The 57,671-nt window shown below is 41.8% G+C and carries 58 protein-coding genes and 1 pseudogene (1 of these 59 running past the window's edge); 48 read left to right on the top strand and 11 right to left on the bottom strand.

The features are described from left to right. Positions 1-324: 324 nt before the first annotated feature. The 13 genes and pseudogenes from LIZ66_RS07675 (at position 325) to LIZ66_RS07735 (ending at position 13,639) form a co-directional block, all read left to right on the top strand. Positions 325-690 (top strand): helix-turn-helix domain-containing protein, encoded by a 366-nt coding sequence (locus LIZ66_RS07675; RefSeq protein WP_173718179.1) that lies wholly within the window; start codon positions 325-327, stop codon positions 688-690. A gap of 3 nt (positions 691-693) precedes the next feature. Beyond that, complete coding sequence (locus tag LIZ66_RS07680; RefSeq protein WP_195409079.1) at positions 694-1,497, top strand: ImmA/IrrE family metallo-endopeptidase; 804 nt, start codon at positions 694-696, stop codon at positions 1,495-1,497. Between the two features lie 3 nt (positions 1,498-1,500). Further along, entirely contained in the window at positions 1,501-2,439 is a 939-nt protein-coding gene (locus LIZ66_RS07685; protein ID WP_227200704.1) for a hypothetical protein, read from the top strand. Positions 2,440-2,594: 155 nt separating this feature from the next. Continuing rightward, positions 2,595-3,614 (top strand): aldo/keto reductase, encoded by a 1,020-nt coding sequence (locus LIZ66_RS07690; RefSeq protein ID WP_118578153.1) that lies wholly within the window; start codon positions 2,595-2,597, stop codon positions 3,612-3,614. 185 nt (positions 3,615-3,799) lie between these two features. Next, complete coding sequence (locus LIZ66_RS07695) at positions 3,800-4,093, top strand: hypothetical protein (protein WP_226838175.1); 294 nt, start codon at positions 3,800-3,802, stop codon at positions 4,091-4,093. A gap of 38 nt (positions 4,094-4,131) precedes the next feature. Further along, a pseudogene (locus tag LIZ66_RS20335) lies at positions 4,132-4,302 on the top strand (DUF6783 domain-containing protein); the annotation flags it as partial. A gap of 347 nt (positions 4,303-4,649) precedes the next feature. After that, positions 4,650-5,510, top strand: a complete 861-nt coding sequence (locus tag LIZ66_RS07705) for a class I SAM-dependent methyltransferase (protein WP_207748559.1) — start codon at positions 4,650-4,652, stop codon at positions 5,508-5,510. A 167-nt stretch (positions 5,511-5,677) separates the two neighbouring features. After that, entirely contained in the window at positions 5,678-7,462 is a 1,785-nt protein-coding gene (locus LIZ66_RS07710; protein WP_204452674.1) for a methyltransferase domain-containing protein, read from the top strand. A 206-nt stretch (positions 7,463-7,668) separates the two neighbouring features. Continuing rightward, on the top strand, positions 7,669-9,681 hold the full coding sequence (locus LIZ66_RS07715) for an AAA family ATPase (protein WP_204452676.1): 2,013 nt from the start codon (positions 7,669-7,671) through the stop codon (positions 9,679-9,681). 96 nt (positions 9,682-9,777) lie between these two features. Then, a complete protein-coding gene (locus tag LIZ66_RS07720) occupies positions 9,778-10,872 on the top strand; it encodes a helix-turn-helix transcriptional regulator (protein WP_226836547.1) in 1,095 nt (364 codons plus the stop codon). After that, positions 10,872-11,933, top strand: a complete 1,062-nt coding sequence (locus LIZ66_RS07725; protein ID WP_226836546.1) for a hypothetical protein — start codon at positions 10,872-10,874, stop codon at positions 11,931-11,933. The genes LIZ66_RS07720 and LIZ66_RS07725 overlap by 1 nt, the downstream gene beginning before the upstream one ends. Before the next feature lie 44 nt (positions 11,934-11,977). Beyond that, positions 11,978-12,904, top strand: coding sequence for a hypothetical protein (locus LIZ66_RS07730; RefSeq protein ID WP_226836545.1), 927 nt, complete (start codon positions 11,978-11,980; stop codon positions 12,902-12,904). Between the two features lie 27 nt (positions 12,905-12,931). After that, positions 12,932-13,639, top strand: a complete 708-nt coding sequence (locus LIZ66_RS07735; protein ID WP_195700398.1) for a metallophosphoesterase — start codon at positions 12,932-12,934, stop codon at positions 13,637-13,639. Positions 13,640-14,099: 460 nt separating this feature from the next. Here the strand turns inward: LIZ66_RS07735 and LIZ66_RS07740 are convergent, their stop codons facing one another. The 4 genes from LIZ66_RS07740 to LIZ66_RS07755 all read right to left on the bottom strand — a co-directional run bounded on the left by LIZ66_RS07740 (position 14,100) and on the right by LIZ66_RS07755 (position 17,102). After that, positions 14,100-14,846: an amino acid ABC transporter ATP-binding protein gene (locus LIZ66_RS07740; RefSeq protein WP_226836544.1), complete on the bottom strand. Its 747-nt coding sequence runs from the start codon at positions 14,844-14,846 to the stop codon at positions 14,100-14,102. Between the two features lie 141 nt (positions 14,847-14,987). Further along, a complete protein-coding gene (locus LIZ66_RS07745) occupies positions 14,988-15,485 on the bottom strand; it encodes a carboxymuconolactone decarboxylase family protein (protein ID WP_226836543.1) in 498 nt (165 codons plus the stop codon). A gap of 2 nt (positions 15,486-15,487) precedes the next feature. Continuing rightward, on the bottom strand, positions 15,488-16,171 hold the full coding sequence (locus tag LIZ66_RS07750) for an amino acid ABC transporter permease (protein WP_118578156.1): 684 nt from the start codon (positions 16,169-16,171) through the stop codon (positions 15,488-15,490). 70 nt (positions 16,172-16,241) lie between these two features. Then, positions 16,242-17,102: a transporter substrate-binding domain-containing protein gene (locus LIZ66_RS07755; protein WP_226836542.1), complete on the bottom strand. Its 861-nt coding sequence runs from the start codon at positions 17,100-17,102 to the stop codon at positions 16,242-16,244. Positions 17,103-17,313: 211 nt separating this feature from the next. On the opposite strand from LIZ66_RS07755, the gene LIZ66_RS07760 reads away from it, so the two are divergent. The 5 genes from LIZ66_RS07760 to nikC all read left to right on the top strand — a co-directional run bounded on the left by LIZ66_RS07760 (position 17,314) and on the right by nikC (position 21,464). Continuing rightward, on the top strand, positions 17,314-17,607 hold the full coding sequence (locus tag LIZ66_RS07760; RefSeq protein WP_195700401.1) for a nucleotidyltransferase family protein: 294 nt from the start codon (positions 17,314-17,316) through the stop codon (positions 17,605-17,607). After that, positions 17,594-17,986 carry an HI0074 family nucleotidyltransferase substrate-binding subunit gene (locus LIZ66_RS07765; RefSeq protein ID WP_195700402.1) on the top strand — a complete coding sequence of 131 codons (393 nt, stop codon included), beginning with the start codon at positions 17,594-17,596 and terminating at the stop codon, positions 17,984-17,986. The genes LIZ66_RS07760 and LIZ66_RS07765 overlap by 14 nt, the downstream gene beginning before the upstream one ends. Positions 17,987-18,252: 266 nt before the next feature. Further along, positions 18,253-19,197, top strand: coding sequence for a LysR family transcriptional regulator (locus tag LIZ66_RS07770; protein WP_195700403.1), 945 nt, complete (start codon positions 18,253-18,255; stop codon positions 19,195-19,197). A 366-nt stretch (positions 19,198-19,563) separates the two neighbouring features. Next, positions 19,564-20,508, top strand: a complete 945-nt coding sequence (locus tag LIZ66_RS07775; RefSeq protein ID WP_226836551.1) for an ABC transporter permease — start codon at positions 19,564-19,566, stop codon at positions 20,506-20,508. Continuing rightward, entirely contained in the window at positions 20,505-21,464 is a 960-nt protein-coding gene (nikC, locus tag LIZ66_RS07780) for a nickel transporter permease (RefSeq protein ID WP_226836541.1), read from the top strand. The genes LIZ66_RS07775 and nikC overlap by 4 nt, the downstream gene beginning before the upstream one ends. Here nikC and LIZ66_RS19185 read toward each other — a convergent pair. Next, complete coding sequence (locus LIZ66_RS19185; RefSeq protein WP_308768398.1) at positions 21,461-21,562, bottom strand: DUF6783 domain-containing protein; 102 nt, start codon at positions 21,560-21,562, stop codon at positions 21,461-21,463. The two genes, nikC and LIZ66_RS19185, sit on opposite strands and share 4 nt — an antisense overlap. Here LIZ66_RS19185 and LIZ66_RS19190 point away from each other — a divergent pair. The 10 genes from LIZ66_RS19190 to LIZ66_RS07825 all read left to right on the top strand — a co-directional run bounded on the left by LIZ66_RS19190 (position 21,515) and on the right by LIZ66_RS07825 (position 31,520). Further along, positions 21,515-21,646, top strand: a complete 132-nt coding sequence (locus tag LIZ66_RS19190) for a DUF6783 domain-containing protein (protein WP_308768397.1) — start codon at positions 21,515-21,517, stop codon at positions 21,644-21,646. The two genes, LIZ66_RS19185 and LIZ66_RS19190, sit on opposite strands and share 48 nt — an antisense overlap. A 29-nt stretch (positions 21,647-21,675) precedes the next feature. Next, positions 21,676-23,214, top strand: a complete 1,539-nt coding sequence (locus LIZ66_RS07785; protein WP_226836540.1) for an ABC transporter substrate-binding protein — start codon at positions 21,676-21,678, stop codon at positions 23,212-23,214. Positions 23,215-23,314: 100 nt separating this feature from the next. Then, a complete protein-coding gene (locus LIZ66_RS07790; RefSeq protein ID WP_226836539.1) occupies positions 23,315-24,112 on the top strand; it encodes an ABC transporter ATP-binding protein in 798 nt (265 codons plus the stop codon). Further along, positions 24,109-24,867: an ABC transporter ATP-binding protein gene (locus LIZ66_RS07795; protein ID WP_226836538.1), complete on the top strand. Its 759-nt coding sequence runs from the start codon at positions 24,109-24,111 to the stop codon at positions 24,865-24,867. The genes LIZ66_RS07790 and LIZ66_RS07795 overlap by 4 nt, the downstream gene beginning before the upstream one ends. A gap of 452 nt (positions 24,868-25,319) precedes the next feature. Further along, positions 25,320-26,858, top strand: a complete 1,539-nt coding sequence (locus LIZ66_RS07800; RefSeq protein WP_195700092.1) for an ABC transporter substrate-binding protein — start codon at positions 25,320-25,322, stop codon at positions 26,856-26,858. Positions 26,859-26,954: 96 nt separating this feature from the next. Beyond that, positions 26,955-27,968, top strand: coding sequence for an ABC transporter ATP-binding protein (locus LIZ66_RS07805; protein ID WP_226836537.1), 1,014 nt, complete (start codon positions 26,955-26,957; stop codon positions 27,966-27,968). Further along, positions 27,961-28,851 carry an ATP-binding cassette domain-containing protein gene (locus LIZ66_RS07810; RefSeq protein WP_195700090.1) on the top strand — a complete coding sequence of 297 codons (891 nt, stop codon included), beginning with the start codon at positions 27,961-27,963 and terminating at the stop codon, positions 28,849-28,851. Before LIZ66_RS07805 ends, LIZ66_RS07810 begins: the two co-directional genes overlap by 8 nt. 2 nt (positions 28,852-28,853) lie before the next feature. Next, positions 28,854-29,861 (top strand): ABC transporter permease, encoded by a 1,008-nt coding sequence (locus LIZ66_RS07815; protein WP_195700089.1) that lies wholly within the window; start codon positions 28,854-28,856, stop codon positions 29,859-29,861. After that, positions 29,858-30,757: an ABC transporter permease gene (locus tag LIZ66_RS07820; RefSeq protein ID WP_195700088.1), complete on the top strand. Its 900-nt coding sequence runs from the start codon at positions 29,858-29,860 to the stop codon at positions 30,755-30,757. The genes LIZ66_RS07815 and LIZ66_RS07820 overlap by 4 nt, the downstream gene beginning before the upstream one ends. Before the next feature lie 169 nt (positions 30,758-30,926). Further along, positions 30,927-31,520, top strand: a complete 594-nt coding sequence (locus LIZ66_RS07825; protein ID WP_118578167.1) for a 50S ribosomal protein L25 — start codon at positions 30,927-30,929, stop codon at positions 31,518-31,520. 185 nt (positions 31,521-31,705) lie between these two features. Here LIZ66_RS07825 and LIZ66_RS07830 read toward each other — a convergent pair whose 3' ends face one another. Next, positions 31,706-32,605: a selenium metabolism-associated LysR family transcriptional regulator gene (locus LIZ66_RS07830; protein ID WP_118578168.1), complete on the bottom strand. Its 900-nt coding sequence runs from the start codon at positions 32,603-32,605 to the stop codon at positions 31,706-31,708. 57 nt (positions 32,606-32,662) lie between these two features. Next, entirely contained in the window at positions 32,663-33,826 is a 1,164-nt protein-coding gene (locus tag LIZ66_RS07835) for an aminotransferase class V-fold PLP-dependent enzyme (protein WP_118578169.1), read from the bottom strand. Positions 33,827-33,995: 169 nt separating this feature from the next. Between LIZ66_RS07835 and yedE the strand changes: the two genes are divergently transcribed. The 8 genes from yedE to LIZ66_RS07875 all read left to right on the top strand — a co-directional run bounded on the left by yedE (position 33,996) and on the right by LIZ66_RS07875 (position 40,482). Beyond that, complete coding sequence (yedE, locus tag LIZ66_RS07840) at positions 33,996-35,075, top strand: YedE family putative selenium transporter (RefSeq protein WP_118578170.1); 1,080 nt, start codon at positions 33,996-33,998, stop codon at positions 35,073-35,075. Between the two features lie 91 nt (positions 35,076-35,166). Further along, positions 35,167-35,373 carry a sulfurtransferase TusA family protein gene (locus tag LIZ66_RS07845; protein ID WP_148461112.1) on the top strand — a complete coding sequence of 69 codons (207 nt, stop codon included), beginning with the start codon at positions 35,167-35,169 and terminating at the stop codon, positions 35,371-35,373. Then, positions 35,373-35,615 (top strand): putative Se/S carrier protein, encoded by a 243-nt coding sequence (locus LIZ66_RS07850; protein ID WP_148461113.1) that lies wholly within the window; start codon positions 35,373-35,375, stop codon positions 35,613-35,615. The genes LIZ66_RS07845 and LIZ66_RS07850 overlap by 1 nt, the downstream gene beginning before the upstream one ends. A gap of 31 nt (positions 35,616-35,646) precedes the next feature. Next, positions 35,647-36,285 (top strand): DUF3786 domain-containing protein, encoded by a 639-nt coding sequence (locus tag LIZ66_RS07855; RefSeq protein ID WP_148461114.1) that lies wholly within the window; start codon positions 35,647-35,649, stop codon positions 36,283-36,285. Positions 36,286-36,546: 261 nt separating this feature from the next. Next, positions 36,547-37,314 carry an ABC transporter ATP-binding protein gene (locus tag LIZ66_RS07860; RefSeq protein WP_173734844.1) on the top strand — a complete coding sequence of 256 codons (768 nt, stop codon included), beginning with the start codon at positions 36,547-36,549 and terminating at the stop codon, positions 37,312-37,314. Next, a complete protein-coding gene (locus LIZ66_RS07865) occupies positions 37,307-39,328 on the top strand; it encodes an FtsX-like permease family protein (RefSeq protein WP_227200702.1) in 2,022 nt (673 codons plus the stop codon). The genes LIZ66_RS07860 and LIZ66_RS07865 overlap by 8 nt, the downstream gene beginning before the upstream one ends. 121 nt (positions 39,329-39,449) lie before the next feature. Then, the gene (locus tag LIZ66_RS07870; protein ID WP_173716050.1) at positions 39,450-40,175 is read left to right on the top strand and encodes an AzlC family ABC transporter permease; all 726 of its coding nucleotides are present in this window, start codon (positions 39,450-39,452) and stop codon (positions 40,173-40,175) included. Then, on the top strand, positions 40,165-40,482 hold the full coding sequence (locus LIZ66_RS07875) for an AzlD domain-containing protein (RefSeq protein ID WP_118578176.1): 318 nt from the start codon (positions 40,165-40,167) through the stop codon (positions 40,480-40,482). The genes LIZ66_RS07870 and LIZ66_RS07875 overlap by 11 nt, the downstream gene beginning before the upstream one ends. 43 nt (positions 40,483-40,525) lie before the next feature. On the opposite strand, the gene dapF is transcribed toward LIZ66_RS07875, so the two are convergent. Further along, on the bottom strand, positions 40,526-41,380 hold the full coding sequence (gene dapF, locus LIZ66_RS07880) for a diaminopimelate epimerase (RefSeq protein ID WP_148461117.1): 855 nt from the start codon (positions 41,378-41,380) through the stop codon (positions 40,526-40,528). 336 nt (positions 41,381-41,716) lie between these two features. Between dapF and LIZ66_RS07885 the strand changes: the two genes are divergently transcribed. The 3 genes from LIZ66_RS07885 to LIZ66_RS07895 all read left to right on the top strand — a co-directional run bounded on the left by LIZ66_RS07885 (position 41,717) and on the right by LIZ66_RS07895 (position 44,166). Then, positions 41,717-42,496, top strand: a complete 780-nt coding sequence (locus LIZ66_RS07885; protein WP_148461118.1) for a transporter substrate-binding domain-containing protein — start codon at positions 41,717-41,719, stop codon at positions 42,494-42,496. Positions 42,497-42,737: 241 nt separating this feature from the next. Beyond that, on the top strand, positions 42,738-43,430 hold the full coding sequence (locus LIZ66_RS07890) for an amino acid ABC transporter permease (RefSeq protein WP_118578179.1): 693 nt from the start codon (positions 42,738-42,740) through the stop codon (positions 43,428-43,430). Next, on the top strand, positions 43,420-44,166 hold the full coding sequence (locus LIZ66_RS07895; protein WP_270413264.1) for an amino acid ABC transporter ATP-binding protein: 747 nt from the start codon (positions 43,420-43,422) through the stop codon (positions 44,164-44,166). Before LIZ66_RS07890 ends, LIZ66_RS07895 begins: the two co-directional genes overlap by 11 nt. An 86-nt stretch (positions 44,167-44,252) precedes the next feature. Here the strand turns inward: LIZ66_RS07895 and LIZ66_RS07900 are convergent, their stop codons facing one another. Then, on the bottom strand, positions 44,253-44,663 hold the full coding sequence (locus tag LIZ66_RS07900; protein ID WP_148461119.1) for a CBS domain-containing protein: 411 nt from the start codon (positions 44,661-44,663) through the stop codon (positions 44,253-44,255). Positions 44,664-44,683: 20 nt separating this feature from the next. Next, the gene (asnA, locus tag LIZ66_RS07905) at positions 44,684-45,691 is read right to left on the bottom strand and encodes an aspartate--ammonia ligase (RefSeq protein ID WP_118578181.1); all 1,008 of its coding nucleotides are present in this window, start codon (positions 45,689-45,691) and stop codon (positions 44,684-44,686) included. Between the two features lie 256 nt (positions 45,692-45,947). On the opposite strand from asnA, the gene LIZ66_RS07910 reads away from it, so the two are divergent. Then, entirely contained in the window at positions 45,948-46,844 is an 897-nt protein-coding gene (locus tag LIZ66_RS07910; RefSeq protein WP_173734846.1) for a hypothetical protein, read from the top strand. Between the two features lie 107 nt (positions 46,845-46,951). After that, positions 46,952-47,017: a DUF6783 domain-containing protein gene (locus LIZ66_RS19915; RefSeq protein WP_373131060.1), complete on the top strand. Its 66-nt coding sequence runs from the start codon at positions 46,952-46,954 to the stop codon at positions 47,015-47,017. Here LIZ66_RS19915 and arcC read toward each other — a convergent pair. Then, positions 47,004-47,936: a carbamate kinase gene (arcC, locus tag LIZ66_RS07915; protein ID WP_148461122.1), complete on the bottom strand. Its 933-nt coding sequence runs from the start codon at positions 47,934-47,936 to the stop codon at positions 47,004-47,006. The two genes, LIZ66_RS19915 and arcC, sit on opposite strands and share 14 nt — an antisense overlap. Positions 47,937-48,627: 691 nt before the next feature. On the opposite strand from arcC, the gene LIZ66_RS07920 reads away from it, so the two are divergent. From LIZ66_RS07920 to rsmB, 7 genes are all read left to right on the top strand, one after another. Then, positions 48,628-50,289, top strand: a complete 1,662-nt coding sequence (locus LIZ66_RS07920) for a DUF7507 domain-containing protein (protein WP_227200701.1) — start codon at positions 48,628-48,630, stop codon at positions 50,287-50,289. 239 nt (positions 50,290-50,528) lie between these two features. Beyond that, entirely contained in the window at positions 50,529-51,986 is a 1,458-nt protein-coding gene (locus tag LIZ66_RS07925; RefSeq protein WP_148461124.1) for a UDP-N-acetylmuramoyl-L-alanyl-D-glutamate--2,6-diaminopimelate ligase, read from the top strand. 3 nt (positions 51,987-51,989) lie between these two features. Beyond that, entirely contained in the window at positions 51,990-54,218 is a 2,229-nt protein-coding gene (priA, locus tag LIZ66_RS07930; RefSeq protein ID WP_173716053.1) for a replication restart helicase PriA, read from the top strand. 93 nt (positions 54,219-54,311) lie between these two features. Further along, positions 54,312-54,794: a peptide deformylase gene (def, locus tag LIZ66_RS07935; RefSeq protein WP_118578240.1), complete on the top strand. Its 483-nt coding sequence runs from the start codon at positions 54,312-54,314 to the stop codon at positions 54,792-54,794. After that, positions 54,795-55,751 (top strand): methionyl-tRNA formyltransferase, encoded by a 957-nt coding sequence (gene fmt, locus LIZ66_RS07940; protein ID WP_148461126.1) that lies wholly within the window; start codon positions 54,795-54,797, stop codon positions 55,749-55,751. A gap of 4 nt (positions 55,752-55,755) precedes the next feature. Continuing rightward, entirely contained in the window at positions 55,756-56,469 is a 714-nt protein-coding gene (locus LIZ66_RS07945) for a zinc metallopeptidase (protein ID WP_148461127.1), read from the top strand. Beyond that, positions 56,462-57,671, top strand: partial view of a 16S rRNA (cytosine(967)-C(5))-methyltransferase RsmB gene (rsmB, locus tag LIZ66_RS07950; protein WP_148461128.1) — the 5' portion only. The gene runs 140 nt beyond the window's last position; 1,210 of the gene's 1,350 nt are visible here — the first part of the coding sequence; the start codon lies at positions 56,462-56,464; the stop codon falls past the right edge of the window. Before LIZ66_RS07945 ends, rsmB begins: the two co-directional genes overlap by 8 nt.

Consider the following 57,671-nt stretch of genomic DNA (forward strand, 5'->3'; position numbering starts at 1 on the left):
AAAAGCCGGGGCTAATACTTCAATTATTTTAGGACATTTTCAAAAACGCTTGACATTATTTTTTGCAGAAGAAAAAGCGTAGTTCAGATCTGTTTATTGTTTATGAAGAGAACAGATATGATTTTTACAATATATAGCAAATATCAAAATTTGAGAAAATAAGAATGAAATTATGGAAGAAATAAATGCTATATCTAAAATGCAACAAATAAAAATCTTAAAATTTGAGATGAAATGGTTGCATTATATAAAGAGAGAAGTATAATATTAGGTACATAGAATAAAATATTAAAAGGTAAAAAGAGAGCCAAGGAGTTGAGAGCCATGACGAAGTTTATAAGCAACGTGAATAAATATTTATCAGAAATGAAGATTAAGCAATCTTATCTAAGCATGGTTACAGGTATAGATAAGAATAAAATGTCGCGTTTATTGACTGGTTCACAAGAAGAAAGCGGTACAGATATGGAGAAGATTGCACGTGGACTTGGGAAAAGTATTGGATTTTTTTTGAAAGAATCTATGAGCATTTCACAGGTCGGAAGTTCTTCAATGAATAAAATTGCATTTTATGCTGGAGAACCTTCCAAGAAACAAGAGCAGATCGCCAAGCAGTTAGTGGAATTAATGGAAAATATTGATGAAGTAATCAGTGCAAACAGTCGTTTTGAAAATATAGCGAGGAGTTAAGTGATGAATATAGAGCGTTTACGAAAAATCATTGCATATAGTGATAAAAATCATGACGAAATCTACTCTATGATAAAAAGATTCTGTTCATTTGCCGGGATTGAATATGATAGTGATCTTCTTAATGTTCTGCAAATTGTGCGGTCCTCTTTTCAGAAAAAAGGATTTCTGGTTTTGGAAATACCTTTTGCCGATGATGAAATAGGCGCTTTGTGTTATAAAGGTGATGGATTAGGGTATGTTGTAATTAACACCTCTTTACCTAAGGTGAATACGAATTTTGCTATAGCACATGAAATTTATCATGTTTTCTGGGGCGAAAATGAATTTGTTTCAAAGGTAGAATTTTCAGACGATCATTATTATGAACATGAGGAAGAATATGCTGCAAATCTTTTTGCTGGGATGTTATTAATGCCAGAGATAAGTTTTAGAAGAATGTATTTGAAATTTAAAGAAGAATCTGACAGTAATGAAGTAGATACAATTATCCGATTAATGGCATATTATGAAGTTCCATTTATGGCAGTTTTGATTAGATGCCTTGAATTGAGATTGATAGCTGGAAATGCAGTTACAGAAGGATTACTTAATCATGATCGTACCCAGATTAAACAAAAATTAGCTGATCTTTGGTTGGACGAGGCCATAATGGAACCATCAAAAAAAGATGATTATCTGCACGTAGAAGCTATAGTTAAGAAGTTTGGAAAAAAATATGTCGAGGATGGATATATAAATGAGCGTACATTAGATAAAGTTCTTCATAATATGCGTGAACTATACCAGAAAATAAGGAGGGAGTAAGATATGCCAACTACATATACGGAAACTCCCGATAATTTTAATGAGATAGGTACTTTTGTTGAAAAAGAGATTAATGGCATAAAGAAAATTTTCTATCTGGCTCAAAGAGTTATTTTTTATGATGCATGCTCGTTTCAAAGGCATTCTCATTTGCCGGATAAAGAGATAAAAGTATTGATGAATTATTATAAAATACATGGAACAGTGGTATTTATCACGAAATGCATTTTGATGGAGCTTGCATCAGACAGGCATAGTTTAGCAGAAGAATATATTGCATTCATTAAAAAAATGGCTGAGGCAGAAATTAAGGTTGTGATATTTAATGAAGAATATACATATGACATTCTTTCAGAATGCTTTTCTACAAATGAAAGAATAAATGAGTATTTATCCTGGGCTGTGAGAATGGTAAAATCTCCGGTTAGTACAATAACAGAAATGTTGAAAAATGACGAGAAACTTACAGCAGAAGTGCTTGAATGGAAAAATTTAAGACAGTCTGATATATATCGTAGATTTTTTGCCACAGTGAGAGAAAACAAAGAACATGCGGATAATTTAGGGGAAGAACTTATTGCGATATGTGTACATATACTGTCACATCTTCCTGGAATCGTAGATGGGAAAATATGTGTACTGACAGATGATAAAGGTGCAGCATCAAAAATTGATTCCGCAGTAAAAAGAACAAACGTACAGAACAGAGGGGCAAAGATTATATTGTTTAGTACTCCTAAAGTGGTTCAGCATATGTTTCAGGAGCAAATAGAAATATCTGAAAATGAGATGATAAATATTATATCTCAAGGAACCTCTGGAAATATAGTTGTTATGGGAACAACGGCGTATGATTTTGATATTAATGTGAGCATATCCATGCCAAGTGAAGCGTTAGTAGGGAAAATAATGGAGCCAAATGGGATTAATATTATTTTTTGAGAAAAGCTCTGGGAAATGTAATTGGTAGGCTGTGGATCCAGAATAGGATAATGCCCGTTTGGAAAAAAAGGCATAAACAGTCATATTTTCCAATGACAAATCATTTTCCGGGTAGTATATTAAAACTAATTATCGTTTTCAGGGAGGTTTTTATTATGTACATTGCTTCAAAGGAACGTTACACCACAATGGAATACAACCGTTGTGGTGACAGCGGACTTATGCTGCCGAAGGTGTCACTTGGACTATGGCATAATTTTGGAGATACGTCTAAATTTGAGAATATGAGACAGCTGTGTTTTACAGCTTTTGACAACGGAATCACACAGTTCGATCTGGCGAATAATTATGGACCGGAGCCGGGGAGTGCAGAGATTAATTTCGGCAGGATTCTGAAAGAAGACCTGGGAAAATACAGGGACGAACTGATCATTACTACCAAGGCAGGATATGAAATGTGGGATGGTCCTTATGGAAACTGGGGCAGCCGCAAGTATCTTCTGGCAAGTCTTGACCAGAGCCTGAAGCGTATGGGACTGGAATATGTGGATATTTTTTACCATCATAGAATGGATCCGGAGACCCCTCTGGAAGAGACCATGGGAGCGCTGGCCAGTGCAGTGCAGAGCGGAAAAGCCCTGTATGTGGGACTTTCTAATTACGATGGAAAAACACTTTCACAGGCGGCGTCGATTTTGCAGGAAATGTATTGTCCTTTTGTGATTAATCAGAACCGTTATTCTATTTTTGACAGAACTGTGGAGAAAAATGGACTAAAAAAGACCACTGGAATTCTGAAAAAAGGTCTGATCACCTTCAGTCCTCTTGCGCAGGGACAGCTTACAGATCGCTACCTTAATGGTATTCCGGAAGACAGCCGTATCCGTACAGATGGCAGATTTTTGAAGGAAAGCAATCTGACGCCAGAGCGTTTGCAGCAGATCCGGGAGCTGAATGATATGGCTGCAGAGCGTGGCGAGAAGCTTTCGGAGATGGCTCTTGGCTGGTTGCTTGCACAGCAGGAGGTGACCAGTGTACTCATTGGAGCATCACGACCACAGCAGATTCTTGATAACATAAAAGCAATCCACTGTGCACCATTTACGGAGGAAGAGCTTGTGAGAATTGATGAAATTGCGGCTGAAAATACAGCCAGTACATCGTTTCGTAAATAACGATACCAATATGCAGACAAGTCAATATGGTGGTTACTTAATATTCGATGTATTAGATAACAAGCATGAAATCCCAGATATATCCAGAAGCCTGACAGTTATGAACAGTATTACAAAGAAGCAGATAGGGCTTTTTACGAGACGAAGAAAAACAATTATATTTTGCATAAGGAGAGGGACAGAAAATGATAATTCGAAAGGGAACACAGGCTGACCTTGTGTCAGTGGAACAGCTTTACAATGACATTCATACGGCAGAAGAAACAGGTCATCAGACCATTGGCTGGATCCGTGGTGTGTATCCTACAAGAGCTACGGCACAGGCCGCATTAGATGCCAAGGACTTGTTTGTTCTGGAGGATGCAGGTAAGCTCCTGGGAGCGGCCAGAATCAATAAAGCGCAGGTGGATTCTTATGCAGAAGGCGATTGGGAATTCGCAGCCAGGGATGAGGAGGTTTGCGTCTTCACACTCTGGTAGTTTCCCCCTCCGCTTCTGGAAAAGGCTATGGAAAGAAGTTGGTAAAGTTCTATGAGGATTACGTTTTAAGCCACGGCTGTCCGGAACTTCGGATGGATACTAGAGCGTGTTTGAAAAATCATTCCCGCAATCTGCACGCCTCACTTTGCGGTATATTTTGCCCGAATTCGGTTGTCGTAGCCCGCTACGACGCCCTCATCAGGACAAAATCTCCCACAAATTGTGACGCACATCTTGCAGAAAGCCTTTTTCAAACACGCTCTAACGCAAGAAATGCCGCTGCAAGAGGGCTGTATAAAAAGCTTGGATATAAGGGAATCGGGATTGTGCCTACAGAATTTAACGGGATACCGGATGTGCAGCTGGTATTGTTGGAGAAGCACTTGTAATAGTTGAAATTCCCTTTTAGGAAAAAAGAAAAGAGAGCAGGCGAGTTTGTAGAGATACAGATTTGTCTGCTTTTTTTATATAGAGTTCCATCCCCCCGGGGGGCTTGCGGAAGAAAACTGGTTTTGATAATATTTTAACATTGGAGTTTAATGCGGAGGATTTGAAATTGGATAAATTACTGGATGAAATAGAGAGTTATTGGAGCACCCGGACGGAAGGGTATTCTGAGGTGAATGAAAAAGAATTGAAGGGAATGCAGAAAAAGGCATGGCTGGAGACTCTGGAACGCGGATTTTTTGGAAAAAGGTCTGGGAAAAATGAGGATTCAGAAAACAATTCTGTGGAAAAAGAAGTTTTAGAAGAAGAATTTTCTGAAAAACAACATACAGACAAATATAAGGACCACCTGAGAATTCTGGATATCGGTACTGGCCCAGGCTTTTTCCCTATGATCCTTGCGGAAGCAGGATATCATGTAACAGCCATAGATTACACTCCGGGAATGTTGGAAAAGGCTGCAGAAAATGCAGCGAAATTTATCGGAGAAAAGAGCCGGAATATTGAATTTAAAAGAATGGATGCCCAGGCATTGGAGTTTGAAGATGAGAGCTTTGACGTGATCATTTCCAGAAACCTGACCTGGAATCTGCCCCATCCGGAAATGGCTTATAAAGAGTGGCTTCGGGTTCTGAAAAAAGGTGGAAAGCTTTTGAATTTTGATGCCAACTGGTATGGATATCTCTATGATGATAAGAAGCGTGAGGCTTACGAGAACGACCGCAAAAATGTGGAAAAAGGAAGCCTGGATGACCATTATCTGTGCACAGATATTGACCGAATGGAGAAAATTGCGCTGCAGGTTCCGTTGTCGGAGACCAAGCGTCCGGGATGGGATGTGAAGGTACTGGAAGCGCTTGGAGCAGCGCAGATTCAGGTGAATGAGGACATCTGGCAGCAGGTATGGAGCGAGGAAGAGAAGCTGAATTATGGATCTACACCCATGTTTATGGTGGAGGCTGTAAAATAGAAAAAGATATTATCAGTGATATACAGAAATTTGTACGAATTTAAAGATAAGTAAAGCGGTGTTGGTTGTAAGAATGAAGTATTAGAGTATTTAAAAAATAGGATAAGTTTTTATTGAATCGTAAGGAAAATTATTTGTAAAGATATTATTGGAAAAGGTAGAAAATAATGAGTGAAATAATAAATATAGGTGGCTTAAGTGCGGCACCAGGGCAGCGTGTCCATGGTTTTATTTCCATTGGAAATGGAGAATTTTCTCTTCCCGCAACAATTGTCAGGGGCGAAAAACCAGGTAAAACAGCTCTCATTACAGCTGGTATCCACGCTGGTGAATATGTGGGAATACAGAGTGCAGTAGAGCTTGGAAGAGACCTGAAAATTGAGAAAATGACAGGAACGGTAATTATTGTAAAGGTAGTGGCGAAAGAAGAATTTGAAAATCGGCACGGTTCTCTTTGCAGGGCGACAGGTGAGAATCTGAACCGCCTTTTTCCAGGAAAAAAAGAAGGTACTACATACGAAAAACTGGCGTATGCAGTAGTTGAAGAGTTACAGAAGGTGGCAGATTTTTATATTGATCTTCACAGTGGTGATGACTATGAGAAGCTGACTCCCTATGTGTATTATGCAGGTAAAGCAGCCCCGGAAGTGATGAAAATTTCCCGTCAGATGGCAGAACAGGTGGATGTTCCTTACATGGTAAAATCGGAGGTATCATCGGGTGGAAGCTATAATTATGCAGCATCCTGCGGCATCCCTTCCGTGCTTCTGGAACGGGGCGGAATGGGAGCCTGGGAGACAGAGGAAGTGCGTTCTATGAAGCGTGATGTACGCAGTATTTTACGGTTCCTCGGTATTTATGACGGACATAGAAGTATGCGGAAATATTATCCATTAAACGTAACGGATGTGCAGTATCAATCCGCCTCTTATACGGGACTCTGGTATCCCCAGAAGAAGGCAGGAGACCTGTTTACAGAAGGAGAAATTCTTGGCTATGTAAAGGATTACGAGGATAATATTCTGGAAACCTGTACCTCCTATGGGGACGGAGTAATCCTGTATCAGACTGGTTCCCTACAGGTGATTAAGGATGGTCCGATGGTAGCTTATGGCCGGATCAGTTATGAGGAAGACGACCGAAAAGAGAAGATTGCGGCCTACTGGACCAAGCGAAGCGACAGCTTTCTGGAGCAGAGAAGGGCAGAGTTACATAGTCCGCTGGCAAAGAGATGGCTGGAAGAAATTGAGAAATACCTACCTAAAAAGGCATTAAGTCCTGAAAAAAAAATTGAGGATGAAAGCAAGGAAAGAAAAGATGCAGTTGCAAAAATTAAGGAAAAAGAGACTGGTAATGGTAAACTTAAAATCCTGGATGTGGGCTGTGGAACCGGTTTCTTTACAATCCTTCTTGCAAAACAGGGACACCAGGTAACAGGCACCGACCTTACTCCGGATATGATCACAAACTCCCGGATCCTTGCCAAAGAAGAGCAGGTAACATGCGACTTCCAGGTGATGGATGCGGAGCATTTAACTTTCCAGGACGAGAGCTTCGACGTAGTCATTTCTCGAAACCTGACCTGGACCTTACCAGAAGCAGCCCAGGCTTACAAAGAGTGGTCCAGAGTATTAAAACCAGGCGGACTTCTCCTGAATTTTGATGCCAACTACGGCGCCACAAACTTCGCCGAAACCTCCGATCTCCCGGAAAACCATGCCCACAACCAGCTTGGAAATTCCCTGATGCAGGAATGCGAAGACATCAAACGCCAGCTTCCAATCAGCTCCTACCTCCGCCCCGCCTGGGATGTGGAAGAGCTTGGGAAAAATGATATGGAACAGATTTCCATTGACCTTGGACTTAGCAAAAGGGTATATAAAGAAAGAGATGAATTTTATAATCCGACGCCGATGTTTGCTATTGCGGCGAGAAAACAGAGCAATTCATAAAATTTTAAATAATATAAACGAAAATGTGCTTGAAAAATATTATTCAGGCACATTTTTTATGCTCTTTATGGAAGAACGGAAACATATTAAATTTCAGAAATAAGGGGATTGGGAAAAATTTTAATGGCATGTCCCTTTTTTGCCCCATGCCATGAGTTATACTATGGGACAGAAGCAAAAGTGAAGGAGCTATAGGAGGAATACTTATGTTAGCGTATAGAATTGAGGGAATTATTGGGGAGAGTCTGTGCAAAGATGAGAATGATAGAAATGCTGTTGCGGAGATGAAACATAAGTATGCAAATAGAAGTGAGGTATTTAACAACAGATTTGGTAAAAATGCGTATATATTTATTGCAGATACTTCAGAAGGAAGTATTACGTTGGGAGCGTTTGTGACGGATTTGCAGAAAATATCGGCTATTGTAGATTCCTATGCTCAGCATATGGGAATACAAATGACAGATATTGTCATATCAGAAGTAACATTAAAGAAATTATACGGACTTCTAAGTAAGGCTGAAAGTCAGAATTTTATCCAGGATACAAATGAAATTCTGGAGGAATTTGGGCTTGATGAGATTGTGGGGGATTATGTCCGGTATTTGGAATATAAAGAATATATTGTAAAGAAGGGCACTGCCAATCTGCTGCGATGCAATGAGGCTAAATATTGGATGAGTGATACCTTCCATTTGGAATTACAGAGAATATTTGCAGGAAGCGGCCATGAATCGGCATTGGGACATCCTGTTCACTATATCATTGAAACTGATGATGAGAGTACTAGGCGAATTATGCAGATTTATCTGCTGCGAAGCCTGTATACTCAAATGAGAATTAGAAGTGGGAGATTTAGTTGTATTGAAGTTGAAACAAGCCGAACTTTAAATGATGGGACATATGAATTGTTGTATAAAGCTTCTTTCGGTGGAAGTGTTGTGGTGAAGGTTCTTATGGAGGATAGTGAGGAAACAGACTATGCTACAGAGTTAAATGAGCAGATACAGCTTATTTGTAAAATGCTTAAAAAATATCGTAATCAGGTACTGACGATTATCTGCCTGCCAAGAGAATGCCAGCGGTTGAAGGAACTGTTCTATGAAGAATTGTCAAATGTATCTATTGTGGAATTAAAGGAGAAATTTGTGAAAGAAAAAGAGGCTGAACGGTTTCTTGAGAATCTGGCAGAAGAAAAGCAAATATCTGCTGATGCAAAGCTTGCCAATAAGATACAGGAAGGAAAAGGATACTTGGTACCAGAGCTTAGAGGAATTTTTGATTCCTGGTATGACCAGAAGCTGAAAACAGAGATTTATCCTCAGTACCAAGATGTTTTAACTATAAAGGCAGAGGAAATAAAGGCGATACCGAAAGGCACTGCCTATGAAAGATTGCAGAAAATGGTGGGAATTACCCAAATTAAAGCGGTAATAGAGAAAGCTCTTAATTATAATAAACTTCAGAAGATATATAGAGAAAAAGGAATAAAAACAGGACGTCCTGTTATGCATATGGTATTTACCGGAAATCCAGGAACTGCGAAAACTACAGTGGCAAGGCTGCTGGCTCAGATTATGCAGGATAACGGTTTACTTTCCAGAGGACATCTGGTGGAAGTTGGAAGATCTGATCTGGTGGGAAAATATGTAGGATGGACAGCAAAATGTGTAAAAGAAAAATTTAAAGAAGCGAAAGGTGGTGTATTATTTATTGATGAAGCTTATTCGCTTCTGGATAATCGGGCAGGTTCCTATGGAGATGAAGCAATCAATACAATTGTACAGGAGATGGAGAATCATCGAGAGGAACTGGTGGTTATATTTGCTGGATATCCTGAAAAAATGGAAGAATTTATTCAGAAAAATCCAGGACTCAGATCAAGAATAGCATTTCATGTTTCGTTTCCTGATTATAATGAATTGGAGCTTTGTCAGATTGCACAGCTTATGGGAAAAGAAAAGGGAATCGAGTTTACTCAGGAAGCTATGGGAAAACTACGGACTGTATTTAGATATATGGGAAAGAAAGATGACTTCGGAAATGGGCGATATGTACGAAGCATGCTGGAGCAGGCGCAGATGAATCAGGCGGAAAGGTTATTAAAAAAAGATATTTCTACTATTACGGATACGGAACTCTTTACAATAACGGCAGAAGATATTGAAATCCCCCTTATGGAAAGGGAAGAAAGAAGAGTGATTGGCTTTGCGTGTTAATGAGATAAGGCTTGCTTTCGCTCTGGGCGATAATTATAATTTAACTAATAATAGAGCTTACTGAAGGCATGCTCTGGAGCTGATTGGAGGAGAAAAATGGGTACAGCATATTCCAAGAAATTATTAGTTCTTTATATTCTGGATATTTTGCAGAAGTATACAGATGAAGAACACAGGCTAAGCCAAAAGGAGATACTGGAAATTCTGCGCAAAGAATATGAAATGATAGTTGATCGGAAAACTGTGCGAAGAAATCTTCTGAATCTGATGGAGTATGACTGTGAGATTGAGTGCAGGGAAGTGCTCAGGAAAAAAACTGATAGAAGTGATTCTTCTTATTTAGGAGAATGTGAAGAGGAAGAAGCGATTTGGACAGATTTCTATCTGAAACATAAATTTACAGATGAAGAACTGAGATTGCTGATTGATAGTGTGCTATTTTCCAGGCACATACCGTACCGTCAGGTAAAGGATCTGGTTGAGAAGCTGGAATCTTTATCAAATGTATATTTCAAATCCCAGTCCCAGTACATTTATCCTCCTTCTGAGAACCGCACAGATAATAAGCAGCTGTTCTATAATATTGGTGTATTGGATGAGGCTATTCGTAAGAATCAGAAAGTTTCTTTTGAATATGTGGAATATCACACAGATAAGAAACTTTATTCCAGAAAGAGAGAGGATGGAACGATTAGAATATATATTGTAAATCCATATCAGATGGCAGCACAGCAAGGCAAATATTATTTGATCTGCAACTATGATAAGTATGACGATATTTCCAATTATCGCATTGACAGAATCCGAAATATTCAGCTTTTGGATGAGAAATGTAAGCCCTTCGAATCCCTGACACAGTCAGGACATCAGCGTTTGAATCTTGCAGACTATATGAAAGAACATATCTATATGTATTCAGGCGAGAATTCGTTTGTAAAATTCCGAATTGCGAGGGTAATGCTTTCTGATGTGATCGATATGTTTGGAAAAGAAGTTGTCTTTTCTGACGAAACAGACACTCATGTGTCAGTAAGTGTAAAAGTAAATGAACGCGCTGCTGAGCAATTCGCCAAAAGCTACGGCCCGGATGTGATTATTCTTCAACCAGAACGATTGAGGGAGAAGATGAAGAACGATATGAAAAGATTGTGGGAAGCGTATAGGGATATGCAGGAAAGCCGGGAAGCTTGATGGATATTTATAAATTTGTAGTTTCAAATTCTATTCGAAATTATTTGAAAAGAATAAATTATAAGTTCAGTACGCAGGAAGCAGCATTTTTGGTTTGGTATTGTGAAACAGCAACTTTAGAAGAAAAATTTGGGGCATGGGAAGAAATTATTAATACTATGCCGAATTGCTCTATGCAGGAACGAATTGACATGGAGGCTATCCCAGATTTCCATAAATTTCTAATAGATTATATAAAGTTGCAAAAAAAGTTGTTGAATAAGTTTAAGACAGCAGAAAAAAGTATATATTCTTGCGAAATGTATCAAAGAAAATATACTGGTATTCATTATGAGCATAAAGTATTTAATCAGTATGATGAATGCGTTGCTTATGGTATAAAAGAATTTGATTCTGAATTGTGTGATAGAGCTGTTATTACCAAACACAAATGGGGGTGCAAAGAAGGGGAACGGCAAGACGAAAAATGCTATATTAACTCTTCTGGAGCTGTGTTGAGTATGGATTGTATGGTTAAAAATGATCAGGAGAGAAAGATAAATGCTGCATTTGATGGAATGTGGTTTGATTTTCCAACACCGTTTCATGCTGGAGATATAGTGTGCTCTCATTATAAACAGGCAGAACCATATGTACTGACTGGAATTTGTACATGGAATGCGAGCAGAATAAAACAAGAGTTGCCCAAGACAGAGTATACGGAAAGATATCTTTCAATGCGTGGGGAAATTCAGAAAAGAATTTATAAAGATGGAGATACAAGTGATATGGAGTGCCGTGGTTATGGTATTTCAATGGATGAATGCGTGGGGATATCTGTATGGAAAGAAATTCTGCCAATGCGTAGTTATTTAGAATTGGAGTATTATAGTTTGTCTCTAAGCGGAACAAACGATGTATTGGCATTGATAAGTGGGACTCTAAGAGGAGAATATAATATAGAATTCTTGCTTAATGCATACAGTATGCTTATATTTAAAAATAGCTTCGAAAAGAAATTGATGGAGCTTCAAACGAACTTTGGGAAAGATCAGGTGGCAGATATAGGAATATTTAAATAAGAGCATTTTTATATCTGCGATACATAGGAAGGGGAAAATAGAATATGGAAATAAAAAAGTTGGATGAAGATAAGTGTAAGAATTTGAAAGATTTATTTATTGAGTGGCATGAAAGACACGAAGAAGATGTTAATGAATTACGTATAGAAGTAAATAAATTAAAAGAAAGAGAATATAGTTGTCCTTCACCAAGAAAACTTACTAAGCTTTTAAAGGAGTTTGGGATTCCTGGATGTTTTTCTGAATGGTTTATAAAAGATGTTGATATGGGGAATGTTCCTAAAGCAGAGAATTGGGAATATGTTTTGAAAAATGCTTTTAATCTAGATGGTGGAAAGAAAAATTTTGAACCTGAACCCGGAGATTATCAAAATATTTTCCTTTTTAAGGAAGCAAATGATTCAGATAAAATAAGTTCAAATAGTAAAGATAGCTATCCATGTTTTGCAAGTGAGTTGGAAAAGGGAAATGTAAATCCATGGATTTATGAATGGAAAGATAAAACTTTTAAAAGCGGAATTCCGCGTAAATTACCTAAAGCGCTTTCTAAATATTTGACTGGAACAACTCAGGATGAGATACATAATAATTTTTTGAAATATGCTGCTTATATGAATATAAATAAACGAGGTGGGGAAAGTCGTACAGATGAACGGACTTTATTGAATTATGCATATTATTATAGAAATTATATCTTGAAAGAAATTGAATTGCTTGGAGGTGAGCAGAAACATATTAAAGTTTTTGTGTGTGGTAGCAGATATTATTTCGAAAATCTAATTAAAAATCTTGGGCTTGGGTTCAATGCCAAAGACATACAGCATGCGAAGTATTGTTTCATTAATATTACACACCCTTCGGCAAGAATAGGGGCTGATAAATTGTTTGAAGAAATGAACATGGAGGAAGTATTTGGTGCAAGATTAAAAAAAGAAAATCCCGTTTGTGTGGATAAATTTGTTTACTATTAAATTTTTATTTGAAAAGGATAAAACTACATGAATTATGTGATATCAGATATCCATGGATGTTACAAGGAGTTTAAGACACTTTTAAAGAACATAGGGTTTTCTTCAGCAGATACATTATTTGTTCTAGGAGATATGGTAGATCGCGGACCAGATCCAATCGGAGTACTGAGATTGATGGCTTCTTATCCGAACATCTATCCACTTGCAGGAAATCATGAATTTATTATGATGAGTATTCTTCAAAAGTTAATGCAGGAAATTAGCGAGGATAATATTGAATCTACTCTTACAGAAGAATTTTTGCATAAATATAATTTATGGATAGAAGATGGTGGTGCCACTACTATAAATGGATTTAAAAAGCTCCCAAAAGAAGAACAGGAATTTTTATTAGATTATTTGAATGACTTGTCTGTTTATGAAAGGATAACAGTAAATAACCAAAACTATATACTTGTTCATTCTTTGCCAGATAATTTACAGAATGGAAATGATTTAAATTATCAGATTGAAGAAATTATATTTGGAAGACCTGATTTTACAGCATCGTGGAATCAGGAGGATATCTATATTATTGGACATACTCCTACTTTCAAAATTCCAGGAGCAGAATCTGGAAAAATATATAGAAGAAATAATTTGATTGATATTGACTGCGGATGTGTTACCGGACATGCATTATGTGCGTATTGTATTGATACAGGAGAAACGTTTTATGAACCGTTTTTTGTCTGAAACTGGTAATAAAGTACAGGCGCATAAGGGAGTATTTTGGCTTATTGAGGATAAATTGCTTACTTTTCCTTTCGAGAAAAACAGATATCAATCCTCAGTTTCAAAATCGGGCGATACATATGTTCACAAATAATTGTGGAAAGAGATTTCTAATTCAAAAGTTTCATACAACTTTTATCCAAGAGGCAGAGTTGAAATTAAGAAATGTGGAAGTTCAATTGTTTATATGAATCCCAATATTGCAGAGGAGTATGTGAAGCAAATTATGGATGATTTTGGACTATATGAGTATCCTAAAATAATATATGATAATAGCTTGCATTATAAATGTTATCTGGATGATGGTTGGCGAGCAGAGTGAATACAAATGTATTTTTGTGATAAACAAAAGAAATCTCATACTATTTATAAATAGCAAGAGATTTCTTTGATGAAAACTTATAAAAGAATTACAGGAAATTCAAATCACATAATCCGAACTTGTCATATGGAGGAATGCCATTGTTTTCTCACTCTTGGGCTGTGAGAAGAACTCTTTGGATGGTCCCTCTTCTACGATAACACCGTCCTCCATGTAGACTACCCAGTTGGCAACTTTTCTGGCAAAATCCATTTCGTGGGTGACTACGACCATGGTGGTTCCTTCGTCGGCAAGCTTTCTCATAACATCCAGAACCTCGCCGGTAAGTCTTGGGTCAAGGGCGGAGGTTGGTTCGTCGAAGAGAACTACTTCCGGATTGTAGGCGATGGCTCTTGCGATAGCTACACGCTGTTGCTGCCCACCGGAAAGCTGGTCCGGATAGAAGTTGGCGCGGTTTGCCATGCCTACTTTTTCCAGCATTTCCATAGCTTTTTTCTTCGCTTCTTCAGGAGAATTCTTACGGGCAATGGTAAGACCCTCCAGTACATTGTCAAGTGCTGTTTTGTTGCGGAAAAGATTGTATCCCTGGAAGACAAAGCCCATTTTCATTCGTAACTGCCGGATCTCTTTCCTGGTAACAGCAGTGATATCTTTGTGGAAATCATCGAAGGTGATTTCTCCTTTATCTGCCTGCTCCAGAAAGCTGATACAGCGGAGAAGGGTTGTCTTTCCAGAACCGCTGTTTCCCAGAACTGCGATCACAGAACCTTTTTCAACTTTGAAATCAACACCTTTTAATACTTCGTTTGATCCGAATTTTTTATGGATATTTTTTACTTCCAGCATATTTTTTTCTCACATTCTTATATAGAAATTTGGTAATTGATAACAGGGTATTATGAAGAAACTTAAAAGTCTTTCTTCTGTAGCAAATGATATAAAATACGAGTTGTTCACATATGGTGATGCTGCCGAAGGCGACATTAATTATACTTCGACCTTTAAAATATCATTAAAGTAGTTATTGGCAACCATCAGTACACCCATAGCTGTGATAACTACGATTTCTTCTTCTGTAAACTCTTCTTTTAATTCAGTATAGATTTCATCCGGAATGTTTTTCGGATCTTTTGCAAGAGCGCGGCCAAAAGAAATAAGTAATTCTTCCTTCTTTGTAAATTGAAAATTGTCGAAATCAATACCATTATCTTTCAGAAGCTTTCTGAAATAAGTACTGCATACCAGGCAGTCATTTTCTTCGGAAATTGCATATTCAAAGAAGTCACCGGCTCTTTTTCCAATCAGTCTCTGCAGCTCCCGGTCAAGGGTGTAGGAGCTGTCTTCGATGGCTTTGAAAGCTTCTGCATTATGGAGAAGAGTAAGCTTTTCATTAGTGAGCCTATAGCCCTGTGCAAGATGGTTTCTGATTACTTCTTTCTCTTTTTCCCCTGCTGTTTCCGGGTCGATTTTTGAAATATAAGACATAATTATTCTCCTTTCACTGGCGTAGGAGCATTCCATACCAGCTTTTTCTCAAAATAGTTTTGTACCCATGTAAGGACGGTACAGATTATAAGGTAAATAACAGCAGCCTCGCAGTACAGGGCGAAGGGCTCGTAGGTTCTGGCGGCAATCTGCTGTGCGGTGGTGAACAGCTCCACAACTGTGATACTGGAGGCAAGGGAAGTGTCCTTGGTAAGTCCGATCAGTGAGTTAAACAGTGGTGGAAAAGCGATTCGGAATGCCTGGGGCATTACAATCCTGGTCATGGTCTGGCGGTAACTCAGACCCACCATATAAGCAGCTTCTGTCTGTCCTTCTGGTACCGCCTGGATCGCAGATCGGAAAATCTCAGCGTTGTAAGCGCCAAGGTTCAGGGCAAATGCAATCACAGCGGATGGAAAAGCGTCCAGGATAATTCCTACAGACGGCAGGCCAAAGAAAATGATGAACAGCTGTACAATAAGTGGGGTTCCGCGGAAGACCCATATGTAAAATCTTGCGAACTGCTTCAGTCCTTTTACATTGGCAATCTGTACCAGGGCTAGAAAAAGGGCGATGATGCAGCCAAAAACAAAGGATAATAAGGTAAGGGGGATTGTAACTTTTATTCCGGGTATGAGGATTCTGGTAAAGGAAGATACCAGAATCCCTGCTAATCGTTCACTCATAATTGTTTCCTTTTACTTTCAATTGTTGGATGATTGTCTGTTGTTCTGGACAACAGCTGTGGCAAAGTAATTAATTCTCATCAGTGCTTTCGGCTGATGCATCCTCAGAAGCGGTGTCTGTATTGTCTGCATTTTCATCCTGCGGCTGCGTGAAGTCTGTGCCGAAGTAATCCTCAGAAAGCTTGCTTAAAGTTCCGTCTTCTTTCAGTTCGTCAATAGCGTTCTGAACTGCATCATATAAAGCTGTTTCCCCTTTCTTGATCGGGACAGCGTAGGTATCTACAACGTCCGGAATTACGAAAGCAACTTTCAGATTTGCATCCGGGTGCTGCTGAAGGTATTCATTGAATACAACAGAGTTAAAGGTTGTGAAATCAGCGCGTCCGGATTCAATCAGGGAAACTGCTTCGTCTGCTGTACTGATCTGAACCAGAGATGCACCGGCATCCTCCAGAATATCAAGGTAAGCGGTTGTAGCAGTGTTTGCTACTTTTTTGCCATCCAGGGAAGCCATATCTACGATATCATCATTGTCCTTGGCTACTACGATCTGCTGTGTGATGTAGAAATATGGTCCTGCGAAATCGTATTTCTCTTCACGCTCAGGGGTGATACTTACTGCATTAATTACTGTGTCCAGACGTCCGCTGTCGATTCCTGCAAGAAGGGAATCCCAGTCAGATTCTGTGAAATCTGCTTCCACACCAAGCTTGTCTGCAATTGCCTTTGCTACCTCCACGTCAAATCCGGTAAGCTCTCCGTTGTCGTCATGATAGGTGTATGGAGGATAGGTTCCTTCCACACCGACTTTCAGTTTTCCTGATTCCTGAATCTGTGCAAGCTCGTCATCAGCTGCATAAGCCATACTGCATGTTGCCAGAACTCCTGTTAATACTGCTGCAATTCCTAAAGTCAAGATGCTTTTTTTCATAATTTTATCCTCCTCCGATGTGTTTCCTATTTAGTAACTAGGATTAATATGGATTGAATAATAGCATAGAAATCTGGCGTTGTCTAATATGGAATAAAGATAGCTGGCTATAGGTAATGACTATAATCTGTCTAAATTGAGAGTACACGGCTTGACTTAATAGGAAGATATGGTAAAGTGGAAGAAAGAAGTTTGGTGGGAGTGAGGCTTGATGGAAAATACCGGAATCAGAGATGAAGTAATACAGGAAATTTATACACTAGCTGAAAAATATAATATCAAGAAAGTAATTCTCTTTGGGTCAAGGGCTCGTGGAGATTTCAAAAGGACGAGTGATATTGATCTTGCAGTCAGTGGAGGGGATTTTTGCAGATTTGCATTGGATGTAGATGAGGAAACGCAGACTTTGTTAGAGTTTGATATAGTGGATTTAGATGGAAATGTACAAGAAGAACTTTTAGAGTCGATTCGTAAAGAGGGAAGGATATTATATGAAAAAATATGAGAATTTTTGTGCTTCATTAAGGAATATGAAGGAAATTTATAATTATATGGAGCCATATGATAATGTAGTTTTGACTGGATTGGTAGGTTTATATGAAATATGTTTTGAGCAGTCCTGGAAAATGATGAAAGAGATATTGGAATTACATGGATATGAAGAAGGGGCAACCGGATCTCCGAAAATAATATTAAAAACAGCATATAAGGCTGGAATGATCAAGGATGAGGAATTGTGGCTTCAGGGACTTCAGGCAAGAAACAATGTGACACATTCTTATAATCAAAATATAGCATTAGGAATTGTAAAAAATGCAAAAGAAAAATTTTATGACATGTTTATAGAGCTGAAAAGAGAAATTGAAGAAAACTGGCTTGAATAAAATGAATGAAAGTAGGTGGGGAAAGACAGGAAATTTTATCCCCCTGGGAGGCTTGCGGGAATTTATAAATATGGTATTCTAAACGGGACACAGAAAAAGTGTTAATTCTGTTAAGCAATTGTGTGACTTATCTCCGCGTTTAAAGTTACACAGAAGGTCTGCAGACAGTTCCGGACTGTCTGTGAGACAAAGGACGGCAGCTATTACTCCGCAAAAATAGCTGCCGTATCTTTCGTAATGAAGTTTTCGCCAGAGAGGGAAAAGATATGTTTGATCTGAAACAATTGAAATATTTTATAGTGTGTGCTGAAACAGGCTCTATCAGCGAAGCTGCCAAGCTTCTTTATACAACCCAGCCCAGTGTGAGCAAGGCAATCAAAGCGCTGGAGGAAGAAATGGGGATTGTATTGTTTGAGCGTATGCCAAGGGGAATTGCGCTTACGGTGAAAGGCCGGGAGGCATACCGATATGCGTGCAGGATCATAAATGATTCCCGGATACTGGAAGAGATGAGCCATGGGAATATGGCAAAATATCTGCGGATTTCATTGAATCCCAGTTCCTGGTTTACGAATCAGTTTGTTGAATTTTATAAAAAGAATTACGAAAAAGATTATCATTTTGAAATTTATACAGCCGGAGTACGGAATGTAATGGAACGTGTGAGGGATTATCTGTCTGATATTGGCTTTGTATATGTAATGGAACAGCAGATGAAAGAATTTCAATATGAATTATCGAAAAACCGTCTGGTGTTTAGTAATATGCAGGAGAGTGTGGCAACTTTTTATCCTGGAAGATTGAATCAGTTATATCAGGGAAATCCGAAAACAAAGGACAACGTGAGTCTGAAAGAACTGAAATCCCAGCGCTTTATCCAGAATTACCGTGATGAATTCCTGGAACTGGGAGACAGGGAAAAAAAGGGTGTGTTTAGTTGGGAAGACCTGGATGTATCCGTTATTACAAACAGTGACTATATTATGGAAAAAATGTTAAGAGAAACAGACCTTTCCAATATCAGCGGAAGTTATCTTTCAGAGGATAAGAAAGCAGTAAATAAAGGAATCCCGTTGGAATTTAAAAAGAATAAAATCTATTTTGGATATGTAAGAAGGAAAAATGATGAACCGAATGAAATGATAGACGAATTCCTGGAATTTCTAAATGAAAAGCTGAAGATGGATAATGAAAATGAAAGCTTTAAGTAAAAGATGGATGAAATTGATATTAATAAGCAAAATAAAGGAAAAGGGAATACGCTAATTAATACTGATATTCCAAAATCAATGAAAACCATGCAAAATCGGAATAGCTCATAACCCCCCGGGTGGGTTGTGGGCTGTTCTTTTTTTTGCTAAACTAAACAAAATTCCCAGGCAAAGAGGTTTGCATGTTGCTATTTACAAATGAATGGTAGTATTTGTAAGGCAGGACTCTTTCTTGCAAAACCATGCAAAGATTAACGATAGACACCTGCGCAGGCAGGTGTTTTTAACGCAATAGGAAATTTCGTCGGAATTCCCTGCTGCATGAAGGGTACAATCATTTTTGAAAAGGAGCAAAGCGTAGATGATATGAAGAAATATGCAATCAGGCGTCTGCTTCAGCTGATCCCGATTCTGTTTGCCATTACCTTTTTATCCTATGGAATGATGCGAATTGCGGGTAGTGATGTGGTTACGCAAAAAATGGAAAATACAGGAGCTGTGGTATCAGAAGCCACATTGGATGCCGCCAGGGAGCAGCTGGGACTGGATAAGCCTTTTTTGACCCAGTATTTTGTTTGGCTTGGTAAACTGCTCCGGGGAAACATGGGAAACAGTTATGTATCCGGATTCCCTGTTTTTGATACCTTTATATCGAAACTGCCGGCTACATTGCTTTTGACATTAACCTCCATAGTACTTACCATCGTTATTTCCATTCCGCTTGGAATACTGGCAGCTGTAAAACAAAATACGATTGTGGATTATCTGATCCGGGTATGCAGTTTCATTGGAAACAGCCTTCCCAACTTTTTTGTATCCCTTTTGCTGATGTATTTTCTCGCTATAAAGGTAAGGATTTTTCCGGTTATAGCCAAAGATGTCAGTCTGAAAAGTGTGGCAATGCCTGCAATCACATTGGCGATTGCCATGTCTGCAAAATATCTCAGACAGGTGCGGGCAACTGTGTTGGATGAATTGAGCAAAGATTACGTGGCAGGAGCAAAGGCAAGAGGTGTGAAATTTTCTGTTACATTGTGGAAAAGCATTATGAAAGCTTCCCTGGTTACAATACTCACACTGTTAATGCTGTCTGTTGGAAATCTCCTGGGAGGAACCGCAATCGTGGAATCTATTTTCATGTGGGACGGTGTTGGAAAGATGGCTGTAGATGCTATTTCCATGAGAGATTATCCAATTATACAGGCCTATGTAATGTGGATGGCAATTATTTATGTAGTTGTAAACCTGCTTACAGATCTGTCTTACCGGTTCCTGGATCCGAGAATTCGTCTGGGAGGTGTGAAGCAGTGAGTGAGATGAAGGATAAAATGCAGATTAAAGTATGTAGTGGAGAAGCTTCCACAAAAAATGAACAGAGCAAGAATGCTGAAGGGAAGAATGCGCAGAATAAAAATGGGGAAAAGTCAGTAACTGTACGTGTTCAGAAGATAAAGAAAAACCATATAAAACAGAAGCTGATTTTTTTCCTTATATTGGCAATCGGACTTGTAATCGTGGCGCTTTTTTCAGAACGTCTCTGTCCATATGATCCATACGCCCAGGATTTGTCCAGTGCCCTTCAGCCTCCAAGTATGGCCCATCCAATGGGAACAGATACATATGGAAGGGATATGCTTTCGCGTGTGATCAGTGGAGCGAGGGCAAGTATTTTTTCCACATTTATACTGGTAGCTGTGATTTCCATATTTGGAACGGCAGTAGGTGTATGCTGTGGATTTTATGGTGGAATTATTGATTCCGTAATGATGCGGATTTCAGACGTCTGTCTTGCATTTCCTGGTCTGGTATTTGCCATGGCAATCGCTGCTATCCTTGGCGGGGGAATTCAGAATGCGATTATTGCGCTGGCGGTGATCAGCTGGCCGAAATATTCCCGTATTGCAAGAAGCCAGACACTGGCGCTGAAGAATGAACCCTATATTCATGCGGCAATCCTTGCCGGCGATAGTTCCTGGCAGATTATGCTAAGACATATTCTTCCCAATATGATGGGGCCTGTTCTGGTAACTGCCATGCTGGATATCGGAACCATGATGATGGAGCTGGCAGGACTTTCCTTTCTGGGACTGGGAGCCCAGATTCCTACAGCTGAGTGGGGAAGTATGATGAGCAGCGGCAGAAGTATGATCCAGACCTATCCGTGGGTTGTATTGTCACCGGGAATTGCCATTTTTATTTCAGTTGTTATTTTTAACCTGTTAGGAGATACCGTCCGGGATTATCTGGATCCGAAGAATAGTCACTAAGAGCCTGTTTGAAAAATCATTCCTGCAATCTGCACGCCCCACTTTGCGGTATATTCTGCCCTCTTTCGGTTGGCGTAGCCCGCTACGCCGCCCTCAATCGGACAAAATCTCCCACAAATTGTGACGCACATCTTGCAGAAAGCCTTTTTCAAACACGCTCTAAGAGAAAAAATATTTTCTAATAAATTAATACAAAATGAGGAGGACAAACATGAAAACGAAGAAAATTTTTGCAGCATTATTGACTCTTGGCTTAAGTGTAAGCCTGACAGCAATGCCTACACTGGCAGAGGACAAGAAAACATTTGTATTTGGAGATACCACATTTAATGCGGAAAATGAGGAAGCAGATATCAATCCACAGAATACCTATGCTGGATGGGCATGTATCCGTTATGGTATTGGAGAGACATTATTCCGTTATTCTGATACTATGGAAATCGAGCCATGGATTGCCAAGGAATATGAAAATATTGATGACCTGACCTGGAAAATCACCTTAAATGACGGTGTTGTATTTTCCAATGGACGTGCCTGTGATGGAGAGGCCGTAAAGGAATGTCTGGAATCCCTGATTGCAAACCATGAGCGTGCAGCTGGTGACCTTTGCATTGACACCATTGAAGCAGATGGAAATACCATTATCATTAAGACTACAGAACCGAAACCGGCGCTGATCAATTATTTAAGTGATCCTTACGGATGTATCATTGATGTGCAGGCAGGAATCACAGACAATGGAATTGTAATTGGTACAGGCCCTTATGTAGCAACGGATCTGGTGACGGATGATCATCTTACCCTTGTAAAGAATGAGAATTACTGGAATGGTGATGTAAATATTGATGAGATTACAGTTCGTACCATTTCTGATGGAGATACACTGGCATTTGCCCTTCAGGCAGGTGAGATCAATGCTGCTTATGGTATGGCATATGCAAGCTATCCACTGTTTGAAAATGATGATTATACATTTTCCAGTACTGCAACCAGCCGTGCATTTTATGCATGGATGAACTTTGAAAGCCCGGTAACCTCTGATCCGGCTGTTCGTAAGGCAATTGCAATGGGAATCGACAAAGACAGTTTCGTATCTGTACTTTTAAATGGCTATGGATATCCGGCTGTAGGAGCCTTCCCGGATACCTTCTCTTTCGGTGGCCAGAATCTGACTACGGAAAGCTATGATCCGGATGGAGCGAAAAAGGTATTAGAGGATGCAGGCTGGGTAGATTCCGATGGTGACGGAATCCGTGAAAAAGATGGTCAGAAGCTTGTGATCCGCTGGCTTACCTATCCAAGCCGTCAGGAGCTTCCTCTTCTTGCGGAAGCTGCACAGGCAACACTGAAAGACATTGGTATGGATGTACAGGTAAATTGTACTTCTGATAACAATACCATCCGTAAAGATCCTACTTTATGGGATGTATATGCAAGTGCCATGGTAACAGCACCTACAGGAGATCCACAGTACTTCTTTACTTCCTGTGCGCTGGACGAGTCTGTTTCCAATAACGGACATTATCATAGCGATAAGCTGGAAGAACTGGCAGCTGAAATAGAGACAGAATTTGATGTGGACAAACGTGCAGAGCTTGGAATCCAGATGCAGCAGACCGTTCTGGATGACAACGCATATGTATTCTGCTCTCACCTGAGAATGAGTATGATTTCTCAGTCTAATGTAACCGGATTGGTTGCACATCCATGTGATTACTATGAGCTGACAGCAGATCTTGATATTAACTAAAAGGATAAATCAGTAAGCAGCTATTAAAAAAAATAAACGGAGCGGATTTTCAGAGTAGACAAGAATTAATAGCATGACAGAAAAAGGAGAAGACTTTAAAGTGAATGAAAACGAAATACTGACCTACGATTCTGTGGAAATATCATTTGGTGGAAAAGCAGTGGTTCATGATGTGAGTTTCTCCTTGAAACCAGGTGAGATTCTGGGGCTTGTAGGAGAGTCTGGCAGTGGAAAAAGTACATTGATCAAGGCTGCCATGGGACTTCTTGGAGCAGACGGACTTGTGACAAGAGGTGATATCTGCTATAAAGGACAGAATATCTTGGATATTCCGGAAAAGGAAAAAAGAAATATCCGGGGAGCTGAAATTGGAATGATCTTTCAGGATGCCGGGGCTTCCCTTTGTCCGATCCGTACAATTGGAGAACAGATTTATGAAAGCATACGTGCCCATAAAAAGGTTACCCGGGCAGAAGCCAAAGAACAGGCAATGGAGTTATTTGAAAAATTAAATTTCAAAGACAGTGAGAGAGTCTGGGACAGTTATCCCTTTGAATTGTCCGGGGGAATGAATCAGAGGGCAGGAATTGCCATTGCCATGCTGATGAATCCTCCCATATTGTTTGCGGATGAACCTACCAGTGCCCTGGATGTAGCAGTGCAAAGGCAGGTAGTAAATGAAATGCTCCATTTAAGAGACCTTTTCGGAACTGCAATCGTGATTGTAACCCATGATATCGGAGTGGTCAGTGCAATGGCAGATACCGTGCTGGTTTTGAAAAATGGTGAAGTACAGGAATATGGAGCTGCCCGTGAAATTCTTGAAAATCCGCAGAAACCATATACAAAGAAGCTGCTTGCAGCAGTACCAAAACTGCAAAGAGGAGAACGGATATGAGTGTTCTTTTAGAAGCGGAGCATTTGACAAAAATATTTTTACAAAAAGGCAAAGAACCATTTCAGGCGGTTTCTGATGTGAGTTTCACTCTTGCAAGTGGAGAAACACTGGGAATCGTAGGAGAGTCTGGCTCTGGGAAAAGTACGCTGGCAAAAATGCTTACACGTTTGACGGATATCAACAGTGGAACCTTAAAATTTGAGGGCAAAAATATCACGAAGCTGAAACCAAAAGAGTTAAAACCTATATATGGGAAAATCCAGATGGTATTTCAGAATCCCACAGGTTCTTTTGATCCAAGAAAAACTCTGGAGGACGGAATTGGAGAGAGTCTGAGAAACCGTGGAATGAAAAAAGCTGAGATAGAAAAAAGAGTAGGAGAGCTGTTGGAACAGTGCGGCCTGGACAGAGCATTTGCAAAGCGGTATCCACATGAGGTAAGTGGTGGACAGTGTCAGCGTGCAGCGATTGCCCGGGCTCTGGCTGTGCAGCCTCAGATTCTGATCTGTGACGAAGCCACAAGTGCTCTGGATGTTACCATACAGAAGCAGATTATGGAGCTGCTGGTAGAATTGAAAGAAAAGCATGGCTTGTCTTTTATTTTCATCTGTCATAACCTGGCACTGGTTCAGATGTTCTGTGATAAGGTGCTGGTTTTAAGTGAAGGAAAAGTAGTGGAAAGCGGAACACCGGATGACATTATTAACCATCCGAAGGATCCCTATACCAGGATGCTGGTAGAAGCTGTATTTTAAAATTTATTTATTTTCCATGATACAGAGTGCGTTTAAAAATCTTTTAACAAGAGTGGACGAATTTGAAAGTGGAAAATGGTATTCCAATATAGTGATTTTACATGCAAAATGAGAATGGGTAAATATCCCCCCTGGGAGCTTGTGGCAAATCTTATATCTGTTAAAATAAGTTTAGCAGAAAGGCAAAGAAAGCCAGAAATGCGAATTCTTATACATAGTTACATGTAAGACCTCCACTAATTATTACATGTAAGATTTTCTTTGGAAAACAGTTGTAAGTCTTGTCACTTATGACTGCTTTTCTTTTAGGTAAAAATGAGGCATCTAGGTGGAAAGGATTTGTTACGGAACAAAAAGTGGACAGTAAGACAGAGGTTACTGAGAAGGTAGGGAAAAGCGTTTGGGGCTGCAAGTATATTCTGCAACAACCAAAAAAGGAGAGGTAGACGACTATGAAAAGAAAAGGAATCATTGGGCTGTTGTTGATCGGAACAATGCTCATTACTCCAACCACCGCTGCATTTGCAGAAGAGAACAATGAAACACTGGTATACGGAAGCGGAGATTATACCAGAATCAATCCGGCCATGGATGAACATGGCGAGATCAATATTATGATTTTTAACGGATTGACAGCGCATGACGGAGACAATCAGGTGGTTCCGGGACTGGCTAAGAGCTGGGACTATGACGAAGAAACCTGTACTTATACTTTCCATCTTGAAGAAGGTGTAAAATGGCATGATGGGGAACCATTTACTGCTGATGATGTAAAATTTACCATTGAAGCGATCATGGATCCGGAGAATGGTTCTGAAAATGCGCCAAACTACGAAGATGTAGAAGAAATTACAGTTGTTGACGATCATACAGTATCTTTTAAACTGGATGCGCCGAATGTTGCATTTCTTGACTACATGACCATGGCTGTGCTTCCAAAGCATCTTCTGGAAGGGGAAGACATGCAGACTTCTGATTTCTTCCGTAATCCGGTAGGTACCGGTCCATATAAGCTGGAAAGCTGGGAAGAAGGACAGGCGATCACTTTGGTAAAGAATGAAGATTATTTTAAAGGTGAGCCTAATATTGATACAGTAGTGTTCAAAATCGTGACAGATGACAATGCAAAAGCATTGCAGCTGAAATCCGGCGAGCTGGATCTGGCCTTGCTGACACCAAAGGATGCTGCTACTTTTGCAGATGATGAGGCATATACCTGCTATGATATGAAAACATCCGATTACAGAGGAATTCTGTTTAATTTCTGGAACGAGTACTGGCAGAAAAATAAAGACCTGATTCCGGCTGTGTGCTATGGAATTGACAGACAGGCGATTGTAGATGCGGTTCTTCTTGGACAGGGAATGACTGCATATGGACCACTTCAGCGTAATATTTACAATGATGAAAATGTAGAACATTACGATTATGATCCGGAAAAAGCAAAATCCGTTCTGGAAGAGGCTGGCTGTGAAATGGGAGATGACGGATTCTATTATCGTGATGGGGAAAAAGTTGGATTCGTGATCAGTGTTGGTGCAGGAGACCAGGTTCGTGTAGATATTGCACAGATCGCAGCACAGCAGCTTCAGCAGATCGGTATGGATGTGACTGTTGAAATTCCGGCACAGGTTGACTGGGGCGGACAGATGGCATATCTGATCGGATGGGGAAGCCCGTTTGATGCAGATGATCACACTTACAAGGTATTTGGCACAGATAAAGGTGCAAACTATTCCGGATATTCCAATGAGCTTGTGGATAAGTACCTGACAGAAGCACGTCAGTCTGATGATCCGGAAGTACGTGCAGAAGCTTATGACAAGTTCCAGGAAGAGCTGGCAAAGGATCCTGCATTTGCGTTTATCTGCTATATTGATGCGAACTATGTAGCGGAAGCAGATATTCAGGGAATTGATCCAGATACCATTATGGGACATCATGGTGTTGGAATCTTCTGGAATGTGGCGGACTGGACAATCACAGACTAATCTGCAATTGGTTGAAAAGCGAAAGAATTTATGAGGAAAGGGGCAGTAGCAAAAGAAAATTTGCTGCCCCTTTCTTTCAGCGTAAAGAGGAACAAAATGGAAAACGTATTAGAAGTCCGAAATCTGTCAGTTAGTTTTGACAGTCCAAAAGGAGAAGTACAGGCAGTCAGGGATGTTTCTTTTTCTTTACACAAAGGAGAAGTTCTGGCAGTTGTAGGAGAATCCGGCTGTGGAAAAAGTGTTCTGTGCAAGAGCATTATGAAGCTGCTCCCCAAAACTGCCAGAATAAAAGAGGGCAGTATCCGGGTTATGGGAACAGACATTACCGGATACAAAGAGAAAGAGATGCAGAAAATCCGTGGAAAAATTTTTTCCATGATTTTCCAGGATCCTATGACATCTTTAAATCCCACTATGAAAATAGGTCAGCAGATTGCAGAGGCAATTCTGATTCACGATAAAAGAAAAACAAAAGAACAGGTTTATAAAAAAGTATTGGAATTGATGGAGCTGGTTGGAATCGAACATGCACAGGAGCGCTATCATTCTTATCCCTACAATTTTTCCGGAGGAATGAGACAGAGAAGTGTTATGGCAATTGCACTGGCTTCTGATCCGGATATTTTATTTGCAGATGAGCCTACAACGGCGCTGGATGTGACGATTCAGGCACAGATTCTGGATCTTCTTGGAGAAATACAGAAGAAAATGGGAACGTCTACCATTTTGGTATCCCATGATCTTGGAGTAGTTGCAAGGACTGCAGACCGGGTGGCGGTCATGTATGCGGGGAAAATCGTAGAAATCGGAACAGCAGAAGAAATTTATTATGATCCGAGGCATCCTTATACCTGGGGACTTATGCAGTCTCTGCCCTATTTTTCCCGGGGGAAAGAAAATCTTTATACTATTCCCGGAATGCCGCCATCTTTGGTAAACCCACCTAAGGGCGATGCCTATGCCTGCAGAAATGAATATGCCCTTGGAATTGATTATGAGGAAATGCCGCCTATGTTTCAGATTACGGATACTCATTATGCAGCTACCTGGCTGTTAGATAAAAGGGCACCACAGATTATCCCGCCTGTAGGAGGAAAAAAAGTTGAATGAGGAAGTTTTAGTTGAGGTAAAGCATCTGACACATCGCTTTCATCTGACAAAAAAAGCGGTTATCCGGGCAGTAGATGATATTTCTTTCCAGATTTATAAAGGGGAAGTGTTCGGACTGGTGGGAGAATCCGGATCAGGAAAATCAACGGCGGCAAGATGTCTTATGAATATTTATCAGCCTTCTGAAGGAGAAATAAGGTATCGGGGAATAAATATCTGTGATAAAAAAGAATTTAAGGCGAACCGGAAGCTGCTTCAGACAAAACGGCAGATGATTTTCCAGGATTCTGCTTCCAGTCTGAATCAGAGAATGAAGGTCGTGGATATTATTCAGGAACCTATGAAAATCAATCATATTGTGCCGCCCAGGGGGACTGGGAGGCAGGAGGCTGAATTTCAGATGCGGTATGTAGGTCTGGATAAGAGCTTCCTGGACCGTTATCCTTCTGAATTATCAGGAGGACAAAGGCAAAGGGTTGCCATTGCAAGAGCTCTTAGCATGGAACCGGAATTTCTGGTGGCAGATGAGCCGGTGGCTTCTCTTGATGTTTCTATTCAGGCTCAGGTGATTAATCTTTTCCGGCATTTACAGAAGGAACATGGTTTTACCTTTTTATTTATCGCGCATGATCTGGCTATGGTGGAATTTCTGTGTGACAGGGTTGGAGTGATGTATCATGGAAAAATTGTAGAGCTTGGACCAGTTAAGGAGGTTTTTGCAAATCCCCAGCATGGATATACCAAAGCTCTTCTGTCTGCAATTCCTATCCCGGATCCTGTTCGGGAAAGAAAGAGGAAAATACAGATCTATCAGGAGAACGATGTTAAGAACGGAAGTTTACAGGAAATCTCTCCTGGACATTTTGTATGGAAGGAGCTGTGAAGATGAGAAAACGTAATCCGTTTCTGTATTTCGGGAAAAAAACAGCTGTTTTTTTGCTGAGTGTCCTGATTTTGTCCATTGTAGTGTTTTATGTGGCGCGCCTTGCACCTGGGGATCCGTTGATTTCCTATTATGGAGACCGGACGGAAAAGATGAGTCCAAAGGAACGGGAGTGGGCCATGGAAAAGCTGGGACTGAACGAGCCGATTCATGTGCAATATGTAAAGTGGCTGGGAAATGCTTTTCATGGAAATTTCGGGATTTCTTTCAAGTATAAGCAGGATGTCCTGGAGGTGATCAGTGGACGAATCGTAAATACTTTGCTGCTTGGGGGAATCGGATTTCTATTTATTTTTGTCGGTTCTCTTCTGGTTGGAATTTTTTGTGCATGGAATGAAGAGCGATGGATTGACCGGATCTTGTGTAAGCTTGGAACCATATCCAGCTGTATCCCGGAATTCTGGTTTTCAATTGTATTGATTCTGATTTTTGCAGTAACCTTGCGGATTCTGCCAAGCAGCGGAGCCTACTCCACAGGAAAAGCGGGAGACATCTGGGATAGAATCCGTCATCTGATTCTGCCGCTTACCATTGTTATACTGGAACATCTCTGGTACTATGCCTACATGATACGCAACAAGCTCCTGGAAGAAGTAAGGGCAGAGTATGTGCTTCTGGCGAAATCAAAAGGAGTAAAGAAGAAAAATATACTTTTTAAGCATTGTCTGCGGAATGTGATGCCTGCCTATCTGAGTATTATGGCAATTGCAGTTCCTCATGTCCTGGGAGGTACTTTTGTAGTGGAAAGTGTATTCTCTTATCCTGGAATTGGCGCTTTGTCCTATGAGAGTGCAAGATATCATGATTATAACCTGCTGATGCTGTTATGTATTATGTCCGGTATTCTGGTGATTTTCTGCAATATGCTCAGCCAGATCATAAATGAGCATATTGATCCGCGGATGAAGGCAAATGAGGTAACAGAAATGTCGGAGGTGACAGAATCATGACAGATCGTTCTTTTGAAATTGTAGGGGCGTGTAAGAATGAAGAACAGAATGCTCTGCCTAAAAAGTCTGCTTTCAAAAAAATGTTTGAGGGAAAACCAGTTTTATCTGTAATTATTTTGGGCGGGATTCTTCTGGGCTGTTTGTGTGCAAAATGGATCATGACAAAGGATCCGACTTATATGGACCTTCTGAATTATAATAAGGCACCTGATGGGGAATTCCTGTTTGGAACAGATACTATGGGAAGAGATATTTTTTCCATGATCTGGTACGGCGGCAGAATTTCGCTGATCATTGGTGTGCTGTCAACGGTTATTTCTGTTTTTATAGCAATTCTGTTAGGGGCATTTAGCGGCTTATCCCCACAGTGGCTGGATAATCTGCTTATGCGCTTTACAGAAATTTTTCTCAGTATTCCTTCTTTGCTGCTGGTTGTTCTGTTACAGGCAATTCTGGGAAAAGCCAATGTTCTAAGTCTTTCGCTGGTAATCGGACTGACTAGCTGGACCAGTATTGCCAAGGTGGTGCGTACAGAGGTGCGGCAGATTCGAAACAGTGAATATGTAATTGCATCCAGATGTATGGGAGGCGGCTTTTTTCATATTTTGTGGAAACATCTGGCACCAAATTTCATATCGACCATTATGTTCATGGTAATTATGAATGTGCGAAGTGCAATCATTTCAGAGTCTACTTTGAGCTTTATGGGAATTGGTCTTCCGGTTGAGGTGATTTCCTGGGGAAGTATGCTGTCACTTTCCGAAAAGGCGTTGATGACAAATTCCTGGTGGATCATTGTGATTCCGGGAGCCTTCTTGATTGTGACCTTATTGTGCCTGACAAATATTGGAAATTATATGCGGAAGAATGTGAACCGGAAGGAAAGTAATCTGTGATTTTTAGGAAAAAATTTCACAAAAAAATCCGTCAAAAAAAATTTTATTTGGTTAATCATAATCGGAACAGGTGACTATAATAAGGGACGTAAAAAGAAAAAAGAAGTACTTAACAAAACCTCTTTGTTGAAGGCTGCTAAGCGTTTCAGAATTTTGGAGGAAAAGATAAATGAATACTTTAAAAGCTGAAAAAAGAAGCATGGATGTCAAAGCAAAGAAATTAAGAAGAGAAGGATTTGTAACAGGTAACCTGTTCGGCAGAGAAATTGAAGGTTCCATTCCCCTTAAGTTTACTAAGAAAGAAATTGAAGTTCTGTTGAAGAACAACAATAAAGGAAGCCAGGTAATGCTGGAACTGGATGGTAAAACCTATGATGCGCTGATCAAGGAAGTTGATTATAATCCACTTGCACATACAGTAGAGGAAGTTGATTTCCAGGCACTGGTAAGCAATGAGATGGTTCATTCCACTGCTGAGATCATTCTGGAAAATGAAGAGAAGGTTATGTCCGGTGTTCTGCAGGATGAGTTGAAAGAGGTTGCATACAAAGCACTTCCGGCAGATCTGGTTGACAAGATCAAGGTTGATGTGGCTGGTATGAAGATTGGTGATACGCTTCGTGTGAAAGACCTTGAAATCGCCAAGAATAAGAATATCCACATCACAACTGATCCGGAAGCAGTTGTCGCAACTGTAACACCAGTTCACAACGTAGTTCCGGAGACTGAGACAGAGGCTGAAGAGACTGCTGAGGAGAAATAAGCTGGCGGCAGTTGCTGAAATTGAATTTTGAATATGTGGGAATGAAATGGGAAGCTGTTCACTGGGAAATTGGTGGGCAGCTTCCTTTTGTCTGGTATTTCTAAAAGGCGGTTATTAGAGTGTGTTTGAAAAATCTCCCATAAATTGTGACGCACATCGTGCAGAAAGCCTTTTTTAAACACGCTCTAATAAAAATTTGTTACGAATTTTAAAAACTGCTTCACATGTGGCTTCAGAATCCGGTTCTTACTGTACACAATGTAGAAGGTTCGCATGGCGGATTCGTGATTCAGGGGAAACATGAGAATCTGGTGGGTGTCGGCCAGATCTTTGGCAGAGCAGGCAGAGAGGATGGAGATTCCAAGGCCGCCGGCTACAGACTTGCGGATGGCCTCCAGATCGTTCATGCGGGCTACAATGTGCAGGGAAGAAGCCGGGATATTTCGTTTTTCCAGATAGCGGTCAATTTCCTTTTTGGTTCCAGAACCAGTTTCGCGCATAATAAAGGGTTCTCTTAGAAAATCAGAGAAATCAAGGGTACCGGAATCCATTTTTTGCTGATATTGCAGGTAATGCTGGTTGACCGGGGTGGCAATTACAAGTTTATCTTTGCAAAAAGGAATAAAACAGCAGTCTGGTTCGTCAAAGGTATTTCCCACCAGAGCCAGATCCACGCTGCCATCTAGAACTCTTGCCACAGCGCCGAGACTGTCGGATTGCCAGGAGTGAAAATATACGTCTGGAATCTGGCAGGTGAAGGCACTGAGAATACCTGGCAGAAGGTAGGAGGAAGGAATGGTGGAAACAGCCAGGTCAATGATCTTTTTATTTTGTCCGGTGAACTCTTCTATAATGTTGCTGCGCATGTTCAGCATATTGGAGGCGCAGTCATAGAGCAGAAGACCGCGCTGGGTGATGTTCAGCTTCTTGGTGGTGCGGATCAGCAGCCGCGAGTTCAATTCCTGTTCCAGAGAATTGATGTGGGCACTGATGGTGGGCTGGGTCAGGTTCAGCTGGCGGGCGGCTTCGGAGAAGCTTTTATTTTCGACTACGGCTACGAAGGCCTCTAATTGTTTAAATTCCATAGGATAAAAATACTGGTTCCTTTCTCAAAGACTAATTAAGTGTTACTAATGCTGAATTTATAAGTCTAAAATTTTCTTTAATCCCTGGATGGCAAAATCCAGCTCATTCTTTGTATTTTCCGGTCCAAAGGAGAACCGGATAGTTCCGGCAGGATAAGTACCAAGCGTCTTGTGGGCGTTTGGAGCGCAGTGGAGTCCGACTCTGGTCATAACACCATACTCATTGTCCAGCTGCCACGCCACCTGTGACATGTCGATTTCTGGTGTCTGGATCGAAACAACTGCATTTCGGTCAGTGAGATCTTTTTTTCCAATAATACGGATATGTCTGCCAGTATCGTCCAGTGCCTGCAGCTGTTCCAGAAAATAACCAGTGAGAGACAATTCTTTTTCATTTATCGCCTGCAAAGAATGCGTTTTCAAGTACAAAAGTGCTTCATGCAGTCCATAAATTCCAGGCAGATTAGGTGTCCCGGATTCAAAGCGATCCGGCATAAAATCCGGAATTTCTTCCGTATGAGATACACTTCCGGTACCGCCGGAAATCAGTGGTTCCATTTGTTCTGCCAATTCCTGGGAAACCAGGAAACCACCTGTCCCTTGTGGTCCCCGAAGTCCTTTATGTCCGGTAAAAGCTAACGCGTCAATATGCATTTTGTCCATATTAATTGGTACGATCCCAGCCGTCTGTGCAGAATCCACAACAAAATAAAGCTGGTGCCTCTGACAGATTTCCCCAAGGGCATCAAGGGGCATCCTGGTTCCGCATACATTGGAAGCATGTAAAGTGACAATAGCTTTCGTCTCAGGGCGGATCAGTTCTTCTACTTTTTCCAGAATCATAGAGCCGTCCGTTCTGCAAGGAATCCGGTCAAAGGAAATCCCTGAGGAAGCCAGCTGTACTACAGGTCTCATAACTGCATTGTGCTCCATGGCGGATACCAGAATATGGTCTCCTGGTTTTAAGAATCCTTTTAAAATAAAATTGAGACTGGTGGTGACATTCGGTGTAAAAATTACATTTTTGCATTTGGAAAAGTGGAAAAGTTCTGCCAGCAGCTGGCGTGTCTCATAAATAACTTCTTCTGCTGAGTAAGCACTGGAGTAGCAGCCGCGGTTCACGTTAACTCCGTTCATAGTCAGGTAATCCATCATAGCTTGTGCCACACCTGGAGCCTTTGGAAAAGAGGTGCTGGCCTGGTCGAGGTAAATTCGGTTCATGATTATATCCTTTCGCTTGGAAAATGGTTATTTAATATATCTATAATACCACGATTTATCGACAATATCTATAAATACTTAAAATAATCCCACATAATCAATTAGAGTTTTCTGACAAAAAATGCTAAAATAGAGGAAAGATTTGACAGTTATCTAAGGAGGAAAGAGTATGAAAGAAACATTGTCAAAGAAAGAAACACCCATAATCATCGGAGCCGGTGTCATCATCGGAATCATTGCAGTGGCTCTGGTATATTTCGGAAACCCTGCAAATATGGGCTTCTGCATTGCCTGCTTCCTGCGTGATACTTCAGGAGCACTGGGATTCCACAGTGCAGCTGCGGTTCAGTACATCCGCCCGGAAATTGTAGGACTGGTACTTGGCTCCTGCATTCTTGCTCTTGCAACCAAAGAATTTAAGCCAAGAGGCGGCTCCGCACCTGTTACCCGTTTTGTGATCGGAATGTTCGTTATGATCGGCTGCCTGATGTTCCTTGGCTGCCCATTCCGCATGATCCTTCGTCTGGCTGGCGGCGATTTCAACGCCATCTTTGGTTTGATCGGATTTATTGCTGGAATCCTTGCCGGAGTATTTTTCCTGAAAAAAGGCTATACTCTGAAACGTTCCTATAAAATGCAGCCGGTTGAAGGCGGCATTTTCCCAGTAGTGGAAATCGGAATTCTTCTGCTTCTCATTGCAGCACCTGCATTCATCCACTTCACAGAAGCTGACGGTGGTCCTGGAGCAAAGCATGCTGCAATTGCAATCTCCCTGATCGCAGGGCTTCTGGTAGGTGCACTTGCACAGAGAACCCGCCTGTGTATGGTTGGAGGAATCCGTGACGTGGTACTGTTTGGAGAGTGGAAGCTGCTTCTTGGATTTATTGCAATTCTGGTAAGTGCGTTGATCGGAAACATGATCCTGGGATATTTTAATCCAGGATTTGCAGGACAACCTGTCGCACATACAGATGGTCTTTGGAATGCACTTGGAATGGCGCTTGCAGGATTTGGCTGTGTCCTTCTTGGAGGCTGCCCGCTTCGTCAGCTGGTTCTGGCTGGTGAAGGAAACACAGACTCCGCCATCACAGTATTTGGTCTGATGGCTGGTGCAGCTGTAGCACATAATTTCGGACTGGCATCTTCTGGAGAAGGCCCGACTGCAAATGGCAAGATCGCTGTTGTGATCGGTTTTGTGGTTCTGATCGTGATTGCGACAGTAAATTCCATGCGTAAGAATGAAGCGTGAAGTTGATTAAGGACGCTCATTTATAGTATATCTGTGTAAACAGACAATTCCGTTTAGTTGAAATAATGAAAAATCTAAGGAGATTAAGTGTATGAAAACAATAGATGCAAGAGGGCTTTCCTGCCCGGAACCTGTGATCCGTACTAAGAATGCGCTGGCATCCGGTGAGAAGGCATATACGGTAATGGTAGATAACGTAACAGCCAAAGAAAACGTATCCCGTTTCGCCCTGCATCAGGGATATAAGGTGTCTGTAAAAGAGGATGGGGAAGACTTTGTCCTCACTCTTGAGAAATAATGGGAGATTACATAGCCACATTTTTTTCCCATTTTGGAGCTATGTCTTTCAAGAAAAAATGTGAGAAAGAGGGATATCCGGCTACGATCATGCCGGTGCCAAGGAATTTAAGCTCTTCCTGCGGAACCTGCGTGAAATTCACAGGGGAAGCACAGACTGCGCAAAACTGGAACTCCGATGAAGTGGAGCAGCTGGTAAAAATACTTGAAACAGGAAGCTTTCAAGTTATATGGCATAGCTAAAGGTAAATAGCGGATAAGAGGAGAATGTATTATGCCAGAAAACAGGCAGTCTAATTATGACCAGGTAATCGAGAACTGGAGATTGAAATTCCTGGAAATGGATCAGGAGGAACTGATTCGCAAATTTCAGCTGGAAGCTGATGAGGAGTTTCTTTATATCATCTACTTTTCAAAAAGATTTCGAATTGACCGAAAAAACGGATTCATTACAGAAGATGGGAAAAGCCCTGGATTTGATACGGTGATGAATATTTATAATACGTTTTACTATTCAGCAGCTCATCCTGTGGCATCGGGCAATCTGGTGGCTTTTCGCCAGGTGAAGAGAGTGTATCCTTTTGAGGCTGCTTACAGAAGGACGATTATTTCCAGGCTGCAGGAGCTTTTCGCCGGGAAAACAGAAGAATTAAGAAAAGCCTGTGAGGTTCTTGGGGGAACTTTGCTTCCTCAGGGAGATGTGGGGTATGTGCTTCCGGTATTTCCTTTTTTGAATATTGCAGTTTTGTTCTGGGATAAGGATGAGGAATTTGAAGCACAGGCAAACATGCTTTTTGATTCGGAAATCACAGAGTTCATGCATGAGGAAAACGTAGTGTGTGTGGCGGCGGACGCGGTGTATTATCTTACATTGGCTGCCGGAATGACGCCAGAGAAGATATATGCCCAATAGGGGATTATAATATAAAAAAGGTCGTATATGTCAGCGGCCTTTTTATATTGCAAAAAATACTGACCAAATCTTCTATATCATAAAGAGTTTTGCCAGATGAAATTTTTTTCTTGCAAACTTTATGTGACAACCTTACAACATTGTAAGATTCTGCCTGCATTTTGTAATCTGATTCGATGGCAGCAAGTGACTTTTTTAAGTATACTGTTTTTTGCAAGGAAGCGTATGAAAAAGCTCATTGATAAAGGAGAGGAGTAAAAAATGTCATTACTTGAAGTTACAAATCTGAAAAAAATATATACCACTCGTTTTGGCGGAAATAAGGTGCAGGCATTGAACAATGTGAATTTTTCTGTGGAAAAAGGTGAATTTGTTGCAATTATGGGAGAAAGCGGTTCCGGAAAAACTACACTTCTGAATATTCTTGCAACACTGGATAAACCTACTTCCGGAGACGTACTTCTGGATGGAAAAAGCCTGGGACACCTTTCTGATAAGGAGATTTCTACATTTCGAAGAAAAAATCTGGGCTTTGTGTTCCAGGATTTTAATCTTCTTGATACCTTCAGCCTGAGGGATAATATTTATCTGCCGCTGGTGCTGGCTGGTGAAGATTACCGGGAAATGGGGCAGAAAATCCGCCCTATTGCACAGGCTCTTCATATTTATGAGCTGCTGGAAAAATATCCTTATGAGGTCTCTGGAGGACAGAAACAAAGATGTGCAGTTGCCAGGGCTCTGATTACACAGCCGCGCCTGGTCCTTGCGGATGAACCCACAGGGGCTCTCGATTCCAAGGCTGCAAATGCTCTTCTGGACGTTTTCGGAGAGATAAACAGACAGGGACAGACCATTCTCATGGTTACTCACAGCGCCCAGGCAGCTAGCCGGGCATCCAGGGTTCTGTTCATAAAAGATGGTGAAGTTTTCCACCAGATCTATCGCGGCGAGAAAACAAAAGAGGAGATGTATCAGATGATTTCCGATACCTTAACTATTTTGATGACGGGCGGTGAGTATCATGCGTAAGGGATTTTTTGCCAGGCTGGCAGTTGTAAACATCCGAAAAAACAAACAGATCTATGTGACCTATATTCTGGCGTGTCTGTTCAATGTGGCAATGCTGTATATGATGCTTTTTATCAATCATAATGCAGGAATGAAAACGATCCGTCACAGTGGTGACGTGTTGATGATCACGACTATGGGAGTTGGCGTTATTGTTATTTTCTCCTTTATTTTCCTGTTGTACAGCAACAGTTTCCTCATGAAAAGAAGACAAAAGGAACTGGGACTTTACAACATTCTCGGTTTGGAAAAGAAGCATATCAGCAGGGTTATGATGCTGGAGAATCTGTTTAGTGCCTTGATCAGTTTTGTTGGCGGAATCCTTGTGGGAATTCTGGGAAGCAAGCTGGCGCTTCTGCTGCTCTTGAAACTGATCAAGGTTCCGGCGTCCTTTGGGTTCGAAGTCAGCGTTCCGGCAATCAGAATATGCCTGGAAGTGTTTGGAGCTATTTTTGTTTTGATCCTTCTGGTAAATATCAGGAAGGTTTACAAAACAAACCCGATTCAGCTTCTTCAGGCACAAAATGCAGGGGAAAAGGAACCAAAAGCAAAATGGCTGATGGCGGTTGCTGGTTTTATCTGTCTGTTTATCGGATATTATATTGCCATTACCACAGAGTCACCTCTTTCGGCGCTGGCGCTGTTCTTTGTGGCAGTGGTTCTGGTAATGGCAGGAACGTATCTTCTTTTTACAGCAGGAAGCATTGTGGTGCTCAAAGTTCTGCGCTGGAATAAGAAATTTTATTATAAAACCAAGAATTTTACTGCTGTTTCCGGTATGCTGTACCGCATGAAACAAAATGCAGTTGGACTTGCAAGTATCTGCATTCTGAGCACAGGCGTACTTCTGATGATCTCTTCTACGGTGTGCCTGAATTCCGGACTGGATGATATTATGAACAAACGCTGTCCGGCGGATGTGAATGTGCTGTACCGGGGAAATTCTTATGAAGATCTGGAAAAAATGAGAGAGAAATTACTGGGAAAAATTGAAAACCAGGTTTCTTATGAGAAAATTAACACCGAAATTGCTTTTTCCTCTACGCTTGTGGGAAGCGAAGATGGGAGCTGGAAATTTGCAAATGTTGATGGGAGTTCCCTTATGGCAATGCCAGCCTCATTGGAAACCCTTACCGTGGTTCCACAGGAAGAGTATGCCAGGGTTACGGGAGAAGAGATTTCCCTTGCGCCAGGTGAAGTTCTTGCTTACCACAATGGAAAAACAGACGGTGAGACTCTGGAGATTCATAACAAGGTTTACCAGGTGAAAGAATGGCTGAAAAATTATCAGTATGTGGGAGATAATTTTTCTTCTATGGATTCTTTGAAGCTGGTTGTAAATGACGAAGACTTTTTTGCTTTGTTTTTGCAGCAGGAGGAAGTTTATCAAAGTGCAATGTCTCTGATGGAACTGGAAACGGATGTGTATCTGTCTGGAAGTGAAGAAGAAAAATATGCATCTGCCATCAAAGTAAGCGATCTTGCATCGGAGCTTCTGGATTCCGAAAAAGCAGCTGGAACTATAGAAGTGGGAATGAACTACAGTACTATAAAACAGGAACTGTATAACAGTTTTTACAGTATGTTCGGTGGAATTTTGTTCCTTGGAATTTTCCTTGGACTGCTGTTTCTGATGGGGGCGGCTATGATCATTTACTACAAGCAGGTTTCAGAGGGCTATGAGGATAAGGAACGGTTCGAGATCATGCAGAAGGTGGGCATGACTCATAAAGAGGTGAAATCTTCCATTCACAGACAGATCCTTATGGTATTTTTCCTTCCTCTTGGAATGGCAGCACTGCATATTGCTATGGCATTTCCTATGGTAAAGAGACTGCTGGCGCTGTTTAGCATGACAAACAGCGGTTTGTTTGCCAGATGCACGGTGGTGACATTATTGGTATTTGCTTTGGTTTATGGCGTGATTTATGGGCTGACAGCGAAGGTTTATTACAAGATTGTAGAGAGAAAGTGAGAATACAAGGGATAATAGTTGAATTTATTAGTGTAAAGTGCTACAATGAGAGAGCCTGGGAGGCCAAAACTGTTTCCCAGGCTCTTTGCGTGACTACAGAAGAAACCGGAGGAAATCTCTCATGAAAAAAGAGAGCTTTAAACAAGGAATTACAGATGGAATCCCCATTGCCCTGGGGTATCTGGCTGTTTCCTTTACGTTTGGTATGATGGCGGTGCAGGGCGGACTGTCTATCTGGCAGGCGGTCTTGATTTCTTTGACGAATCTTACGTCAGCGGGACAATTTGCAGGTCTTGATATTATCATAGCAGGAGGTTCCTTATGGGAAATGGCACTTACTCAGCTGATTATCAATCTGAGATACTGTCTGATGTCGTTTTCCCTTTCACAGAAGCTAAGACGTGATGAAACTTGGGGGCATCGTTACGGAGTTGCATTTGGCGTAACAGATGAGATATTCGGAGTCAGTGCCAGTAAACCGGGGAAAGTCAGTGCGTTTTATAATTATGGTGTAATGAGTGTAGCAATCCCGGGATGGACCATTGGAACCCTGCTTGGAGCTATTTCAGGAAGTATTCTTCCTAATTTTATTATGAGTGCACTTGGAGTTGCCATTTATGGAATGTTTTTGGCTGTCATTATTCCGCCATCCAAGAAAAACAAAGCAGTGCTTCTGGTTGTTCTTGGAGCAATGGCAGTGAGCGCATTATTTGCCTGGGTTCCTGTATTATCGAAAGTCTCATCCGGATTTGTGATTATTATTACTACAATTCTGGTAGCCGGACTGGCAGCATGGCTTTGCCCGGTTGATGAAGAAAATGCCAAGGAGGAAGCTCATGAAGCCTAATGTTTATATTTATATCCTGGTTATGGCTGGCGTTACATATTTGATCCGTATGCTGCCATTGGCACTGGCGAAGAAGGAGATTACCAATCCTTTTATAAAATCATTTCTGTTTTATGTGCCCTATGCCTGTCTGGCAGCTATGACGTTTCCGGCGATTTTGTCGGCAACGGCAAGTGTAATTTCAGCTGTAGTGGGATTTGTAGTGGCGCTGATTGCAGCGTACAAAGAGAAGAGTCTGCTGACTGTGGCGCTTCTTGCCTGTGGTGCAGTATTTATTGTAGAAAGAATAATGGCCTTTGCGGTGTAAGCATTACAAAATGCCTACAGTCCGCAAGGGCCTTTTTATTGAGTCATTCTCCAAGAAATCCCAGATCAATTTCCCCATCAAATACAGTAGTCGCCGGACCAGTCATATAAACCTGATCGTCATTTTCGTCCCAGAAAATATTAAGATCGCCACCAAGAAGCTTCACGGTAACCGGCTGATCACGGTCAACCAGCCCGTTCAAAATAGAAGCAACTGCAACTGCGCAGGCACCTGTTCCACAAGCCAGAGTCTCACCGGAACCGCGCTCCCAGACTCTCATCTGGACAGTGTGTCGGTCGATGACTTTTACGAATTCGGTATTGACGCGGTCAGGGAAATTTATATGGTTTTCAAAAGATGGACCGATCTTTTCGATTTCCAGCCCGTCTACGTCATTCATGTATACGATGGCGTGAGGATTTCCCATGGAAACAGCTGTAAAGTGATAAATCTGTCCGTCTACTTCAATAGGGGCATTTACGACCTGCTCAGACTCAGATACAACTGGAATCAGAGAAGCCTGAAGAATAGGGGCGCCCATATTGACCTTTACCATACTGACTTTTCCGTCACGGATAGAAAGATCCAGATATTTCACGCCGCTTTTGGTCGCTACGCTGATACTGGTCTTGTTTACAATGCCGTAATCGTAAGCATACTTGGCTACACAGCGGATGCCATTGCCGCACATAGCACCCTGGGAACCATCCAGGTTGTACATATCCATCTCACAGTCTGCAATGTCAGACGGCTTAATCAGAATCAGTCCGTCTGAGCCAATTCCAAAATGTCTGTCACTCACAAATTTGGCAACTGCTGATGGATCTTTCACAGTTTCTTTAAAACAGTTCACATATACATAATCGTTGCCGATACCATGCATTTTTGTAAATTTCATAACAAATACCTCCTGTTTAGGCGGTTAACGCCTTGGTCATTCAATTATTTAATTACTCCACACGAATCATATCATAACACAGATCTGTTATCAAAAAGTGAATTTTTCCAAATAATGACAAAGAAGTTGGGGAAATTTATGGAAACTCTTGCATTTTTCCCAAAAGCTGATAAAATGAGGAAAAGATAGATGAATGAATATGCAGAAAGCATGAATAATTATGTCCCCATCTTGTGAAGTCGGTTGTTGTGGAAGAAATAAATAGCAACAGCTTACTATGTGGATGAAGATATAAGGAACTGGTTCTGTATATGAGATTAAGAGGAGGAAAAGAATATGAAAAAATTAGTAGCTCTTGCACTTGGCACAGTAATGGCAGTTTCCATGACTGCTGGCGTATCTGCTGCAACTGTTGAGTCAAAGGATGATCTTAAGAATGCAACAATCGGTGTACAGCTTGGTACAACCGGTGATATTGAAGCTAGTGAATATGAGGCTGACGGAGCAACTGTTAAGCGTTACAGCAAAGGAAGCGAAGCAATCCAGGCACTTATGGCCGGTCAGATTGACTGTGTGATCATCGACTCACAGCCAGCTCAGAAATTTGTTGAGAATGCAGACGGACTGAAGATCCTGGACGAGCCATTCGTTGAAGAAGAGTATGCAATCTGCCTGAAGAAAGGCAATGATGAGCTTCTTGACAAGATTAACGGCGCATTAAAAGAACTGAAAGAGGACGGAACTGTTGATGATATTATGAACAACTACATCGGTGATAACATTGGCGAGACACCATATGAGTCTCCGGAAGATGTAGACCGTTCCAACGGAACTCTTGTAATGGCAACAAACGCTGAGTTCGAGCCATATGAGTACCGTGACGGTGATGAGATTGTTGGTATCGACGCTGATATTGCACAGGCAATCTGCGATAAGCTTGGATATGAGCTTGAGATCGACGATATGGAGTTTGATGCAATCCTTGCTGCAGTGCAGTCTGGAAAAGCTGATTTCGGTGCTGCCGGAATGACCGTTACAGAGGATCGTCTGGAGAGCGTTGATTTCACAGACACCTATGCAAATGCAAGCCAGGTTATCATTGTAAAAGCTGACTGATAGAAATAATACAGCATAAGCTGTCAGAGAAGTGTGAGTCACCTAGATGAATGCTGTTTGGGAAAAGCTTGGAATGTATAAGCTTTGGATACAGGCAGATCAAGGTGACTCCTACTAATGTTACTGACTGAAAGAATGAAAACAGCCAGCATACAGTTCTGGCAGCTTTTCCTATATGGAATGGTGCCGAAAGAGAAGCAGGCACTGCACCATTAGATAAGCAAATAAAAAGGGAAATAATATGTTTGAAAAATTTGGACACGATTTTTATATCAATTTTATAAAAGATGACAGATACACCTGGCTGCTGGATGGTTTGAAAAATACCATGATCATCACTGTTTTCGCCCTGTTGATCGGTATCTGTATCGGTTTTCTGGTGGCAATTATCCGTTCTTCCCACGATAAATCCGGGAATTTTAAAATTGCCAACTCCATCTGCAGAGTTTATCTGACTGTGATCCGTGGAACACCTACTGTGATCCAGCTTCTGATCATGAACTTTGTAGTTTTTGGTTCTGTAAGTGTCAATGAGATTCTGGTAGGAAGTCTGGCATTTGGTATCAATTCAGGTGCCTACGTTGCGGAGATCGTCCGTTCCGGAATCATGTCAATTGATCAGGGACAGACAGAGGCAGGACGTAGCCTGGGACTTAATTTTACCCAGACCATGCGTCTTATTATCATTCCACAGGCGTTTAAGAATGTGCTTCCTGCACTGGTAAATGAGTTTATCGTGCTGATCAAGGAAACTTCTATTATCGGTTACATCGGAATGATGGACCTGACCAAGGGTGCAATGCTGATCCAGAGCCGTACCTACAATGCTTTTATGCCTCTTCTGGCAGCAGCTGCAATTTATCTGATCGTGGTCATGGTATTGACCTTCTTTATGAATAAACTGGAGAGGAGACTGAGAACCAGTGAGCGTTGATAAGAGTAAAGTTTTGATCCAGGTACAGGATCTGAAAAAAGCGTTTGGATCCAATCAGGTTCTGGATGGAATTTCCACAGATATCTGTCAGGGCGAGGTTGTTGCCATTATTGGACCATCTGGCTCTGGTAAATCCACTTTCCTTCGTTCTCTCAACCTTCTGGAGGAGCCTACAGGAGGTAAAATCCTGTTTGAAGGAACAGATATCACAGATCCCAAGGTTGACATAAATCGACATCGTCAGAAGATCGGAATGGTTTTCCAGCAGTTTAATCTGTTTCCACACAAGACGGTAAAGCAGAATATTATGATGGCACCGGTTGCCCTGAAACTGATGACAAAGGAAGAGGCTTCCAGACGTGCGGACGAGCTTCTTGCTCGTGTGGGACTTCCAGATAAGGCAAATGCTTATCCGGATATGCTTTCCGGTGGTCAGAAGCAGCGTATTGCCATTGCAAGATCCCTTGCCATGAATCCGGATGTTATGCTTTTTGACGAGCCTACTTCTGCACTGGATCCGGAGATGGTTGGAGAGGTTCTGGAGCTGATGAAAGAGCTTGCAAAGAGCGGCATGACTATGGTTGTAGTTACTCACGAGATGGGATTTGCAAGAGAGGTTGCAACAAGAGTTTTATTTATTGATGACGGCAAAATTCAGGAACAGAATGCGCCGAAGGAGTTTTTTGAAAATCCGCAGAATCCGCGATTGAAGGAATTTTTGTCTAAGGTTCTGTAAAAAGAAAAAAGACAACCTTTTCCATTGGTTTAAATGGGACTGAGGTTGTCTTTTTTTTGTGTGAAAAAACGCGGTGATTTAAAATCCTATGCGTTTTTCTTCATTTCTTTATAACAATATTTGATGATTTCTTTCCTTGTGACAATTCCGATAAAGTGATCCTGATCATCTATAACCGGCACAAAGTTCTGGTTGATTGCGCGGTCCAGGAGATCCTCCATGTCGCAGTCAACGTGTACCGGTTTGTAGGTGGCTCTTCTGGAGATAGCCATAACTGGTACTTCCTCGGCTGTTTTCATATCCGTGATGTTCAGATTTTTCATTCCCCAGAGAAGATCACCCTCAGAAATAGTACCTACGTATTTTCCATCTGGATTCAGAATAGGAATACAGGAAAATTTCCGGTGTTCCATTTTCTCAAGAGTCTGCCTCAAAGTTTCATTCTCGAAAATGTAGGCAATATCACTTTTCGGTGTTAAGAAAAAAAGTATATTCAATTTGATCCCTCGATTCTATTTTACAGAAGTGGAATACCGCCTTTAGCAGCTTCTTCCTGCATTTCCTTAGGCCACAGGGAAACATGTACTTCTCCAATATGAGCCTTGCGCAGGAAGAACATACAGATACGGGATTGACCGATACCGCCGCCGATTGTGTATGGAAGTTCTTTATTCAGAATGGCCTTCTGGAACGGGAGCTCTCTGCGGTCGTCACAGCCGGCTTCTGTAAGCTGTTTGTCAAGTGCTGTCTCGTCTACACGGATACCCATGGAAGAAAGTTCAAGGGCAATGTCCAGTACAGGATAGTATACCAGAATATCGCCGTTTAATTCCCAGTCATCATAGTCTGGAGCACGTCCGTCGTGGCGCTCGCCATTTGTCAGTTTCTTACCTACCTGCATAAGGAAAACAGCGCCTTTTTCTTTGACGATCTTGTATTCTCTTTCCTTAGGGGTAAGATCCGGATACATGTCTACAAGCTCTTCTGTGGAGACAAATGCAATCTCTCTTGGAAGAATTTCTTCTATGTAGTCATACTGTACTGCCATGTATTTCTCTGTCTTGCGGAGTACGCTGTAGATAGTACGGACAGTGTTAATGAGAGTTTCTACATTTCTCTCTTCTTTGGTGATGATCTTCTCCCAGTCCCACTGGTCTACATAGATGGAATGGATGTTGTCAACATCCTCATCACGGCGGATGGCAACCATATCGGTGTATAAGCCCTCACCTACAGAGAAACCATATTTCTTCAGTGCATAACGCTTCCATTTTGCAAGAGAATGTACGATTTCAGCGTTGCAGTCCATGCCTTTGATGTCAAAGCTTACCGGACGCTCCACGCCGTTCAGGTTATCATTGAGGCCGGAACTTGGATCTACAAATATAGGTGCGGAGACACGCAGAAGGTTCAGCTTCTGTGCAAGTGTCTGCTGGAAAAAATCTTTCACAGTTTTAATTGCTACCTGAGTATCATGAAGATTAAGGTCTGCATGATAGCCCATAGGAATTTTTAATTGTTCCATGGGAATCCTCCTTGTTGATTGTGTTAATCTCTGTTTTCTGTTCACGATAATGTTCTGTGGTTACTAAAACGTGAACAGGAACAATCTCGGTTTATTATAACAGGTATTTTCCCGCTTGGCAATTTAGACCTTGCAAGAAATATGCAAAAAAGATACAATAAAAGACAAAGAATGTGATGATTTTTCCCTGTTGGAGCAAAAACAGGAATTACAGGTTGTGGTGAAACAGAATAACCAGAGAACCGGGAGGATGTCTATGGAGAAAAAAAGGTGCCAGGTCTGCGATGGGCCTGTTGTAAATGGCAGATGTAAGCTGTGTGGAATGCCTTATAGAAATGATGAGACTTTGTATCATCTGAATGAGAACAGAAGTGACCATTACCGTCATGCTACCAGCCGGGCGCGGGCAATCATGCGCCAGGAGGAAATCCCGCTGGGAGATAAGAAGGCTGGAAGTGCTGCATATAAGACCGGGACCGGAACAGGCGTGGCAGGAGCCGGAAATAAACATGATCAGAAAACGGGAACACGAAGCTCTAAGTCACTGGCTGGTGCAGGCACAGGGAATTCTTATAATAAGGGAAATGTGAAAGCAGGAAGTATATATGGAGGAGGCACTGGTGCTGATAAGAATGGAAATAAGGTCTCTGTCCCTGCTGGGAGTTATAATTCCAAGAGCAGACAAAGTACAGCTGGAACTTACAGCGCTGCAGCTAAAAAAAGCAGTGTTTACACCCAGAAACCGGTAAAAAAGAAAAAAGGATCCCTTCTTGGATGGCTCATGGTCCTGGTGATCATCTGCGCAAGCTTACCGGAAATCCGGGATTCCCTGAAGGACAGCCTTGCTCCGATACTTGAAGAAGAATTTGGAGATATGTTCAGTTCTGGGGCTGATTCAGCCTCTTATAAACTGATGGCAGGAGATGTGCTGGAGGTTGGAGAAAATGTGGATGGAGGCATTGTCCCAGGATATTACATTGCTTCCTGTTCAAATGGTTTTGTAAGTTTTATGATCATGGGAGAAGAGGGTGAAAACGGAAGCATGACAGTGACAGATGGCGTGGAGCGTAAGATTACCCTGAAAGAGGGAGATCTGATCGGAATCATAAATACAGAGTCAGAAGATTCCGCATTGATGCTTACTGCTCGTTAAGATTGGGGAAATAATAGTAAAAAATAGTAAAAAAAGGAACCTCGTCAGATGAGTACTTATTTCGTCGGAGGTTTCTTTTTGTATGTTTAGAGCGTATTTGAAAAATCATTCCCGCAAATTGTGACGCACATCTTGCAGAAAGCCTTTTTCAAACACTCTCTAGCGGATGGTAGTTCCTGTTTTTCCTTCATAGCCCTCTTTGGCATGAGCCATATCGGTAATCACAGTGCTCCGGCCTTCCCCTTTCTCAATAAAGGAAATACCTGCTTCGATTTTGGGAAGCATGGAACCGGAAGCAAACTGGTTCTCTTCAATGTATTTCTTAGCGTCCGCTACAGTGATGCTGCCAAGCTTCTGCTCATTTACCTGACCGTGGTTCAGACTTACGTTCTCTACACTTGTGAGAATCAGAAGAGTATCGGCATTTAATTCTTCTGCAAGAAGTCCTGCGGCAAGATCTTTCTCAATGATGGCACTGGCACCGTGAAGGTTGATGCCCTGCTCAAGCACTGGAATTCCACCGCCGCCGGCTGCGATAACAACCTGGTCTGCATTGAGAAGTGCTCGTATAGTCTCAAGCTCTACGATTCTCTGTGGCTTCGGAGCTGCTACGATTCGTCTGTATCCGCCATCAGCAAGTCTGGTGACAAAGTTTCCTTTTTCTTCCTCTGCTTCAGCTTCTTCCTCAGTGAGAACACGTCCGATAATTTTCTCCGGATCTGCAAAAGCGTCGTCATATGGATCAATAACAGTCTGGGTAAGAATGGTAGCAACAGGTTTGTAAATTCCGCGGCTGATAAATTCAGAGCGGATCGCATTCTGAAGGTCATATCCAATGTAGCCCTGGCTCATTGCGGAGCAGACTGACATAGGAGCGAATGTATAATCCGGGTGTGTCTTTCCAAATTCATTCATTGCAGTGTGGATCATGCCAATCTGTGGGCCATTGCTGTGGGAGATTACCACCTTGGCACCCTCTTCAACAAGATCTGCGATTGCTTTTGCTGCGGCTTTGGTGGCTACTTTCTGCTCTGGAAGTGTGGTGCCGAGAGCTCTGTGACCTAATGCAACTACTACGATTTTTTCACTCATAGGAGATACCTCGTTTCTGTCAAGAATATAATGCGGATATCAGAGTTAAGTGGATTACTGTGAAAGTATTCACAGCAACATGAATGATTTCTCCGGACATCCTTGTGTAATATCTTCCATTATAAAAGCTAAGGGTGGGAATTGCAATAGAAAAGTCCTTGAAACAGGAAAAGCCATCCGCATCAGGCAGATGGCTCATTTCCTATATTTTTGAGGGGGGAGATAGAGAGTGGTTTTTCATCTATCCGAAATTCATTATATCGGCAATTTGTGAGGAAAATGTGTCTCAAATCTAAAAGAAATCGAAAAAATATGAAATGAAAATAAAATCCGACCCTTTATTGCATTTAAAGACCAAGTGTGGTAAAGTAAACCTATCTTGTTTCTGCATTCTGCAGAAAAGAATTTCTACCGCGCCGGTTCGGCGCAAGATAACCCGTTTTTTGAAGGAAACCTGTTAACCTGGGCGTTTTATACGCTTTTTTGAAAATGGATGCATACAATGGCAAGGCAAATTTGCTTCGGAATGCTGTGAATAGGATCTGTTTAAGTGAGAAAGGTGTGATTCCCATGTGCTGTCAGTGACTCATTTATATGGTGATGTCGCCAGTAGGCGGCAAGTCCGTTTTGTAAAATAGTAGTTTAATAACAGAGATTAGTGAAAAATAGGGGTAGAAAAGGAGAAGTTATAATGAAAAACAGAATATGGAAAAAGATACTGGCAGTGGGAGTAAGTCTGCTTGCAGAAGCTGGGATGCTGGTTGGATGCACGGCGCAGCCGGCAGTGACATATGGAGCAGAAATGGAAGGCGGGTTATCTGTTGTCCAAGATGCGGCATGGACAGATTTACAGAAATTTCAGGCGGTGATTTCTGTAAAGGCAGATGGGCTGGCGTCACTTACGTGGGAAAATGAAAACCAGGAATATGAAAGTGGCGATGAAAATTTATTCAGCAGTGGAAATCAGGACGGGAGCCTGGAAAATGATCAATATGATTTTTCGGATGAAACAATATCTCATCCAACATCTTACGAACTGGTAGTCTGGCTTTCTGAATATTTTCAGCCAGATGCTTCGTTTATGGCACCTGAAGGCTGCCTGAAAGAGGAGCTTCCTATCGAGACTGCTGACGGAAGATCCAGCAGTATAACCGGATTCCGCTGGAAAATAAATTCGGGAGAACAGGGCAAACAGCTGAAAATTCCGGTTACCTTGCGGGATGAATATCGTTTTCCAGCAGAAAAACATACAGTTCCTACCTGTCAGGATATTTTGCATGCAAATGGTGCTATAAGCGGAGAAGAAAATGGAGGCGGAGTTTACATTGTAAAAAAAGTGGAAAATGAAAAAAACATTTTGTGTAAAGCCTTATCTAAGAGTTTGGAGATACCAGCTGCACACATGGATTTTTCAGTGGAGATGGAAGCCAAGGAAAAGGCGCTTTATACTGGAAAACGCATTCATATGGCAGTGAATCTGACAAATAATGGTCAGGTACCTTTTTATAAAATTTCCCTTCAGGCCAAAGTAAAAGAACAGGAACTGGTACCTGTGTGGGAAAAGGAGCCTGGCCTTGAAGTTTCGGAAAGTGGTGCAGTGCTGGAAAGCCTTTCCGCAGGGGAAACACGAATCCTGTCTTTTTATATAGATCCGGACATGGATCAGAAAAGTAATCTGGAGCTGGAGCTTTTTGCAAAAACAGAAAATCCGGTTTCGTTGGAGAAAGCAGCAGAAAAACAGTTAACATTACAGCAGGGAAAAGCCTCTTTTACGGTAAAGAAAACAGCTGACTGCGACAACGCCAGCCCTGGGGAGACTGTGACTTATCAGATCAGTATTCACAATACCGGGGAGGTGACTCTGCATTCCGTAGTTACTACAGAACGTTTCGGGCTTGCCGGAGTAACAGCTACTTTTCAGGAACAGAGAGGTATAACCCTGAATAAAAGCAGGACTCAGGCGAAAATCCAGGAAATCGCACCTGGTGGCTGTGTGAATTTAAAGGCAAAAGTTGTACTTCCAAAAGATCTGAAAGACCAGAATCTGATGAATCAGATTATTGTAGTTACTGACGAGACTGGTGAGGAAAGCGCAGTGCGGGATCAGGCAACCATCCGTGTGGAAGATAAGGAGAAGGATGGAAATGGAAGCGGAAACGGAAATGGGGGTGGAAATGGAGATGGAACTGGCATAGGCAGTGGGAATAATGATGGCAGCACAATGGCTGCGTCCACCTCTCCAAAAACAGGGGATACTTCCCACAAAGAGCTGTTTCAGGTACTGATTCTGCTTTCGTTTCTTTTTTCCGCTGTAGCCGCCAGAAGAATGTTTGGAGACAATGCTCACAGATGACCCGTGAATGGAAACTATAATGTGAGGTGAACGGTTACTGTTTTTTAACAGGAAAGATTGAAAACAAATTCTGTGTGTGATATTCTATAAAAGAGTATGCGTTGCTGTATGATGTCATTAGATTAGAGCGTGTTTGAAAAATCATTCCCGCAAATTGTGACACAAATCTTGCAGAAAGTCTTTTTCAAACAAGCTCTGGCGTGATTTTAAAGCAACGTCAATATAGGGAGGCATATATTATGAAATTATCATCCTTATTAGAGAAGTTAGAATACACCTGCGTGCAGGGGAGCACAGAGCAGGAAGTCACTGGTGTTGTTTATGATTCCAGAAAGGTAACAGACGGCTCTCTGTTTATCTGTATCAGAGGTGCTGTTGTAGATGGACATAAATTTATCCCGGATGTGACAGCAAAAGGGGCTAAAGTTCTGGTAGTAGAAGAGGAGGTTTCTGCACCGTCGGATGTTACGGTTATCCAGGTGACAGACACCAGATATGCTATGGCATTTATTTCAGCAGCCTGGTTCGGACATCCGGCAGAGAAGCTGAAAACAATCGGAATTACCGGAACTAAGGGAAAAACTACCACTACCTATATGGTAAAATCCATTCTGGAAAATGCTGGATACAAGGTTGGTCTGATCGGTACTATTGAGGCAATTATCGGAAATAAGATAATACCTGCTTCTAATACCACACCAGAATCCTATGTAGTTCAGGAGTATTTTCACGAAATGGTGGAAGCTGGCTGTGATTGTGTGGTTATGGAAGTTTCCTCACAGGGGCTGATGCTGCATCGTACTCAGGGATTTGTGTTTGATTTTGGAATTTTTACAAATATTGAACCAGATCATATTGGTCCAAACGAGCACAAGGACTTTGACCATTATCTGTCTTGTAAAGCTATGCTTCTCAAGCAGTGCCGCGTAGGAATTGTAAACCGTGATGATGAGCATTTTGACAGAATTGTAGAGGGACATACCTGTACTCTGGAAACCTATGGCTTTTCAAAAGAAGCAGACCTTCGCGCTGAGGATGCCAGACTGATTGGCGGAAAAGGTTATCTTGGAATTTCCTATCAGCTGAAGGGGCTTATGGATTTCCCTGTTGAAATCGACATCCCAGGTAAATTCAGTATTTACAACTCTCTTACCGCTATTGCAATCTGCCGTCATTTTAAGGTTTCCCAGGAAAATATCCTGAAGGCTCTGAAGGTAGCAAAAGTAAAAGGCCGTATTGAGATGGTGAAAGTATCTGATGAATTTACTCTGATGATTGATTATGCACATAATGCAATGGCTTTGGAAAGTCTTCTTACTACATTGCGTGAGTATCATCCACACAGACTGGTCTGCCTGTTTGGTTGTGGCGGAAACCGCTCCAGGCTTCGCCGTTATGAGATGGGAGAAGTTTCCGGTCGTCTGGCAGATCTGACCATCATTACTTCTGATAATCCGCGAGATGAGGAGCCTCAGGCTATTATTGATGACATCAAGGTTGGCATGGCGAAGACAGAAGGTAAATATGTGGAGATTCCAGACCGCAAGGAAGCAATCGCTTATGCCATCCATCACGGAGAACCAGGGGATATTGTGGTGCTGGCTGGTAAAGGTCATGAAGATTACCAGGAAATCAAAGGCAAAAAATATCCTATGGATGAGCGTGTGTTGATCGCTGATATTCTTGCTGGAAAGTAAAACATGACATATGCAGATATTATTGTAGACATTTCCCATGAGAAGCTGGATAAAAGCTTTCAATATCTGGTTCCGGAGAAACTGAAGGAAGAGATACAGGTGGGAATGGTGGTTTCCATTCCATTTGGAAGAGGAAATCATGTGCGCAAGGGATATGTAGTGGGGATTTCTGGTGAGCCTAAAGTAAAGGGAATCCAGCTCAAATCTGTTGCCGGTATTGAAAATGATCAGGAAACCACAGAATCCAGGCTGATCGCGCTGGCAGGGTGGATGAAAGAAAATTACGGCTCTACCATGATCCAGGCTCTGAAAACAGTTCTTCCTATTCAGAAAAAGATGAAAGCCCAGGAAAAAAGGTGGATAACCCTTCTGATTTCCAGAGAAGATGGGGAAAAGCTTCTGGAAGAGCTTAGCATGACCAGATTTAAAGCACGTATCCGCCTTCTGGAAGCACTCTTGCAGAATGAAAATGGGAAAATTGAGACTGCCTGGGCTTCAAAGGAGCTTGGCACTACGGCTTCTGTCCTGAGATATTTTGAAGAACAGGGGATTGCTTCTGTGGAGTCAGATGAAGTGTATAGAAATGCAGTTGCAGATGCAGAGAATATTCCGCATGTGGCACCAGCAGTATTAAGTATATCCCAGCAAATGGCTGTGAATCAGATCTTATCAGAATGGGAACACCCGGATCCGAGACCGGTTCTTCTTCACGGAGTTACCGGCAGTGGAAAAACGGAAGTATATATGGAGCTGATCGATAAGGTGATAAAGGAAGGCGGTCAGGCAATCGTGCTGATTCCGGAAATTGCGCTGACTTATCAGACTGTACGGCGATTTTATGGTCGTTTTGGTGATAAGGTGTCGGTAATTAACTCCAGACTTTCCCTGGGAGAGCGTTATGACCAGTTTAAAAGAGCCAAACAGGGAGAACTGCAGGTTATGGTGGGACCCCGTTCAGCACTTTTTACTCCTTTTGGAAAGCTGAGGCTGATCATTATTGATGAGGAGCATGAATCTTCTTATAAAAGTGAAAACAGTCCAAGGTATCACGCCCGGGAAACGGCTATCCACAGAGCAAAGCTGGAAGGCGCAAGAGTAATTCTTGGTTCTGCAACTCCATCTATGGAAGCGTATTACAGGGCGAAAGAAGGAGAATATGTCCTTGTAAAGCTGGAAGCCAGATTTGAAGAAAGACCTCTTCCCAGGGTATCAATTATTGACATGAGGGAACAACTAAAAAAAGGAAACCGCCTTGCCCTCAGTCTGGAACTGAGAGAAGACCTGAGCCAGTGCCTGAAAAAAGGGGAGCAGGCCATGTTGTTTCTCAACCGCCGTGGCTACGCAGGGTTTGTTTCATGCCGTTCCTGCGGTCATGTAATGAAATGTCCTCACTGTGACGTTTCCTTAAGTGAGCATAATGGCAGAAAGCTGATCTGTCATTATTGTGGTTATGAAACTGTGAAACCGGACAAATGTCCAGTCTGTTCTTCCCCATATATAGGCGGTTTTAAAGCGGGAACCCAGCAGATCCAGCAGGTGGTAGAAAAAGAATTTCCAGAGGCAAGAGTTCTTCGAATGGATTACGACACTACAAGAGCTAAGGGAAGCTATGAAAAAATTCTGTCTGCTTTTTCCAGGCATGAGGCCGATATTTTGATTGGAACCCAGATGATCGTCAAGGGACATGATTTCCCGGATGTTACTCTTGTGGGGATCCTTGCTGCAGATTTATCCCTGAATGCTGATGATTATCGCAGTGGTGAGCGCACTTTTCAGCTTCTTACCCAGGCGGTGGGACGAGCAGGAAGAGGAAGGAAAGAAGGCCATGCCTTGATCCAGACTTATAGTCCGGATCATTACAGCATACAGACAGCTGCAAAGCAGGATTACGAAGAATTTTACCAGGAAGAGATGGGATACCGTCTTCTTATGGATTATCCCCCGGCTGCCCATATGATGGCAGTGCTTGGTTCTTCGGAGGATGAGAAGCTTCTTGAGACAGCCATGCACTATCTTGGTCTGTTTACAGGAAAAATATATGCGGGAAAAGATCTTCATGTGATCGGTCCCGCCCCTGCGTCTGTAGGGAAAGTAAAGGATGTATACAGAAGAGTACTTTATCTGAAACATGAGAATTATGATCTGCTTGTCCGAATAAAGGACAGGCTGGAGGAATATATAGAAATCAATTCCGGCTTCAGAAAAGTTAATATACAATTTGATTTTTCATAAGGCGAAATACCGGAAATAAAGGGCTGCGTTAAGGTGCAGGGCTTTGAAACAACGGGTATTTCCAAATTCAAAGATAAAGGAGATAACACAGAGATGGCACTTAGAACAATCAGAACAGAGGGAGATTCCGTTTTGGAAAAAATCTGCAGACCAGTAGAGAAAATCGACAAACGTACAAAGGATCTGGTAGGAGACATGCTGGAAACCATGTATGACGCATGCGGTGTTGGCCTTGCAGCTCCCCAGGTGGGTATATTAAAGAGAATCGTAGTGATCGATATTGGAGATGGTCCAATTATTCTTATCAATCCGGAAATTCTTATGACATCCGGTGAGCAGACAGGCGAGGAGGGATGTTTAAGTGTTCCGGGAATGTCCGGTCAGGTTACCCGCCCAAATTATGTGAAGGTAAAAGCTCTTGATATGGATATGAATGAGCAGATATATGAAGGAGAAGGACTCCTTGCCCGTGCATTTTGTCATGAGCTGGATCATCTTGACGGAAAAATGTACACACGTCTGGTTGAAGGTGAATTACATCATGTAAGTTATGACAATGAGGAGGAAGAGGAATAAATGAAAATTGTTTATATGGGAACGCCGGATTTTGCAGTTAATCCCCTTCATGCACTGGCTGAAGCTGGCTATGAGGTGACAGGTGTTGTGACCCAGCCGGATAAGCCGAAGGGAAGGGGAAAGAGCATGCTTCCCACTCCTGTAAAGGAAGAGGCATTGAAACATGGGTTCCCGGTTTACCAGCCTGTGAAGGTACGCGATCCGGAATTTTTACAGGTTCTTGAGAAACTGGATCCCGATATTATTGTGGTAGCTGCCTTTGGACAGATCATTCCCAAAAGCATTCTGGAGCTTCCGAAATACGGATGTATTAACATCCATGCATCCCTGCTTCCGAAATACCGCGGTGCAGCTCCTATTCAGCAGGCAGTTATTGATGGGGAAAAGGAGTCAGGTGTTACGATCATGAGAATGGGAACAGGTCTTGATACAGGAGATATGATCTCAAGGATCGTAGTGCCGATTGCAAAAGATGAGACGGGCGGAACTCTGTTTGATAAGCTTGCAGAAGCAGGAGCGAAGCTTCTTGTTGAGACATTGCCTCACATTTTTGATGGCACAGCTGTTTACGAGAAACAGCCGGAGGAAAGCCCTACTCCATATGCCGGTATGATCACCAAACAGATGGGATTGATCAATTTTGGGAAATCAGCCGCGGAACTGGAAAGACTGGTGCGAGGTTTAAACCCGTGGCCAAGCGCATTTACCTTCTGGAATGGAAAAACTTTGAAGGTATGGGAAAGCTTTGTAGTAAAAAGTGAAGAAGCTGGCACAGAAAAGCCAGAACCTGGAACAGTAGTAAAAACGGACAAAAAAGGAATTTACGTGGCTTGCGGTGAGGATGTTCTGGTACTTTCACAGGTACAGTTAGAAGGAAAAAAGAGAATGGATGCGGATGCATTCCTTCGAGGATGTCATATAGAAACCGGAAGCAGATTCACAGATAAAAAGGAGTGATCTTATGTACGGATATGGATATCCTTATGGATTTTATGTTGATCCTACTTATGTATTGCTGATCATTGGAATGGTGCTGGCACTGGCTGCATCTGGAAAGATGAAAAGCACTTTTGCACGTTATCAGCAGGTGCGCAGCCATTCAGGTCTTACAGGAGCTCAGACTGCCCAGAGGATTTTAAATGCAGCCGGAATTTACGACGTAACGATTGTTCCAATTTCCGGAAGCCTTACAGATCATTATGATCCGAGAACAAAGAGGCTGGCACTTTCACAGGACGTATATGGAAGAACTTCTGTGGCAGCTGTATGTGTCGCTGCCCATGAGTGTGGTCATGCCATTCAGCACAATATAAATTATGCACCGCTGAATATCCGTTCAGCTATTGTTCCGGTGGCAAATATCGGATCTTCCCTTTCCTGGCCGATTTTTCTTCTGGGACTGATCTTTTCCATACCGGCACTTACAACTGTAGGAATTGTGCTGTTTTCACTGGCGGTACTGTTTCAGCTTGTAACACTTCCGGTAGAATTCAATGCTTCCTCAAGAGCTTTAAAAATGCTGGAAAGCACAGGAATTTTAAGCCGTGAGGAAAACAAAGGTGCGAAGAAGGTTCTTACAGCGGCAGCCCTTACTTATGTAGCAGCTCTTGCTTCTTCCATTTTACAGCTTCTGAGACTGCTCATACTTTCCGGAGGTAGAAGACGGGATGATTAACGGAATCAATTCCAGGGAGATGATCCTGGAAATTTTACTTGAAATCGAAGAGGGCGAGCATAGCCACGTGGCAATTCGGAATGCCCTTTCCAAATATCAGTTCCTTCCCAAACAGGACCGGGCATTTATTACCCGTGTCTGTGAAGGAACGCTGGAATACCGGATTCAGATTGATTACATTATCAATTCTTTTTCCAAGGTGACAGTTGATAAGATGAAGCCTGCAATCCGGGAAATTTTAAGAAGTGCAGTATATCAGCTGAAATACATGGATAGTGTGCCAGACAGCGCAGTGTGCAATGAGGCTGTGAAGCTGGCGCAAAGAAAAGGTTTTTATAATCTGAAGCCTTTTGTAAATGGTGTTCTTCGTACCATAGCCCGGGAAATGGATCAGGTCCGGTTCCCTCAAAAAGAAGATGATCTGTTGAAATATCTTTCTGTAAAGTATTCCATGCCAGAGGTGCTGGTAACCAGGTGGCTGGAAGCCTATGGAGAAGAAACAACAGAGAAGATACTGGCGGATTTTCTTATGGAACATCCTCTTACCATCAGATGCCGGACTTATCTGAATTCCAAGGAAGAGGTTATAAAAAGCCTGGAAAGTCAGGGCGTTCATGTAGCGCCTGCTCCATATCTGCCTTATGCATACAGCATTTCTGAATTTAACCATATTCTTGCACTGGATGCTTTTATCAAGGGTAAAATCGTCGTGCAGGATGTAAGTTCCATGCTGGTTGCGGAGGTTGCAGATCCGAAGAAGGGCGATTACGTTATTGACGTGTGTGCTGCGCCAGGTGGAAAGAGTCTTCATATGGGAGACAAGATGGAGGGATATGGAACGGTAGATGCAAGAGATGTAAGCCAGTATAAAGTCAATCTGATCGAGGAAAATATCCAACGTACCAATTCTATTAATGTACAGGCAAGAGTGCAGGATGCTACTATTTTTGATCAGGATTCAGAACTGCTTGCAGATGTTGTAATTGCAGATGTACCTTGTTCCGGGTATGGAGTGATCGGCAAGAAGCCGGAAATCAAATACCGTGTTACGCCACAGAAACAGGATGAAATAGTGATTCTGCAGAGAACCATTCTGGATCGCGCAGCAAACTATGTGAAGCCAAGAGGAGAGCTGATCTTCAGTACCTGTACCATTGCAAAAGAAGAAAACGAAGAGAACATGATGTGGTTTTTGAATAATT

This window comes from Blautia faecis (genome assembly GCF_020554845.1).
In the GTDB taxonomy this organism is placed as follows: domain Bacteria; phylum Bacillota; class Clostridia; order Lachnospirales; family Lachnospiraceae; genus Blautia_A; species Blautia_A faecis.

What these genes read in the sequence shown, in the direction of transcription:
- LIZ66_RS07675 (WP_173718179.1), top strand. Translation starts at nt 325, where the DNA reads ATGACGAAGTTTATAAGCAACGTGAATAAATATTTATCAGAAATGAAG.
- LIZ66_RS07680 (WP_195409079.1), top strand. Translation starts at nt 694, where the DNA reads ATGAATATAGAGCGTTTACGAAAAATCATTGCATATAGTGATAAAAAT.
- LIZ66_RS07685 (WP_227200704.1), top strand. Translation starts at nt 1,501, where the DNA reads ATGCCAACTACATATACGGAAACTCCCGATAATTTTAATGAGATAGGT.
- LIZ66_RS07690 (WP_118578153.1), top strand. Translation starts at nt 2,595, where the DNA reads ATGTACATTGCTTCAAAGGAACGTTACACCACAATGGAATACAACCGT.
- LIZ66_RS07695 (WP_226838175.1), top strand. Translation starts at nt 3,800, where the DNA reads ATGATAATTCGAAAGGGAACACAGGCTGACCTTGTGTCAGTGGAACAG.
- LIZ66_RS07710 (WP_204452674.1), top strand. Translation starts at nt 5,678, where the DNA reads ATGAGTGAAATAATAAATATAGGTGGCTTAAGTGCGGCACCAGGGCAG.
- LIZ66_RS07715 (WP_204452676.1), top strand. Translation starts at nt 7,669, where the DNA reads ATGTTAGCGTATAGAATTGAGGGAATTATTGGGGAGAGTCTGTGCAAA.
- LIZ66_RS07720 (WP_226836547.1), top strand. Translation starts at nt 9,778, where the DNA reads ATGGGTACAGCATATTCCAAGAAATTATTAGTTCTTTATATTCTGGAT.
- LIZ66_RS07725 (WP_226836546.1), top strand. Translation starts at nt 10,872, where the DNA reads ATGGATATTTATAAATTTGTAGTTTCAAATTCTATTCGAAATTATTTG.
- LIZ66_RS07730 (WP_226836545.1), top strand. Translation starts at nt 11,978, where the DNA reads ATGGAAATAAAAAAGTTGGATGAAGATAAGTGTAAGAATTTGAAAGAT.
- LIZ66_RS07735 (WP_195700398.1), top strand. Translation starts at nt 12,932, where the DNA reads ATGAATTATGTGATATCAGATATCCATGGATGTTACAAGGAGTTTAAG.
- LIZ66_RS07740 (WP_226836544.1), bottom strand. Translation starts at nt 14,846, where the DNA reads ATGCTGGAAGTAAAAAATATCCATAAAAAATTCGGATCAAACGAAGTA.
- LIZ66_RS07745 (WP_226836543.1), bottom strand. Translation starts at nt 15,485, where the DNA reads ATGTCTTATATTTCAAAAATCGACCCGGAAACAGCAGGGGAAAAAGAG.
- LIZ66_RS07750 (WP_118578156.1), bottom strand. Translation starts at nt 16,171, where the DNA reads ATGAGTGAACGATTAGCAGGGATTCTGGTATCTTCCTTTACCAGAATC.
- LIZ66_RS07755 (WP_226836542.1), bottom strand. Translation starts at nt 17,102, where the DNA reads ATGAAAAAAAGCATCTTGACTTTAGGAATTGCAGCAGTATTAACAGGA.
- LIZ66_RS07760 (WP_195700401.1), top strand. Translation starts at nt 17,314, where the DNA reads ATGGAAAATACCGGAATCAGAGATGAAGTAATACAGGAAATTTATACA.
- LIZ66_RS07765 (WP_195700402.1), top strand. Translation starts at nt 17,594, where the DNA reads ATGAAAAAATATGAGAATTTTTGTGCTTCATTAAGGAATATGAAGGAA.
- LIZ66_RS07770 (WP_195700403.1), top strand. Translation starts at nt 18,253, where the DNA reads ATGTTTGATCTGAAACAATTGAAATATTTTATAGTGTGTGCTGAAACA.
- LIZ66_RS07775 (WP_226836551.1), top strand. Translation starts at nt 19,564, where the DNA reads ATGAAGAAATATGCAATCAGGCGTCTGCTTCAGCTGATCCCGATTCTG.
- LIZ66_RS07785 (WP_226836540.1), top strand. Translation starts at nt 21,676, where the DNA reads ATGAAAACGAAGAAAATTTTTGCAGCATTATTGACTCTTGGCTTAAGT.
- LIZ66_RS07795 (WP_226836538.1), top strand. Translation starts at nt 24,109, where the DNA reads ATGAGTGTTCTTTTAGAAGCGGAGCATTTGACAAAAATATTTTTACAA.
- LIZ66_RS07800 (WP_195700092.1), top strand. Translation starts at nt 25,320, where the DNA reads ATGAAAAGAAAAGGAATCATTGGGCTGTTGTTGATCGGAACAATGCTC.
- LIZ66_RS07805 (WP_226836537.1), top strand. Translation starts at nt 26,955, where the DNA reads ATGGAAAACGTATTAGAAGTCCGAAATCTGTCAGTTAGTTTTGACAGT.
- LIZ66_RS07815 (WP_195700089.1), top strand. Translation starts at nt 28,854, where the DNA reads ATGAGAAAACGTAATCCGTTTCTGTATTTCGGGAAAAAAACAGCTGTT.
- LIZ66_RS07820 (WP_195700088.1), top strand. Translation starts at nt 29,858, where the DNA reads ATGACAGATCGTTCTTTTGAAATTGTAGGGGCGTGTAAGAATGAAGAA.
- LIZ66_RS07825 (WP_118578167.1), top strand. Translation starts at nt 30,927, where the DNA reads ATGAATACTTTAAAAGCTGAAAAAAGAAGCATGGATGTCAAAGCAAAG.
- LIZ66_RS07830 (WP_118578168.1), bottom strand. Translation starts at nt 32,605, where the DNA reads ATGGAATTTAAACAATTAGAGGCCTTCGTAGCCGTAGTCGAAAATAAA.
- LIZ66_RS07835 (WP_118578169.1), bottom strand. Translation starts at nt 33,826, where the DNA reads ATGAACCGAATTTACCTCGACCAGGCCAGCACCTCTTTTCCAAAGGCT.
- yedE (WP_118578170.1), top strand. Translation starts at nt 33,996, where the DNA reads ATGAAAGAAACATTGTCAAAGAAAGAAACACCCATAATCATCGGAGCC.
- LIZ66_RS07845 (WP_148461112.1), top strand. Translation starts at nt 35,167, where the DNA reads ATGAAAACAATAGATGCAAGAGGGCTTTCCTGCCCGGAACCTGTGATC.
- LIZ66_RS07850 (WP_148461113.1), top strand. Translation starts at nt 35,373, where the DNA reads ATGGGAGATTACATAGCCACATTTTTTTCCCATTTTGGAGCTATGTCT.
- LIZ66_RS07855 (WP_148461114.1), top strand. Translation starts at nt 35,647, where the DNA reads ATGCCAGAAAACAGGCAGTCTAATTATGACCAGGTAATCGAGAACTGG.
- LIZ66_RS07860 (WP_173734844.1), top strand. Translation starts at nt 36,547, where the DNA reads ATGTCATTACTTGAAGTTACAAATCTGAAAAAAATATATACCACTCGT.
- LIZ66_RS07865 (WP_227200702.1), top strand. Translation starts at nt 37,307, where the DNA reads ATGCGTAAGGGATTTTTTGCCAGGCTGGCAGTTGTAAACATCCGAAAA.
- LIZ66_RS07870 (WP_173716050.1), top strand. Translation starts at nt 39,450, where the DNA reads ATGAAAAAAGAGAGCTTTAAACAAGGAATTACAGATGGAATCCCCATT.
- LIZ66_RS07875 (WP_118578176.1), top strand. Translation starts at nt 40,165, where the DNA reads ATGAAGCCTAATGTTTATATTTATATCCTGGTTATGGCTGGCGTTACA.
- dapF (WP_148461117.1), bottom strand. Translation starts at nt 41,380, where the DNA reads ATGAAATTTACAAAAATGCATGGTATCGGCAACGATTATGTATATGTG.
- LIZ66_RS07885 (WP_148461118.1), top strand. Translation starts at nt 41,717, where the DNA reads ATGAAAAAATTAGTAGCTCTTGCACTTGGCACAGTAATGGCAGTTTCC.
- LIZ66_RS07890 (WP_118578179.1), top strand. Translation starts at nt 42,738, where the DNA reads ATGTTTGAAAAATTTGGACACGATTTTTATATCAATTTTATAAAAGAT.
- asnA (WP_118578181.1), bottom strand. Translation starts at nt 45,691, where the DNA reads ATGGAACAATTAAAAATTCCTATGGGCTATCATGCAGACCTTAATCTT.
- LIZ66_RS07910 (WP_173734846.1), top strand. Translation starts at nt 45,948, where the DNA reads ATGGAGAAAAAAAGGTGCCAGGTCTGCGATGGGCCTGTTGTAAATGGC.
- arcC (WP_148461122.1), bottom strand. Translation starts at nt 47,936, where the DNA reads ATGAGTGAAAAAATCGTAGTAGTTGCATTAGGTCACAGAGCTCTCGGC.
- LIZ66_RS07920 (WP_227200701.1), top strand. Translation starts at nt 48,628, where the DNA reads ATGAAAAACAGAATATGGAAAAAGATACTGGCAGTGGGAGTAAGTCTG.
- LIZ66_RS07925 (WP_148461124.1), top strand. Translation starts at nt 50,529, where the DNA reads ATGAAATTATCATCCTTATTAGAGAAGTTAGAATACACCTGCGTGCAG.
- priA (WP_173716053.1), top strand. Translation starts at nt 51,990, where the DNA reads ATGACATATGCAGATATTATTGTAGACATTTCCCATGAGAAGCTGGAT.
- def (WP_118578240.1), top strand. Translation starts at nt 54,312, where the DNA reads ATGGCACTTAGAACAATCAGAACAGAGGGAGATTCCGTTTTGGAAAAA.
- fmt (WP_148461126.1), top strand. Translation starts at nt 54,795, where the DNA reads ATGAAAATTGTTTATATGGGAACGCCGGATTTTGCAGTTAATCCCCTT.
- LIZ66_RS07945 (WP_148461127.1), top strand. Translation starts at nt 55,756, where the DNA reads ATGTACGGATATGGATATCCTTATGGATTTTATGTTGATCCTACTTAT.